This window comes from Actinomadura flavalba DSM 45200 (assembly GCF_000374305.1).
In the GTDB taxonomy this organism is placed as follows: domain Bacteria; phylum Actinomycetota; class Actinomycetes; order Streptosporangiales; family Streptosporangiaceae; genus Spirillospora; species Spirillospora flavalba.
Genome location: NZ_KB894099.1, coordinates 1 through 56,534, shown reverse-complemented (window position 1 = coordinate 56,534; position 56,534 = coordinate 1). Strand labels below are relative to the sequence as shown.

Genomic DNA, 56,534 nt, shown 5'->3' with positions numbered 1-56,534 from the left:
CGCGCCGGTTCGCGGGGCGCGCTCGTCGTGGACGGCGGCCCCGGCACCGGCAAGACCGTCGTCGCGCTGCACCGCAGCGCCTACCTGCTCTACGCCGACCCCCGGCTCGGGCACCGCAGGGGCGGCGTGCTGTTCGTCGGGCCGCACCAGCCGTACCTGGCGTACGTCGCGGACGTCCTGCCGAGCCTCGGTGAGGAGGGCGTGCAGACCTGCACGCTGCGCGACCTCGTCCCCGAGGGCGCGGCGGCGGTGCCCGAGGCGGACCCGCGCGTCGCCGCGCTGAAGGCGTCGGCGGGGCTGGTGAAGGGGATCGAGACGGCCGTCCGGTTCTACGAACGCCCGCCCGGTAAGGGCATGACGGTCACGACGGACTGGTCCGACATCTGGCTGAGCGCCGACGACTGGGCCGAGGCGTTCGATGCCCGCGACCCCGCCACCCCGCACAACGAGGCCCGGGACCAGATCTGGGACGAACTCGTCACGATCCTCGTGGACAAGCACGAGGGCGACGTCTCCGACGACGTCCTGCGCCGCTCCCTGGAACGCGACCGCGAGCTGCGCACCGCCCTCAACCGCGCCTGGCCGCTGCTCGAACCGGCCGACCTCGTCGGTGACCTGTGGACCGTGCCCGCCTACCTGCGGCTCTGCGCGCCCCGGCTCGAACCCGGCGACGTCCGGGCGCTCCAGCGCGACGACGCCCACGCGTGGACGGTCTCCGACCTCCCGCTGCTGGACGCCGCCCGCCGCCGCCTCGGTGACCCCGAGGCGTCCCGCCGCAAGCGCCGCCACGACGCCACCGTCGCCGCCGAACGCGCCCGCGTCGCCGACGTCGTCGACAACCTGCTGGAGGCCGACGACGACGGCGAGGGCCTGGTGACGATGCTGCGCCACGGCGACCTGCGCGACGCCCTGGTGGACGACGCCGCGCTGCCCGCCGCCGAACCCGACCGGCTCGCCGGGCCGTTCGCGCACGTCGTCGTGGACGAGGCGCAGGAACTCACCGACGCGGAATGGCAGATGCTGCGGTCGCGCTGCCCGTCCCGCAGCTTCACGATCGTCGGTGACCGCGCGCAGGCCCGGCACGGCTTCACCGAGTCCTGGCGGGAACGCCTGGAACGCGTCGGCCTCGACCGCGTCACCCAGGCGTCCCTGACGATCAACTACCGGACGCCCGAGGAGATCATGGCCGAGGCCGAACCGGTCATCCGCGCGGCCCTGCCGGACGCCAACGTCCCGACGTCGATCCGGTCCGGCGGCGTCCCGGTGGAGCACGGCGCGACGTCCGGCCTGCGCGCGGTCCTCGACGGATGGCTCGCGTCCCAGGACGACGGCGTCGCCTGCGTCATCGGCGCCCCCGACCTCCCCGACACCCCGCGCGTCCGCTCCCTGACGCCGGAACTGGCGAAGGGGCTGGAGTTCGACCTGGTGGTCCTGGTCGACCCGGACGCCTTCGGCGACGGCATCGAGGGCGCCGTCGACCGCTACGTCGCCATGACCCGCGCGACCCGCCGCCTCGCCGTCCTCACCTGACCACGCGAGCCGTCACCGGCGCCCGGTCGGTCCCGTCCGCGTGGGCGGACGGGACCGACCGGGCCGATCGAGCGTCAGCCGTTCTGGGAGGTGAAGCGGGTGTTGCGCAGCCAGTTGGAGAACGGGCTGGACGCGCCGCAGTATCCGCAGGACGCGCCCGCGAACTGGGCGCGGGCGGAGGCGTCGCCGCGCAGCGTGAAGGAGAGCCACGCCGTCGTCGGGCCGCGGAACGCGCCGCCGTCACCGGCCGGGGCGACGTGCGTCGCGCCGCGCACGACGCCGAACACGGCGGGAAGGTGGCCGGACTTGTTGTAGAAGTTGCGGACCCACGACGGCCACACGACCCGGTCGTTCTGCCCGGCCATGTAGAACGTCGGCTGCTTGAACTTGCGGGGAGCGGCCAGCGGGCCCGGCTGGATCGGCAGGACCGCGTCGACGCGGGTGTCGACGGCGGCGTTCATGGCCCCGGCGCCGCCCTGGGAGTGCCCGGACGACGCCACCCGGCTCACGTCGACCTTGCCGTAGTAGGGGCTGGACGACGTGGTGTTCCACTTGGTCACCAGGTCGAGCCCGGCGCGCATCGCGTTGCCGTTGTTGGCCTGCTTGGTGTTGGCGGCGGCGACCACGAAGCCGTGGCTCGCCCAGTGCCGCAGGAGCCCGTCGTAGGCGGCGGGGGTGGCGCCCGTCCCGTTGCCCCAGATGACGACGGGGTTCTTGACCCCGCCGCTGCCGAGGTCGCTCGGACGGTAGATCGTGTGCGCGTCGGCCTTGTCGACCTTGACCTGGTGCGGGCCGGTCTTCGACCAGTCCACCGGCGCCGCCGCGGCGGCGGGGACGGTCCGGACGGCGGGCGGATCGCCGGCGGCCACGGAGGAGACGGCGAAGGCGCCCGCGCCGAGGAACGGAACGGCTACCAGGGCCGCGATGCGTGCACGCATGGATACTCCTTGCGAGGGGGATGACACAGCTCACGGTGTGGTGCGATCGACGTATTCTCACGGACACCGTGAGCGAGGTCACGATGCCGCCGCCCTAAATCACACCGCATCGTTCGTGCGGACGCCCATACAGTGCGATCCCGCTTGTCACACCACCTCAGTCGAGCAGATCCCGGGCGGTGAGGGCCGCCGCGAGGATCTGCGCGTCCTGCGGTTCGCCCGGGTCCAGGCCGGTGCGCCGCGCGACGCCGCGCAGCCGGTAGTCGAGGGTGTTGCGGTGGATGTGCAGGTCGCGGGCGGTCAACCGGCGGTTGTGGCCGTGCTGGACGTAGATGCGCAGCGTGTCCAGCAGTTCGGGGTGGTCGGCGAGCGGGTCGAGCCGCGCGGCCATCCGCGCCAGCCCCTCGCCGGGGCGGGCGAGCTGGTACTCCAGCAGCACGTCGTCCAGCGTGTACGTGCCTGGCGGGCGCCCGAGCCGCAGCACCAGCGCCGACACCTCGGCGGCCTCCTGCGCCGCCGCCGGGATGCGGGCGCGGTCGACGGCCTCGGCGACGGCCGCGACGACGGGACGGCCCGCCGCGCGCTCCACGTCGGTGACCAGCCGCGTCAGCGCGTCGCCGTTGCCGGGCGCCGTCTTCGGCAGCAGGACGCTCACCGCGTGCGGCTGCACCGACGCGAGCGTGGTGCCGAGTGCCTGCTGCACCTCCCGGACCGTCCGCACGGTGCGGGCCACGGTCGGCTCCTCGCCCGCGAACCGCAGCGTCACCGCCCGGTACGCCTCGGCCAGCTCGACGCCGACGCGTCCGGCGAGCGCTTCGGCGGGCTCCCCGGCGAGCAGGGCGCCGTGCAGCATCCGCAGCCCCTCGCGCTGCTCGCCGCGCCGTTCCTCCTGGGCGCGGACGTGCGCCGTCGCGACCGCCGGGATGACCTCCTGGAGGAAGTCGAACATGTGCCGGGTGATCGCGGCGAGGTCGTCGGCCTCGTCGGGGCGGGCCTCCGCCGCGATGGCCTCCCAGCACACGCGGTTGCCGAGGTGGTGGGCCGCGAGCGCCACGTCCAGCGGGACGCCCTGCTCGGCGCGCCGCGCCGACCAGTCGATGATCGCGCGTCGTTCCTCGGCGGTGAGCGTCGGGTTGCCCTCGCGCAGCTTCTGCGCGCTGAACCCGATCGACGCCTCGGCCGCGGGCAGCATGGTGGTGAACAGGCGCTGCTGGGGCATCGCCGCGTAGTAGGGGAGGGCGCGACGGCTCTCCTCGGTCACGAGCTGCGCGAGATGCGGCACGTTGTCGGTGAACCAGCGCATCAGCCGGGATTCCGCCATGACGCCTCCGTGGGGGTGGGAACACGCATGGTGGCCGACGGAACGGCCCCCGGTCCAGTGATCCACCGACGATGTTCGTGGGGCGGGATGCCATGAACTCTTGTGACCTGACACAAAGAACGGCGGCGCGCGGGACCGCGCCAACGGCCGTTCCGGACACCGGAAATGGCAGGATTTCTGCGGTTCGCGGCGTTGGCGCGAGGCGCTGAACTGGCTGTATACCGGGAAGCGTGCCTTTTCGGGGCGCGCCGATTCGCATGCGCTGAGTGGTCCCCGTGCTTATCCGAGCAGGGATTGACAATTTTTCCGGCGCGGTGACACGGTGGCGCGCCCGGCGACCTGGAGCGGACGCCGGACGGCCGAAAGGGGACACGATGCGAACGACCGGCGCGACCCTCGCCCTGGCCGACCTCTCGGACCTGTCGGCGGAGGGCCTGACGCGGGTGGCCCACGCGGCGCCCGCGCTGCGTTCCGCCGTCCCCGTCATCGCCCGCGAGGCCGCCGACCGCATCCGCCGCGAGGTGCCGCAGTACGTCCGGCCCGACGACCCCCGGTACGCGCGGACGCTGGAGGCCATGGTCGAGGTGCTGATCGGGCACTTCGTCGACCTCATGGGCGACGGGACGCTGTCGTCGGACGGGGTGCTGGAGTTCGCGCGCGAGGTCGGCGCGGGCGAGGCCCGCGAGGGCCGGTCGCTGGACGCCTGGCGCAGCGCCGTCCGGATCGGGGCGGGCGTCGCGATCGTCCGGCTCACCGACCAGGCCGAACGGCTCGGCCTGAACACGCACGTGTCGGAGATCGGGCAGATCGCCCAGGCGGTGTTCGCCTACACCGACCGCGTCACCGAGGAGGCGGCGGCCGGATACGCCGACGCCGAGGCCGGTTCCGGCGGACGCACCGACGGCCGCCGCCACCGGCTGCTGGCGCACCTGCTCGACCCCGACCCGCCCGCCCGTCCGCCGCTGGACGAGCTGGCCCGCCGGGCGGGCTGGCGGCTGCCCGCGACCGTCGCGGCCGTCGCGCTGCGCGCCCGCGACACGGCCCGTCCGCGTCCTCCCGACGTGCCGCCGGACGCGCTGTGCGGGCTCCACCTGGACGACCCCGTCGTGATCCTTCCCGACCCGGACGGCCCCGGCCGTCGCCAGCGGCTCATCGCCGGACTGGACGGCTGGATCGCCGCGATCGGCCCTCCGGTGCCGGTGACCGACTGCGCGAAGTCGGCCCGCTGGGCCCACCAGGGCCTCGCCCTGGCCGACGCCGGGCTCGTCGGCACCGACGCGCCCATCGTCGTCACCGACCACCTGCCCGCGCTGCTGATGCTGCGGGAGCGCGAGCTGGTGGAGCTGGTCGCCGCCGACCGCCTGGCGATCTTCGACGAACGCCCCGCGCTCCGCAACGGCCTCGCCGACACGCTGCTCGCCCTGATCGAGCACCGCTTCAACTCCACCGCCGTCGCCGCCGCCCTCCACGTCCACCCCCAGACGGTCCGCTACCGCCTCCGCAAGCTCGAACAGCTCCTGGGCCCCACCCTCTACACCCCTGATACCCAGCTCACGCTGCACCTCATCCTCCACGCCCGCCGCACCGGCCTCGTCGAGCCCAACCCCCTCTGACCCCGCCCCGCCCCAAACGCCTCACACGTCGGGCCGCCGCGGCTCCCCGACGATGAGCGTGTCGATGTGCGACGCCTGGTTCACGCTGCCGACGTCGCGGCTGTTCACCGTGAACGACGCCGCGCCCGGCCCGTCGCGGTCGCCGCGCCGCCGCAGCGCCCACACCGTCAGCCCCAGCGCGACCAGCGCCGTCACCGCGCCGACCACGCTCGCCAGCTTGTCGGCGGCGTCCAGCCCCGCCACGATCGCGTACCCGACGGTCCCCACCCCCGCCCCGACGAGCAGCGCCAACCCACCGACCCGCACCACCGCACCCGTCCGCATCCCCCCAGTCTGCGCCCGGCGCGGCTGCTCGGCCACCGCCCACAATCGGCCATGGGTTTGCTGGAACGGCAAGGTTGCGTGCCTGAGCGCGCTGTTTCGGCAAGACTGGGGGCCGACCGGAGGAGTTGATGTGTGATGGTGAGGGCCACGCGGCGTGACACCCCGCCGCCCCGTACGGGTGGCGATGAGGCGGAGGTGCTGCGGGGGTTCCTCGACTACCTGCGCGCGTCGGTCGCCGCGAAGGTCGACGGTGCCCCCGACGCCGAGGCGCGGGCGGCGGCGGTGCCGTCCGGCACGAACCTGCTCGGTCTCCTGCACCACCTGACCGCCGTGGAGGGCGCGATGTTCCTCGGCGAGGAGGTCGCGGACTGGCAGGCGACCTTCCAGGCCCCGCCGGGACGGACCGTGGCCGAGGTCGTCGCCCGGTACCGGGAGACGGTCGAGCGGGCGAACGACGTGCTGGACGCGTGCACCGATCTCACCGCCCCGGTGCCCCGCCCCCGCTCGAAACGCCCCGCCCCCACCGTCCGCTGGGCCCTCGCCCACATGATCGAGGAGACCGCCCGCCACGCCGGTCACGCCGACATCCTCCGCGAGCTCATCGACGGCGCGACCGGCCGCTGACGTACAGTGAAGGAAGGATCGACGAGGGAGTGCGCGTGAGTCAGGAGCCGCCGTCCGGGATCGACACGAGCGTGCCGCATTCGGCTCGCATCTGGGACTACTGGCTGGGCGGCAAGGACAACTACCGCGCCGACCGGGAGGCCGGTGACGAGGTGATCCGGCATGTGCCCGGCATCGCGGTGTCCGCCCGGCAGGACCGGGCGTTCCTCGGCCGCGCCGTCCGGTTGGCCGTCTCGCGCGGCATCCGGCAGTTCCTCGACCTGGGGTCCGGGCTGCCGACCGTGGACAACACCCACGAGGCGGCCCAGCGACTGGCGCCCGAGGCGCGCGTCGTCTACGTCGACAACGACCCGCTGGTCCTCACCCACGCCCGCGCGCTGCTCAGCAGCCATCCGCACGGCGTCACCGAGTACCTCCAGGCCGACCTGCGCGAGCCCGAGCTGATCCTGCGCGACGCCGCGCAGACCCTCGACCTGCGCGAACCGGTCGCGCTGCTGCTCCTCGGCGTCCTGAACCACATCCTGGACGACGACGAGGCCCGCGACATCGTTCGCCGCCTGCGAGCCCCGCTCGCCCCCGGCAGCCTGCTGGTCATCTCCCACACCTGCGACCACACCAGCGACACCCTCGACGGCGAGGCCATGCGCCGCGCCGTCCGCTCGGTCATGGAACGCGGCGGCACCCCCATCACCGCCCGCTCGCAGGCGGGGATCGCCGCCTTCTTCGAGGGCACCGAGCTGCTCGAACCCGGCGTCGTCTCCTGCTCTCAATGGCGCCCCGCCCCCTCAGCCCAGCCCCCCGAAGAGGTCCCGCACTTCGCGGGCGTCGGCCTCATCGGGTAGGCACCGGAGAGAAGGCGAGCAGCAGGCACCGACCGGCCGGCGTGGCCGCCATCCCTCGGGCTTTCTTCGCGGAAGTTGTAATCGGTGGGCCCGGCGGGGGTCTCAGGAGTGATGTCCCACTCCAGGAAGTGAGCCCCCCGATGGAGCAACGACGATGTCGATGGCGCGCGGCCGCGCTGGCCGCGCTGGTCCTGGCCGGGCTGACGGCGGTGCCCGCCACGGCGGACGCCGCGCCGGCGCAGGCCGTCACCAAGCGTCTCGCCGTGGTGCTGGTCGACTTCACCGACAGCCGCATCGACGCCTCCGCCGCCTACCGCGCCAAGGTGCGGGACATGTACTTCGGCGACGGCCAGTCCTCCGCCCGCTACTTCCGGGAGGCGAGCGACGGCGCGCTGACGTTCGCGCCGCTGCCCGGACGCCCGGAGGTGCTGGGCCCGTGGACGATCGACATGGCCGCCGCCTGCGACTCCGGGAGGATGAACACCAAGACGCGTGAGATGCTCGCGGCGCGCGGCGTCACCGGCTACGACTCGCTGGCGATCTGGTTCCCGAACCGGCTCGCCAAGTGCGGATGGGGCGGCCTGGGCCAGCAGCCGGGGTCGGTGACGTGGATGCCGGACGGCGGCAGCGCCAGCGGCGTCGCGCACGAACTCGGCCACAACCTCGGCCTGCGCCACCTGTCCAGCGTGACGTGCGCGGCGGGCACGCTGTCGAACTGCGCCGACGCCGGGTACCGGGGCTCGTCGGTGATGGGCGGCGGCGGATACGCCAGCGGCCTGTCCGCGCCCGAACTGCTGCACCTGGGCTGGGTTCCGCCCGCGCAGCTCCGCACCGCTCCGGCGCCGGGCACCTACACGCTGGTGCCGCTGCACGCGCCCGCGTCGGTCGCGGGCGCGCGGGTGCTGGAACTGCCGCGCGGCACCGGCGGAGACCGGATCACCGTGGCGTACCGGAAGAACGGCAACACGATCGACACCGGCGTCGGCGAGGGCGTGCAGTTGCATCTGACGAAGCGGGGCGCCTTCCACACCTCGCAGCTCGTCGACCCCTCGCCCGCCACCGGCGGCAAGGACGACACCGGCCTCAAGCCCGGCTCCCGCGTCACCGACGGCGGCGTGACCGTCGAGACCGTGTCGGTCACCGCGACCGGCGCGACCGTCCGCGTCACCGGCCAGGCGTCCGGCGGCGCCCAGCGCTACGCCGACGCCGAGGGACGCTGCCTGGACGTCGCGGGCGGCGCGGCCACGGCCGGGACGCGGGTCCTGACCTGGGCCTGCCACGACGGCGCGAACCAGCGCTGGACCCCGTCCGGCGACCGGACGCTGCGCTCGCTCGGCGCCTGCCTGGACGTGCGCGGCAACGCGACGGCGGACGGCACGCCCGTCATCCTGTGGCCGTGCCACGGCCAGCCGAACCAGCAGTGGACCCACGACGGCACCACGCTGCGCAGCGCCACCGGCAAGTGCCTGACCACCACCGGCGGCGGTTCCGCCACGGTCATCCGGACGTGCGACGGCACGGCCGGTCAACGCTGGACGCGGGGCGCCTGACCCCTTCGTGACCGGCCCGGCCCCGCCCCCGCTCGGCCGGGCCGGTCACGAAGGCCCCCGCGTCAGCTCCGCCCGACGAGCAGCACGCACCACGTGGTCCTGCCGTCCGCGCCGGTGGAGCACCCGGCGCCGATGGCGCGGGTGCCGGGCGAACGGGCCGCGCCGCCCTCGGGCGCCCGCGCGCCGAACCAGCGGTCCGCGACGGTGGCGGGGTCGATGCCGCCCGAGCGGTAGTCCCCGGACCAGGCCGGGTAGCCGTAGCGGCGGGTCAGCTCCGACGACGACGACCGCACCTGGACCGTCCCGTCGGCGGCCATCTCCAGCACCTGCACGGCCGCCGCCCGGTCGAGCCGTCCGTCGACGCGCAGGGCGGGCAGGCCGTGGCCCGCCCGCCCCCGGTTGGCGGCGGCGATCATCACCCGGCCGTCCCGGATCGCCCGCCGCTGCGCCGCGTCGGGACCGGCGGACGGCGGCGCGGTGCGCGCCCGGCTCGCCCGGCGCGTGGGCGAGGCGCGTCCGTCGCGGGCCGGGTCGGCGACGAAGACGACCGTCGAGTCCGGCGCCGCCGAGGGAGACGGAACGCGCTCCGGCGCCCCGGACGCCCGGGGCGCGGCGGACGCCGCCGACGGCACCGCGACCGGCGGGCGGTGCCCCGGCTCCGGGGCGTCGGGCAGGCCCACCACGACCACCGCCGGGACGGCGACGAACGCCGCCCCGGCCGCCGTGAGCCCGGCGGCGGGCAGCGTCGCCAGCTTGTGCAGCACACCCGTCTTCCCGGCCGCGACGGCACCCGCGTCCACCCCGGACCGGCCGAGGAACACGGGCGATAACGCGGCGGGCAGCAGCGCGGCGCGCAGGTGCCGGTTCAGGTCGGTCAGCTCGGCGTAGCCGGTGCGGCAGCGCGGGCAGCCGCGCAGGTGCTCGCGCAGCTTGCGCGGCTGCCGGGCGCCCGGCTTGCGGACGGCGTGCGCGAGCGCCGCCGAGAACCCGGCGCAGCCGGTGGAGCCGTGCAGCGCCAGGTACCTCTCCCGCAGGCTCTCGCGGGCGCGGAAGATCAGCACGCTGAGGTGGTTCGGGGTGGTGCCGAGGGCGGCGGCGACCTCGGCGCGCGGCTCGTCCTCCACGATCGTGTGCCACAGCACGCTCTGCTGCCGCGCCGACAGCGCCCGGAACGCCGCCGCGATCAGCGCGCGGTCCTCGGCCAGGGCGGTCTGCTCGGCGGGGCCGGGGGCGGTGCCCTCGGCGAGGCCGTCGGACAGCGTGACGAGGTCGTCGGCGAGGACGGCGCGGCGCTGCGTCCGGGCCCAGTCCACCGCCAGGTTCCGCACGGCCGCGTACAGGTACGGCCGCCACGCGCCGCGCGGCCCGCCGCCCTGCCGCACCGCCCGCAGCGTGCGGGTGAACGCCTCGCTGACCAGGTCCTCGGCGGTGTGCTCGTCGCGGCAGAGCGTCCGCGCGTAGCCGAGCATGGCGGCGCTGTGCCGCACGTAGATCTCCGCGACCGCCTGGTCGTCGCCCGCTCGCACCCGCTCCGCCAGGTCCTCGCTCATGGTCACGCGTTCCTTCCGGTGGCCCCGGCAGGAAATCGGGGGGACCGACGATGCCTCGCGCCGGAAGCCGAACGCAAGGCAGTCACCGCGCGCGTTGGCCCGGGTTTCGCGCAGGCGGGTGACAAGGTCGCGGGGCAAGGGTTTTCCCGCTGTCGCGCGGGAAGACGGGCCGCCTAGGCTCGCGCGCGTGGAAGCCCTCGCCGGCCGCCGGGAGATCCTCGCCGTCGCGGGCCGGACCCTGTCCGGGGGCGGGCGCGTCGTGCTGACGGGGCCTCCCGGCGTCGGGACGAGCACCGTCCTGCGGGCGCTCGGCGCGGCGTCCGGCGGGCCGGTCACCGCCGTCGCCACCGGACCCGGCGCCGACGAACCGCCCTACGCGCTGGTCGCGGAGATCGTCCGGGCGCTCCCGCCCCGCGCGCTGCCGGGCGCGCAGCGCGCCGCCGTGGACGCCGTGCTGCGCCGCACCGGCGGGCCGCCGGACGCGCTGGCGGTCCGGTTCGCGCTCACCGCGCTGCTCGACGGCGGCCCGGCCCTGCTCACGATCGACGACGGGCACCGCGCCGACGCCGCCAGCCTCGCCGCGCTGGCGTACGCGCTGCCGCGCGCGGGCACCGCGTGCGCGGTCGCGGGCCGCCCCGGCACCGAGACGCTGTTGCCGGACGCGCGGCACCTGCCCGTTCCGCCGCTCTCGTGCCAGGACGTCGCGGAACTCCTCGGCGCGCACGGCCTGCCCTGCCACCTGGCCGGGCGGGTGCACGCCGCCACCGGCGGACGGCCCGGCTGGGCGCTGGCGATAGCCGCCGACGACGACCGGACCCTGGACGGCCTCGTCGCCGCCGGGCTCGCGGCGCTGCCGGAGGCGGCCCGCGCCGCGCTGCTGACGGCGGCGCTCGCGCGCAGGCCGACCGTGGCGCTGCTGGAGCGCGCCGGGCACGCCGACGCCGCGCTCGGTCCCGCCGCCGACGCGGGCCTGATCGTCGTCGACGCGGCCGGGACGGTCCGCTTCACCGGCACCGCGATCAGCGCGTTCGTCGTCCGCGCCGCGGGCTGGAGCCGCCGCACGGCCACGCACCGCCGCCTCGCGGAGTGCGGCGGCGCCGTCGACCGCGCGTTCCACCGGGCGCACGGCGCGCCGTCCCCGGCGGTGGCGGCGGAGCTGGCCGGGGCCGCCGCCACCGCGCGGGCGTCCGGCGACCTGCTCGACGCGGCCGAACTGGGCCTGCTCGCGGCTGAGCGGACGGCCGACCCGGCGCTGGCGGTCAGCGCCGCCGAGGACGCCGCCGGGGCGGGCCGTCCCGACCTGGTCGCGCGGGCGGGCGCGCTGCTGGACCGCGTCGGCGGACCCGCCGACCGCGCCCGCGCCGGGCTGGCCGCGCTCCGCGCGACCGGGCAGGGCATCGGACGGCGGCCGGGCACCGGCACGCTCGCCCTGGCCGACGCGGGCGGCGACGTCGCGCTCCAGGCCGAGGTGCGGCTGCGGTTGGCGATCCGCGCGAACGTGACCGGGGGAGCGCCCGACCTGGCCCGCCGCGAGGCCGGCGACGCCGTCCGGCTGGCCGAGCGCGCCGCCGACCCCGAGCTGCTGGCCCGCGCGCTGACGATGCGGGCGCGCACCGAACGGCTGCTCGGCCACCCCGGCGCCGCGCGGACGCTCGCCCGCGCGCTGACCCTGTGCCCGATCGGGCCGGGCCCGCTCAACGACTCGGCGCTGTTCCTGGCCGTCCGGCACGCGGTCTTCGACGACCGGCTCGACGCGGCCGCCGCCCTGCTGGCGCGGCTGCGGGTGCGGCGGGCGGCGTCCGCCGAGGACGCCGTCGACCTGCTGCGCACCCGCGCCGAGATCGACGCCCGCGCGGGCCGCTGCGACCGCGCCCTGGCCCACGCCCGCCGCGCCGTCGCGCTGACCGAGTCGGCGGGGCTGTCTCCGGGCCCGGCCTGGTTCACCCTGGCGGCGGCCGAGGTCGCGGGCGGCACCTGGGACGACGCCCGGCTGCTGGCCACCCACGCCGCGCGGGCGTCCCGCGAGGAGCACGACCTGATCTTCCTGGCCCGCAGCCTGCACGTGCTCGGGACGGTCGCGCTCGTGTCGGGCGACCCGGCGGCGGCGCTCGCGCCGCTGGAACGGGTGGCCGAACTGGAGGAGGCGGCCGGTGTCGCCGACCCGTCCCAGCTCCGCTGGCACGCCGACCTGATCGCCGCGTACGCGGCCACCGGCCGCGAACGCCGGGGCCGCGACCTGACGGCCCGCACCCGCACCGCCGCCCGGCGGCGGCCGGGCGTCCTGGCGGCGCTCGACCGCGCCGACGCGGCCCTGCACGCCGCCGCCGGCGACCTGGCCGCCGCCGAGACGGCGCTGCGCTCATCGGCCGACGCGTTCTCGGGCCTCGGGCTGCCCGTCGAGCGGGGCCGGTCGCTGCTGGCCCTCGCGCGCGTCCTGCGCCGCAGGCGCCGCCGCGCCCCGGCCCGCGACGTGCTGGCCGAGGCGTCCGAGGTTTTCACGGCCGCGCGGGCGCGTCCCTGGACCCGCCAGGTCCGGCTGGAGGCCGCGCGGCTCGACCCGGCGCGCGGCGGCGACCTGACCGCCGGGGAGGAACGCGTCGCGGAACTGGCGGCCGGGGGCGCCACCAACAAGGAGATCGCGGCGACGCTGAACATGAGCGTGAAGACCGTCGAGGCGGCGCTGACGCGGATCTACCGCAAGCTCGGCGTCCGCTCGCGCACGCAGCTCGCGGTCAACGGGCGCCCCGGAACAAGGGATTCCTCGCTTTTCCCGCGCGAAGGCTGATCCCTACATTCATCGCGATTCCCCCCGCACCCTGCGCGAAAGGTCCACCGATGACCGCCCTCCCTCCCGCGCGCCGCTCCCTCGCCGCGCTGGCCGCGCTCGTCCTGACCGCGACGGTCCTGGCCGCCCCGGCGTCGGCCGCGCCCGACCCCGCCCCCGACCCGCTGCTGAAGGCCATGCAGCGCGACCTCGGCCTCACCCCCGCGCAGACCCGCGCCCGCTGGACGGCCGAGCAGAAGGCCCGCGAGGCCGCGCACCGGCTGCGGCCCGCCGTCGGCGCGGCCGGACTGTACTTCGACGCGGGCTCCGGCACGCTCGCCGTGCCCGTCACCGACGACGCGCACGCCCGCCTGGTGCGCGCGTCCGGCGCCACCCCGGTCCGCGTCGGGCACGGCCCCGCCGCGCTCGCCCGCGTCGAGGCCCGCGTGTCCGCGCTCGTCCGCGCCGGTGCGGACGGCGTGGCGAGCTGGGGCACCGACCCCGTCACCGACCGCGTCGTCGTGCGGGTGACGCCGCGCGCGGACGCGGCGCTCCGCGAGCGGCTCGCGGCGCTGTCGCCCGCCGTCGCGCTGCGGGACGTGCCCGTCCGGTACCGCCAGCACGGCGGCGACGTCGTCGGCGGCGACTACTGGAAGCCGGGCTCGGAGGGCAACTGCTCGATCGGGTTCAGCGCCACCGGCGGCGACGGCTCCCGCCAGATGCTCACGGCCGGGCACTGCACCAACGACGCGAACCAGCCCGCCTACGGCAACGACGGCAGCCGCCTCGGCACCTCCAACGTCGGCGGGAACCGCAGCGTCAACGCCCGCGAGGGCGACTTCGGCGTCGTCGCCGTCACCGAGACCGCCTGGCGGCAGTCGGCCAAGGTCAGCGGGCACGGGCAGGGCGACATCACCGTCACCCGCTCGGCCGAACCGACCGTGGGCATGTCCATCTGCCGGTCCGGCGGCACCACGGGCCTGCGCTGCGGCACCGTGACCCAGATCAACCAGACCATCGACTACGGCAACGTCGTCATCGCGGGCCTCTTCGTGACGAACGCTTGCTCCAACGGCGGCGACTCCGGCGGCGCCTACGTCACCGGCCCCGCGTCCGGCGCCACCGCCGTCGGGCTGCACTCCGGCGGCGGCAACCCCTGCGGCCAGTCCGGACCCAACACCATCGGCCAGCCCGTCAACGAGGCGCTGACCAAGTGGAACCTGTCGCTGTACACCGGGACGACGGCGCCCGGCGCCCCGAGCATCGCCCCGCCCGGCGACCAGACCGCCCGGCCCGGCACGCCGTTCCGGCTGGACCTCCGCGCGACCGGCGGCACCGCGCCCTACGCCTGGACCGCGTCGGGCCTGCCCGCCGGGCTGTCCATCGACCGCGCCACCGGCAGCATCACCGGCACCCCGGCGGCGGCGGGCACCTCGCGGGTCACGGCGACCGTGACCGACGCCGCGAGCCGGTCCGCCACCGCGTCGTTCACCCTCACCGTCGGCACCGCGACGACGCCTCCGGCCGTCACCGACCCGGGCGCGCAGACCGCCTATGCCTCCCGTCCGTACCGCCTGGCGATGACGGCCACCGGCGGCACCACCCCCTACACGTGGACGGCGTCGGGTCTGCCCGCCGGGCTGTCCATCGACCGCGCCACCGGCGTGATCTCCGGAACGCCCGCCCGCTGGGGCCTGTCCACCAGCACCGTCACCGTGACCGACCGGTCGTCCCGCACCGCCTCGGTCACCTTCACCTGGTCGGTCTGGAACCCCTGGAACTGACCGTCCGCCCCCCGGCGGGGCCGGTACCCGGCACGGGTACCGGCCTCGCCGTGCGCACCGGCGGATGAATTTCTCTTTCGGGTGTTATCGGCGGACCGTATCCGCGTCCTACCTGTGCGGCCGCGTTCCCCCGCGTGGCGGCACAGCTCGTAGGACGAAAGGTGAACCCCCCTCATGCCCCACTCACCACGCGTGATCGCCGCGGCCGGCGCGTTCCTGCTGCCCCTGCTCGCCGCGACGCCCGCCGCCGCGGACGGCGAGATCCTGAACGCGCGGGCGGCGCAGCCCGTCGAAGGCAGCTACATCGTCACGCTCAAGAGCGGCCAGGCTCCCAGGCAGGACGACGTGCGGACCCGCGCCCAGCAGCTCACCCGCAAGTACTCCGGCGACGTCGGGCTCGTCTACACCAGCGTCGTCAAGGGCTTCCAGGCCCGGCTCAGCGCGGACCGGGCGCGGCGGCTGGCCGCCGACCCCGCCGTCGCGTCGGTCGAGCAGGACGCGATCTCCCAGGCGTTCGACGTCCAGCAGAACCCTCCGTCGTGGGGGCTGGACCGCGCCGACCAGAAGGCGCTGCCGCTCAGCCGCAGCTACTCCTACGACACCAAGGCCGCCAACGTCACGGCGTACGTCCTGGACACCGGAATCCTGACGTCCCACCCCGACTTCGGCGGCCGGGCGAGGTCCGGATACGACTTCATCGACAACGACACCGACGCCAACGACTGCCAGGGGCACGGCACCCACGTGGCCGGGACGATCGGCGGCGCGTCCTACGGCATCGCCAAGGGCGCCAAGCTGGTCGGCGTCCGCGTGCTCGACTGCAACGGCCGCGGGGCCAACTCCGCGATCATCAAGGGCATCGACTGGGTGACCGCCAACGCCGTCAAGCCCGCCGTCGCGAACATGAGCCTGGGCGGCGGGGCCAGCGCCGCGCTCGACGACGCCGTCAAGCGGGCCATCGCGTCCGGCGTCACCTTCTCGCTCGCCGCGGGCAACTCGAACACCAACGCCTGTAACACCTCCCCGGCCCGTACCCCGGCCGCGCTCACCGTCGGCGCGACCACCGCGACCGACGCACGCGCGTCGTTCTCCAACTACGGCTCCTGCCTCGACCTGTTCGCCCCCGGGCAGCAGATCGTGTCGACGTCCAACGGCGGGGGGACCGCGACGATGTCCGGCACGTCGATGGCCGCCCCGCACGTGGCGGGCGCCGCGGCGCTCGTCCTGGCCGACCACCCCGGCCACAGCCCCGCCCAGGTCGCGTCCGCGCTGACGTCCGCCGCGACCACCGGCGCCGTCGGCAACCCCGGCAACGGCTCGGCCAACCGCCTGCTGTTCACCGGCTCCGCCGACACCGGCACCCCCGGCCCGGACCCGACGCCGACCCCGTCGCCGTCGCCGTCCCAGCCGGGCGGCAACTGGTGGGACCAGTTCTGGAAGTGGCTGAACGGCCTCCTCAACCCCACCGCGTAGGACGTATCGCGGGCGTATCGGAAACCGCATACGCCGACGAGACGTCCTCCCGTCTTCAGTGGTGCGCACCACGCCGGGACTCGGTGCCCGGCGCCCGGAGCGCACGAAGGAGACGGCCGTGGCCGAAGACGGAGGATGGGGTCGGCGTTCCCTGCTGCGGGGCGCGGCCGTGGCGGCCGGAGCCGCCGCGACCGCCCCGCTGCTGGGCAGGGCGGCGCACGCCGACACCCGTGACGCGGACGCCCTGTTCAAAGCCGGGAAGTTCGGACGGGCGGCCCGCGCGTACGAGGCGATCCTGCGCAAGGACCCCGCCGATCTGCGCGCGGCCCGCCAGCGCGGCTACATCGGGCTGCTGGGCAACCGGTTCCCCGAGGCCGAGAAGTACCTGACGACGGCCCTCGGACTGGCGCCCGACGACAAGGAGACCAACGCGCTGCTGGCCGACTGCTACCTCCGGCAGGACAAGCTCGCCCTCTCCGTGCCGCGCTGGCGGGCGGCCGGAGAGGCGTCCTACGCCGCGTGGTTCGGGGCGGTGCGCGGCGCCCCGTACCGCGTCCACGGCGACGTCGGCCGGGTGCCGTTCACGCAGCTCGACCCGTTCCCGCTGGTCATGGCGTCGGTCAACGGCGGGCCGCCGAAGCGCTTCACCTTCTACACCGGCGCCCCGAACCTCGGCGTGTCGGCCTCCCTGGCCCGGGAGGCCGGGCTGCGTCCCGTGTACCAGGAGAAGACGGAGTTCGAGGGCACCGTCATCTGGGCCTACTACGGGGTGCTGGACTCGTTCACGCTCGGCGGCATCGAGCTGCGGAACGTCCCGGTGGGCTGGTCCGCGACGGAGTCGGGCGCCGACGTCGGCACGGACAGCGACGGCATGATCGGCACGTGGGTCTTCTACCACCTGCTGACCACGTTCGACTACGCGGGCCGGTCGCTGATCCTGCGCCGTCCGGCGTCGGAGGCCGCCCGCAGGGCGCGCGCCGACGCGGCACGGACGGGCGGGCGGCCGCTGCCGATCTGGCTGTCGCGCGACCACGACGTCACCAGCGTGGGCTCCATCGCCGGGTCCGGCCCCCGCGTGATGGGCGTGAACTTCGGCGGCGTCGGTGAGATCGCGGCGGGCATGCCCGGCGAGGTGGCCGAACGCCTGCGCGTCCGCACCGACCGCGACCGCCCGATCGAGACGTTCGCGCACAGCCACCCGACGACGACCTACCCCTGCTACCCGGGCGAGATCCGCCTGGGCGACGCCGTCGCCCGCTCCGTCTACTGCGAGACCGACCCGACCATGCCCGTCAACGTCCCCTGGCCCTACGGTCCGGGCTTCGACGCCATCGGCCACTTCGCCCACGCCTTCTGGAAGCCGTACAACATCACCCTCGACTTCACGACCATGCGGCTCCACATCGCCCGAGGTAAGGCCACCTGACCGATGGTCGCGCTTTGGTCGTTATGTCATGATGGCTGCCGTAGGCGACGGCGGAACGAGGAAACCGGTGGAAATCCGGTGCGGTCCCGCCACTGTGATCGGTGAGCGACTCCCGACGCGGCCACGGCCCGGTGACGGGCGGGAAGGCCGGGGGAAGCGTCGACCCGAGAGCCAGGAGACTCACGCGGTCGCCTCCTCGATGAAACTGGGGCGGATCTCCCCAGAGAGGAGAGTGCCTTGGCATGCCGCCATGTGCGCCCGGCCCCGTCGCCCGGCGCCTCTCGTCCCCTCACGCCGCCCCACCCCGCGGAGACCGGCGAGAGGACCCCCGTTCCATGGCGAGAGTATCCAGGCGGCCGCTTGCGGCGGCCCTCACCGCGATCCTGCTGGTCGCGGGATGCGGAGGCGGTGACGGACGCACGTCCGGTGCCGGGGCACCGGCGGCGCAGGGCTATCCCGTCACGCTGGCCAACTGCGGCGTCACCACCACCTACCAGCGCCCGCCGAGCCGCGCGGTCGCGCTGAACCAGCACGCCACCGAGGTCATGCTGGCGCTCGGCCTGGAGAAGTCCCTGGTGGCCACCGCCTACCTCGACGACCGGATCCTGCCCGAGTACCGCGCCGCCTACGACCGCATCAAGGTGCTGGCCAAGGAGTACCCCTCCTTCGAGACGCTGCTGTCGGCCGAGCCCGACTTCGCCTACGGCGGCTTCGCCAGCACCTTCGAGGAGAAGGAGGGGCGCGGCCGCGCGGCGCTGAAGAAAGCGGGCATCGAGTCCTACCTCAACATCGAGGAGTGCGCGTCCGCCCCGGTCGCGATCCCCGACATGGACCAGGAGATCCGCAACGTCGCGAAGATCTTCGGCGTCGCGAGCCGGGGCGAGGAGCAGATCAAGAAGCTGCACGGCGTGCTGGACGCGGCGCGAGCGAAGGTTCAGGGCGTCACGCCGCTCAAGGTCTTCGTCTACGACAGCGGCGACAAGACGGCCTTCACCGCGGGCGGCACGGGCATCGGCAACGAGATGATCAAGCTGGCGGGCGGGACGAACCTGTTCGCAGACGTGCGCAAGCCGTTCGGTGACGTGTCGTTCGAGCAGGTCGCGGACCGGGCGCCCGAGGTCATCGTCATCTATGACTACGGCGACCAGCCCGTCGCGGACAAGAAGAAGTTCCTGCTGGCGAACCCGGCGCTCAAGGACGTCCCGGCGATCAAGAACCGGCGGTTCGCGGTGCTGCCGCTGTCGTCCACCGTGCTCGGCGTGCGCGTCCCGGCGGGCGTGGAGTCCCTCGCGCGGCAGCTTCACCCCGACCGCTTCCGGTGACCGTCCCGGTCCAGGCCGAGGACGCGCGGGCGGCGCCCGTCCGGCACCGGCGGACGTCCTACGCGCTCGTGCTCGTCGCGCTCGCGGCGCTGCTGCTCGTCGCCGTGACCGCCGCGGTCGCGGCCGGGTCGGTCCGGGTTCCGGCGGGTGAGGTCTGGGGCATCCTGGCGTACCGGCTGCATCCCGCGCTGGCCGATCCGACGTGGTCGCCGGTGCGCGAGACGATCGTGTGGGACGTCCGGCTGCCGCGCGTGCTGCTGGCCGCCGTGGTGGGCGCCGGGCTCTCGGTCTGCGGGATGGCGTTGCAGGCGCTGGTCCGCAACCCGCTGGCCGATCCGATGCTGCTCGGCGTCTCGTCGGGCGCGACGGTCGGCGCCGTCCTGGTCCTGGTGCTGGGCGTGTCGGTGTTCGGCGCGTTCACGCTGCCGGGCGCGGCGTTCCTCGGCGCTCTGGCCGCCCTGGTCGCGGTGTACCTCCTGGCGCGGTCCGGCGGCCGGATGACGACGGTGCGGCTGGTCCTCGCGGGGGTCGCGATGGCCGAGGTGCTGTCGGCGCTGGCGAGCTTCCTCGTCGTCACCTCCGGCGACCCGCACAAGACGCAGTCGGCGCTGCGCTGGATGCTCGGCGGCCTGGCCGGGACCTCGTGGACGACGCTGTGGATTCCCGCCACGGCGGTACTGCTGGGCCTCGCCGTACTGCTCGGGCTGACGCGCCCGCTGAACCTGCTGCTGGCGGGGGAGGAGGCCGCCGCCGCGCTCGGCCTGGACGTCCACCGGTTCCGGGCCGGGATGTTCGCGCTCGTCGCGATGATGGTCGGGACGATGGTCGCGGTGAGCGGCTCGATCGGCTTCGTCGGCCTGATCATGCCGCACGTCGTGCGGCTGCTGGTCGGCGCCGACCACCGCCGCGCGCTGCCCGCCGCCGCGCTGCTGGGCGCGTCGTTCCTCATCGCCGCCGACCTGGCCGCCCGCACCCTGATCGCGCCCGAGGAGATCCCCGTCGGCATCCTGACCGCGCTGGTCGGCGGCCCGTTCTTCCTCTGGCTGATGCGCCGGAGGGCGGCCCGGTGACGGCCGGACGCGACGCGCCCGCCGCCCTGCGCGCCGAAGAGGTGTCGGTGGTCGTGGGGAAACGCGCCCTGGTGCACCGGGTGTCCCTGGACGTCCGTCCGGGCGAGGTCGTCGGGCTGGCGGGCCCGAACGGCGCGGGGAAATCGACGCTGCTGCGCACCTTCTACCGGGCGCTGCGGCCGACGTCGGGCCGCGTGCTGCTCGACGGCGAGGACGTGTGGCGGATGCCCGGCAAGCGGCTGGCCCGCCGGCTCGCCGCCGTGCTCCAGGAGACCGGCGGCGACTTCGAGCTGACCGTCCACGAGGTCGTCGCGATGGGCCGCACCCCGCACAAGCGCGCCTTCGCCGGGGACGACGCCGACGACCGCGCCGTCATCCACGCCGCGCTGACGTCCCTGGACGTCGCGGACCTGGCCCACGCCCCGTTCGACCGGCTGTCGGGCGGCGAGAAGCAACGCGTGCTCATCGCCCGCGCGCTCGCGCAGCGCACCGGCACGATGGTGCTGGACGAACCCACCAACCACCTCGACCTGCGCCACCAGTTCGACGCGCTGCGGCTCGTCCGCGAGCTGGGCGTCACCGCCGTCGTCGCGCTGCACGACCTCAACCTCGCCGCGGCCTTCTGCGACCGGATCTGCGTCCTGTCCGCCGGTCGCCTGGTCGCCGCCGGGCCGCCCGGCGAGGTCCTGACCCCCGGCCTGCTCGCGGACGTCTACCGCGTCACCGCCGAGGTGACCGAACACCCCCGCACCGGCAGGCCACAGGTGGTCCTGCTGCCACCGCCCGGTTTCCTGCGCAAGGAGGGATGAGACACCGGTATTCCGCCCGAAACAGCGGCCGATATCCCTTCCGGAAGCGGACGGGAGAATTCACCGCTGCCAAACGGCGTCCGTCGCCAGAACGGGAGAATGAGAATAACGTGACTTCGCTACGGCAGGCTTCCGGCGCGTCCGTCGCCGCGGCTCTCGAAGATGTCGCGAGCCTCGGCGCCTTCTTCGCCGTGACCGTCGGCGGACCGGACGCGGGATGGCATCCCGTCCACGATTCCTATGCCGGTGGAATGCACGACCTGGTCACCGCGACCGCGCGGCGGTACGGCACGGAGGAACTGCGGATCGGTGCCTCGATGGTGCATCTCGGCCACGCCGCGCGGCTGTGGTCGCCGGTTCTGGCCGCCGCGCTCCTGCACGGCGTCGTGCCCGACCTGACGGCCCTCCAGCGCTCGGACGCGAACGGAACCCTGCGGCTGCCCGTCGCGGCGGGTCATTTCGTGGACGAGAACACGCAGGTCGCGGACGTGCTGTACCGGGTCGTGGTGGTCGAACATCTGGAACCGCTCGTGGCGGGACTGCGGGTCAAGGTCGCGCCGCGCCTGCCGCCGGGCAACGCCGCGTCCGCTCTGGTGGAGGCGGCGCGGGCGCTGCTGGCGGCCCGTCCGGAAACGCGGGACCGGCTCGTCCCGCTCACCGGGGAACTGCTGGAGACGGGACGGCTGGCGGGAACCGGCGCCATCACCGGACCGGAACTGGGATTCCTGCGCAGTACGAGTTGCTGCCTGTATTACCGGGTTCCGGACGGGGTGAAATGCGAAGACTGTTCGCTCCTGAAAAAGGGCGCCGAACGAAGGCGTTGACCTTTCGCGCCGGGCATGCCTAGGCTTCTCGCGAAGTGTTCGCAAATGCATGGACCTCGCGGCGACGCGGGTCCGTGCGGACCGAAGGAGGACGCGTATGGCGCACCACGGTTTCGTCGAACCCGAAGAGCCGCAGCAGGGGCTCAAGTCCCACACGCCGGCGGTGGACGCCCCGTTCGAGTGGCGTGACGACAGCGCCGACGAGCGCGACGAGAACTGACCGGCAGGTGCGGGGACGGCGCCCGGCGCCGTCCCCGCACCGCCCCGCCGCCGAGAGGAGAACGATGCCGCGTCCCGCCGCCCCTCCGGATCTGGTCGGCCGCGTCGTGCTTGACCGGCCGCGGGTGCCGGTCGTCCCGTCGCTCGTCTCCTACAGCGCGCACCCGGCGGAGCGGTTCCGATCGGTGGACGCCGTCACCGGCGGCGCCGCCCTCGGCGACCACGGACAGGCCCGCGCGGCGGCCGTGGGCGAGGCCGTCGAACGGTTCTGCGCGAACGTCGTCCCCGCCGGGCTGCCGGTCGCGTCGCACCGGGCGCTGGTGCGCGCGGGCCGTCCGGCCGCCGATCCGGCGTCCCTCGCGCTGTACTCGGCGCGGCAGCACGCCCAGCGCGGCTTCCCGTTCGTCCCGCTGACGCGCGACCTGGAGATCGCCTGGGCCGCAGGCCGCGACCTGGCCGACGACGGCGAGATCCTGGTGCCCGCCTCGCTCGCCTACGTGAACTACTTCCGTGGCGCGCGGGCCGCCGAACCACCCACGAACTACCCCGTCCTCGCCGGTACCGCCGCCGCGACCTCGCTGGAGGCGGCGCGGTGCGCCGCGCTGGAGGAAGTCCTCGAACGCGACGCGGTGACGCTGTGGTGGGCGAGCGGCGCACGCGGCGCGCGGCTCGGCGTGGAACCGCGCGGGCCGCTGGCGGCGGCCGTCGCCGAGGCGCGGGGCGCCGGGCTGCGGGTCACGTTCCTGCGCGTCCCCTCGACGTTCGACGTCCTGGTCGCGGGCGTCTTCGTCGAGGACCCCGCGCGGCGGCTCGTCGGCTTCGGCAGCGCCTGCCGGGCCACCGCGCCGGAGGCGGCGGCCAAGGCGTTCACCGAGGCGATCGGCATGCACGAGACCGCGCTGGAACTCTCCGACGGCGACGGCCCCTTCTGGCGCGCCGCCCGCACCGATCACCGTCCGTACCGGGCGTACCGGGCCGACCGCGCGTACCTGGACGACTTCCGGCCCGACTGGCGCGACGTCAACGACGTCCGCCTGCACGTCCAGGTCTACCTCGACCCCCGGATGCAGGACGCCCGCCTGGACCGGATGCGCGACCCGGGCCCGCCGCTGCCGCCCCCGTCCGGCGCGGGACTGCCGCACTACCTGCGCGTCCTCGCCGGGCGGCCGGTGATCGGCGTCGACCTGTCCACGCCCGAGGCGCACGCCGCCGGGCTGCGCGTCGTCCGCGTCCTGGTGCCCGGCCTGACCTGCAACGCCCCCGCCGCCTTCCCCTTCCTCGGCGGCGACCGCATCACCGCCGGGCGCGCCGAGACCGCGCTCGTCCGGCACCCGCTGCCGTTCTCCTGACACCCCCACCGAAAGGGAGCACATGCGACTCGGGCTGGCCCTCGGCTACGGCGGCGAACCGATCGAGGAGGTGCTGCCCGTCGTCCGGCGCGCCGAGGAGATCGGCGTCGACTCGGTGTGGAGCGTGGAGGAGTACGGGCCCGACGCCGTCAGCGTCCTCGGCTACCTCGCCGCCGTCACCTCGCGGATCAAGCTCGGCACCGGCGTCATGCAGATCCCGGCCCGCACCCCCGCCGCCACCGCGATGACCGCGATGACGCTGGACGTGCTGTCGGGCGGCCGGTTCCAGCTCGGGCTCGGGCTGTCGGTGCCGTGGATCACCGAGGGCTGGCACGGGCAGCCCTACGATCGGCCGCTGCGGCGGACCCGCGAGTACGTCGCGATCGTCCGCGACGCCGTCGCCCGCGAACGCCGCGTCGAACACGACGGCGAGATCTACACGCTGCCGTACCGGGGGCCGGGGTCCACCGGGCGGGCGCGGCCGGTGCGGTCGGAGATGGAGCCGCTGCGGCCCCGCGTCCCGCTGTTCCTCGGCGCGATCGGCCCGCGCAACGTCGCCCTCACCGGCGAGATCGCCGACGGCTGGCTGTCGGGCCTGTACGCCCCCGAACACGAGACCGCCCTGACCGCACCGCTGGACGAGGGCATCGCCCGCGCCGGACGCGACCGCGCCGACGTGGCGATCTGCCCCATCCTTTACGTCGCCCGCGCCGACGACGCCGCCAAGGGCCGCGACCTGCTGCGCCCGCTGTTCGCGCAGCTCGTCGGGGCGAGCGCGCCCGGCGTCCGCAACACCTACTTCGACGTCGCCTGCCAGATGGGCCTCGAGGGCGCCGCGACGACCGTCCGCGACCACCTCGCCGCCGGGCACCGCGCCGACGCGATCGCCGCCGTCCCCGACCGGTTCCTCGACCAGGTCGCGCTGTCGGGGCCGCTGCCCGCGATGGTGGACCGGCTGCACGCGTGGAAGGAGTCCCGGGTCGACACGCTCATCCTGCTCGACCGCGACGTCGAACTGCTGGAAGCCGCGCGGGCGGTGCTGTGACCGGAACCGTCCTGCCGGACCGCGCCCCGCCCGGGATGCGGCCGCTGTGGGCGCTGGCCTACCCGCTGATGGTCGCGGGGCTGACGCAGATCGTCCTCAACGTCGTGGACACGATCCTGCTCGGTCGGCTGTCCACGCGCGCGCTGGCCGCGTTCGCGCTCGCCGCGCCCGTCTACCTGGTCGCGCTCGTCGTCGTGCGCGGCTGGGCGACGGCCGTGCAGGTGCGGGTGGCGCAGCGGCACGGCGCGGGACGGCCCGGCGAGGTCGCGCAGGTCGTGCGGGTCGGGGTGGTCACGTCGGTGGCGGCCGGGGCCGTCGTCGGGGCGCTGCTGTGGGTGCTGGCGACGCCGGTGCTGCGGGTACTGGGCGCGTCGGGGGACCTGCTCGGCCCCGGGACGGCGTACCTGCGCGTGCTGGCGTTCGCGGTGCCGTTCGCGGCCGTGTCGTTCACGCTCCAGGGGGCGTGCGCGGGCGTCGGCGCGACACGGGCCGCGATGTACACGGCACTGCTGGTCAACGCCGTCAACCTCCCGGCCGGACTGCTGCTGATCTTCCACGTCGGCTGGGGCGTCCCCGGCGCGGCCGCCGCGACCCTCCTCGCCACCGCCGCCGGGACGGCCTTCCTGCTCCTCTACGCCCGTCCGCGCCTGCCACGCAACGCCGACGCCGCCCCCGGCGTCACCCGCGACCTGTGGACGATCGGCTGGCCGGAGATGAGCACGATGGGCGTCGGCTACGTCAACGAGGCCCTGATCGCCGGCTTCGCCGCCCGCATGGGCACCCACGACCTCGCCGCCTACCGCATCGTGGACAACCTGCTGCTCATCGTCTTCACGATCCTGGCGTCGGCCGCAACGGCGACGACGATCCTGGCAGGCCAGGACCTGGGCGCAGCCGACCCGGCCCAAGCCGAGTCCCGCCGCCGCACAGGCACCCGCCTCCTCCTGCTCATGCTGGCGATCCCGTCGGCCCTCATCCTGCTCGCGGGCACGACCCTCCCGGCCCTCTTCACCGAAGACCCGGCCGTAGCCGACCAAGCCTGGCAAGCAACCCCCTGGGCGCTGCTGAGCATGCTCCCCATGGTGGTCGCCATGACCTACGCCGCCCTTCTGAGAGCCGCAGGCAACACCCGCGCGGTCATGATCGCCTCGATTGCGAGCGACTACCTCGTCCTCATCCCCTTGGCCTGGCTCCTGGGCGTCCACCTGGGCTACGGCCTGCACGGCCTCTACCTGTCCTGGACGGCCTTCGCCCTTACCTACACCGCCCTGCTGGCCCTGCACCACCACCGCTCCCGCTGACCCGCGCACGGATTAGAACTCTTTGCGTTCGGTCAATGACGTTCTGTAGTGTCCCGGTGGTTGCCGATCGTGGGCGTCGGCACGGAGCGAGAGGCACCCATGGACAAGAAGAACCGGCTCATCCTGGCGACCGCCGGCCTCGTGCTGGGCGGAGCGGCGGCCGTGGGCGCCACCACCGCGCAGGCCGCCGACGCGAAGGTCACGGTGGTGAAGAGCGCCCTGTCGGCGCCGGGTGAGAACGCGATCGCGCGTTGCCCGTCCGGCAGCAAGGTCGTCGGCGGCGGCTACCAGGGCGAGGGCGCCTTCGCCAACGGCGGCACCGTCTACGACATGGTCGAGGCCAACACGCCCACCGGCGACGGCACGGGCTGGGGCGCCCGCTTCCACACCGGCCGCGTCATCGCCCACGCGCGCTGCGAGTCCGGTGCCTCGATCACCGTGGCGAAGAGCCCCCTGTCCGAGCCGGGCGAAAACGCGATCGCCCGCTGCCCGTCCGGCAGCAACGCCATCGGCGGCGGCTACCAGGGCGAGGGCGCCTTCGCCAACGGCGGCACCGCCTACGACATGGTCGAGGCCAACGTCCCCACCGGCGACGCATCAGGCTGGGGCGCCCGCTTCCACACCGGCCGCGTCCTAGCCCACGCCCTCTGCACCACCCCCTGAACCCAGCCCCACCACCGAAGAAGGCTCCTACCGGGCGTTAGTACTGGTCAGGGGCCTTCTCCGCTGGCCATGCGGAGATCGGGCTAGCCAGGCTAACCGAGCAAGTGCGTCCCGTCATGCTGCCGGATCGAGACGTCGTGTGGGGAGTTGAGGGCATCCTTTACTCGAACGGCGAAAGCCTCGGTGGCGATCGTGCTGACTTCCGCTGCGGTGACCCACCGGAAGTCTCGCGTCTCTTCGGTGGCCGAGAGTGTTCCGCCTGTGGTGACGCAGCGGAACACCAGGGCGATGATGTCTTGCCTCATGTTCTTGTAGACGCCGGTGAGGCGGACCGGGGCGATCTCCAGACCGGTCTCTTCCCGGACCTCACGGCGGAGGCCGGTGATGACGTCTTCGGCTAGTTCGAGAACTCCGCCGGGTGCTTCCCAGCGTCCATTGTCGCGACGTTGGATCAGCAGGGCGCGGTTGTGCTCGTCCACGATGACGCCGGCGACACTGACGGAATGCTTGGGTCCCTGTGCCATATCGAAGCGCTCGTCACCTGGTTCGTCCGGGTGCGCCGCCGCGTGGCGGCCGCGCCCTACCTGCGCGTCCTGGGCGGAGAGATGACCGCGCGCGGCTGGTCCTGCTCGGTGGCCCCGTCCGCTGTGCCGACGCTGTGGATCACGCCGGACGCCGCCGCGAAGAACGGAAAGTTTTCCTCTGTTCGAGCGGTGTACACCTGCGGACGGTGATCCGCTTGGGGTGTTCTCGCATGTCAGAGGGGGTTGGAGCCTCCGATCGGGTTCGAACCGATGACCTGCCGCTTACAAGGCGGAGTCCGGGATCGGGGCTCATCCAGCACCCTGACCTGCACGGACAGGGGATCTGGAGCCCCCAGGATGGCACAAGCGGCCTCTCGTTCACCAGATATCTGGGGAAAGAATCTCATCGGATCGAGAACCCATTCCCCCGGATTCGGGGGAAGATCAAAAGCGGCATCTGAGTAGCGGATCTTCGAGCCGTGACGGCTTCCCCGGTGCTCCTCCGGACAGACCGACAGTGAGTCACGCCCGGCCGGGCGTGCAGGGCGGAGATGCCGTCCATGACCGACGTCGGGGCGTTCAAGCTGCTCGCCCGCGCGTCCGTTCCCCGGACGCCCGCCTGAGTCAGTACCGCTTCCGGACGCTCCGCAGTGTGGGGCGTGTGGCGGGTCGGCGTAGGTGGCGGTGACGCTCCCCAGCTTGCTGGGGACGGTAGTGATCACCCCCTGGTGATCACTACCGTCTTCCAGGTGACGACCGTCGATCGCGACCAGCTCCTGACGTCGGCGAAGGACTTCGCCGACCGGGCGCTCAAGGCATACACCGAGGAAGACACCAAGGTCATCCTTACCAACGCGGCCATCGGGCTGGAACACCTGTGCAAGGCGTACCTGTGTGACCTGCACCCGGCGCTGCTCATGGACATCAAGAACGGACAGCTCGACTCGCTGCTCCATCTCACCGGCCACAGAGCTAAGGCCAAAGACCCAGGCAAGGGGCCTCGTACGATCAGCGGCCGTACCGCCGTCGAACGGGTTCAGTCGTTGATGCGCGGACTCAAAGTTCCCCAGGATCAGGTTAAGCAACTCATCGACGTCCGGGACGGGATCGTGCACGTCGGCTACCTCCAGCCGAACGCGACGCGAGAGCTGCTCTCCGCTTACCTCCGGCTCAGCAACGAGATATACGACGCGCTTCAGGTCGGAGACGATCGTTGGGGCCGTCACAAGGACTTGGTTGAGTCGATGATCTCAGAGACCCTTAACGAAGTGCAGCAAGAGGTTAGACGGCGGATCGCTAAGGCCAAGCACGATTTCGACGAACTGATGGAGAAGATTCCCGGAGAACACCATGCGGCCGTTCTCAAGTCCCGGCACGCACAGGCATGGGCGCAACTGACCGATCGCACGGACGAGATCGAGGTCACCTGTCCGGCTTGCGGGTCCGAAGAAGCGTATTGCTTCGGTACCGAGGATGTCGATGTCGATGTCGAGCACGTGTCTGATGGAGAGGGCGGCTACATGACCGTGTACCACGGGGGGCGCAGATTCCTTCAGGTGGCTACTTTTGGTTGCGGGGCCTGCGGGCTGAAGCTTCGTGATGCAGACGAGGTGGTAGCCGCTGGGTTGGAGCTGACGCCCGACTACCCCGTGGAGGAGGAGGACTGGAGCTGGGTGGACTAGTAGTCCTGCCTCGCCAGGTCCCGCTTGATCCTCCGCCCCTGCGCCTCCTGGGCATGGGTCAGGCGGGGCATGGTGGCGAGCTGCCGCTGCACCCACTGGAATTTCGCGGCGGTGTAGGCCACCCGAGGGGGCGCTCCGAGGCGGGGCGCTGCTCCTGATCCAGCTCTCCGGACCACACCTGGACTCCGCCAGGGGTACTCGAATCACGATTTTCGTTCCATCATCCGTAGGGATCTACCGAGCAAAGCGGTAATGAGTGAAATTCCGTACAACGTACGGAGTCCCCGTCGCTGGCGGTCACCGGGGGCAGATGCCTACCGCAGGCCGACGAGCGTGTACCAGGTGCCGGCATCGTCCTCGTGGGCGATCAGGAGACTGTCCCCGCCGTCCTCCTCGGCTGCCTCGTGGACGGTCAGCCAGCGAGCCTCGTAGAGGGTGCCAGCCACCACGACGACCGGCTGGCGCACGGCGTCGCCACCGTAGATGACGCCGTGCCGCAGGGTGGTGGACGCGGGATTCAGGACGTCGATCTCGTAGCGGGACCAGAGCGTCATGCGCTCGTCCACGCTCAGCCCCGCGATTCACTCCTCGGGGGTACCGATCCGCCGTCCGGCGCGTAGGACATACCGCCCGGCCTCGATGTGCTCCGCGTCCATCGCGTCCCATGCGCGGCGATCCGGGCAGGACCAGTAGCCGCCGAGGCCGGGATCACCGCCGTGGCGACACGGCTACTCGGCTCCTCCGAGGGAGCCCGGAGCCAGGTCCAGGATGATCTCGCACTCCCTGCGCCGCATCTCCGGCGTGGTGAGATCGGGAACGTCGCGGCCGGGCCGGAGGCTCATGTGGACGTAGTCGTCGTACACCGCTCTCCCCGGACGGTCCGCTGCTGGGCCGCCCGGGGATGGCTCACGCCCGTCATGATCGGAGCCGACGGCCGGTACCGCTACACCGAGCAGGCCGCCCTGGAGGCCGAGGCCAAAGCGCGTCGATCCGCCGCTTGACCAGCGGACTCGTTGCACCGACAATGATCAGGATGGCTACTGATGTCTGAGTCAAGCGCTCCTCAGTAGAGCCAAGCGGCCGCGCGCATCCCGTTCACGGGCTCCTTGGACGCGATGAAGTAGACCAGCGTCAGGGCGACCTTCTCAGCGGCGCTGATGTAGTTGATCGCCGCCATTGGCGAGATGCTGATGTCGTCGTGAACGGCCGCGTTGCCGAACTGCATCACCTCACGTGCCATATTGACGGCACGGGGGTCCACGCCCTGCTCCACAAGATCGGGCAGCCGGGAAACGGGCGAGATCTTGTTCGGAACTTTCATCCCTCCAGCCCGCAACGCCCGTCGCGCGATCCGGTTGAGCGTCGCCCTCGTCTTGATCACGGCATAGGCAGGGTGGTCAGCCGCCATGCGGTAGTGCGCGGCGAAGATCTCGCGCGTCGCGGTCTCGTACTCCAGGGCGTAGTCACGCGGTCCGTCCGCTCTCAGGACCGGAGGCACCGCGTCCGTCGGCGGAGGTACAGGCAACGGCGTGGCAGGAGTCCCAGAAGACTGCTCACCACGCCGATGATCGGCAGGGGGCGTCTCGTCGGTGCCTGAAATCTCTTCGCTCGGCGGGTCAGGGATGACCTCGTCGGCCTCCTGCGCAAGCTCGCGCGCTTTTTCGTTGAACTCAAGCTCTGCGAGGGGAGTCGTCAGAGTCCGCAAATTGCGGATCTGGTCAGCGATCGGCTGATGGAACACCAGGGCGAGGAAGACGACCGCTATCCAGGGGTCGATCTTCAGCTCGCCGAGGGGCTTGCGGAAGACGACCGCGATGGCCACCAGCCCGCACACGACCAAGAGCGTCGCGACCTGGCGGCCCCAGTGCCTCACGCGTTCATACCGCCCCCGAACGGGGCGTCTGTTCAGGGTCACGGCATCAAGCTACTGGTCCTCGTCCTCGAAGAAGCTGGAACCGGTTGGTTCCCCTGCCAATCAGTCGATCCTCGCCCTCACACGCACGGAGGTGGCCGATGGCGGGCACTCCGGTCACTGAGGTGGAGCGTGAGCAGATGCGTGCGCTACATGCCGAAGGTCGCTCCCGGAACGCCATCGCGCGGGAGCTGGGTCGCAGTGTGAAGACGATCACCCGGCACTGCGCAGAGATGGGACTCAGCTTCGATCGCTCCCAGACCGCACAAGCCGTGGCTGCCGCACAGCTCGATGCCAAGGCTCGGCGCAGGCAGCTCGCCGACGATCTCCTGGGAGACGTCGAGAGACTGCGTGCCCAGATCTGGGGACGCTACCGGCGCATCGAGTACGTGGGGCGCGAGGGGCGGCGTGTGCAGGACGAGCTGGACACCCCGCCTCCGCACGAGCAGCTCGCCTACGTCCGGGCGCCCGGCCTGCTGCTCGACAAGCATCTCAAGCTCGACTTGCACGACGCCGACACCGGTACCGACACCGCCCGCTCGATGCCGGCCAGCTCGGTGAGGCACTCAAGGCGGTCGCCGTACAGGAGTGAGCGGAGGGCGCATGTCGGCTCTCCTGTACGCCCCACCCCTCAGCCGCAGGCAGATCGACTTCGTTGCCCACAGCGAAGCGCGCATCAACATCGCGACCGGCTCGATCCGCTCGGGCAAGACGGTGTCCCCGCTTCTACGCAGGCTCATCTTCGTCGCCTCGGCCCCGCGTCACGGGGACCTGGTGATGATCGGCAAGATCACCTCGACCCTCGCCCTGCGTGCCGAGCCACAGGGAGTCCAGGTGGGCCAGCTTCTGCTTGGAGCGCTCGCGCAGGTCGCGGTCCAGGGCCATAGCGGTGCGGTGGCCGAACGGCACGGCCCTGGAGCGGCGGCCCTTGCCGGTGACGTAGAGAACCTTCATCTCCAAGTCGATGTCGTTGACCTTGAGGCCGACCAGCTCGCCCAGGCGCAGGCCGCAGTCGATGAAGACCAGCAGGATCGCCATGTCGCGGCGGGCGACGAACGACTTGCCCTCGCTGGTCTTGAGCAGGGCCTGCACGGTGGTCATCGAGATGACCGGGACGAGCTTCTCGGGGACGATCGGCCCCTTCATCCCGAGCATGACGTTGGGCAGGTCCTCCTCGTCGGCCCACCACTTCAAGAACGCCTGGAGCGTCCTGAACTGGTTCGAGGCGTAGCCGGGGGAGTGCTCCTCCAGGATCGTGATCGTGTGCTCCTGGACGTCACGCTGCTCGACGTCCATCCACTGGGTGCAGTCGGTCTGGGCGACCAGGAAGCGGGCGAACTTCTCGGCCGCCTGGGTGTAGATCTTGATCGTCTTGGGGGACTTGTTGGTCGCCCGCAGGTAGCGGCGGAACGACACGATCTCGGGCTCGAAGGAGCTGATGTCGGGCACGGCGGAGGACCCCATGGTGTGGGAGTCGCCCCCATGCCCCGCAGCGTTCCCCACCGGGCGGGAGATGGGGAAGGCGGCCTCTGACTTGTGCTTCGGCACTGCTGCACCACCATCGTGGGACGGTGTTCGTGCAGTTCAGAGACGGGATGAGCCTCCGATCGGGTTCGAACCGATGACCTGCCGCTTACAAGGCGGCTGCTCTGGCCGGCTGAGCTACGGAGGCGGGGTCGTGCTTGGTCTGGATCAGCGTACCGGGGGGTGGGGTGGGGTGCGTAACTGGATTTAGGGTCGGGGGATGGGTGTTCGGGATGATGTCGAGGGGCTCGTGCGTGGGTGGGATGCGTTCGAGCGGAGCGTGGGCGGGCAGGCCGTCGTCGATTTTGACTGTGTGCCCGGTGGGGAGGTCGCTGGGATCTCTCGGGAGGTCGTGCGGGAGCGGCTTGTCGGGCTTCGGGGGGCCGCTGAGGGGGCCGTGCTTGCTCGGATCGACGCTGACGTCGCCTATCTGGACGCGTTGCTCGGGGCTCGGGTGCCTCTGGACGAATACGTGCGGGCCACGCAGGGGTGCGGGGTCGCGGGGTGGTCGGACGAGTACCTGCATCGGGTCGCCGGGGAGGCTCGGGCGGCCTTGGACGCCGTCGGTGTCGCCTGGGGTGAGGGGGCCAACCGGGAGTTGCGGGAGGTCGAGGGGCGGCTGGACGTGGGTGACGCGCCCGACGCCATCCGGGACGCCGTCGCCGAGCTGGAACCGGTCGTCCGGGCCGCCACCGGGAGCACCGCCGCGTACCGGCTGACGATGGAGAGCGTCGCCGTCGACGACGTCTACTGGGCGTACTGGCTGGACGGCGCCGGGGACGAGGTGCGGTTGCGGCTCAACCTGCCGCACATCGACTTCACGGCCGCCGGAGCGCGGCAGTTCGCGCTGCACGAGGTGCTCGGGCACGGGCTCCAGAGCGTCAGCCTCGCCGCGCGGGCCGCGCGGGAGGACGTGCCGTGGGTGCGGGTGTTCTCCGTGCATGCGCTCTACCAGGTGATGTTGGAGGGGCTGGCGCAGGCGCTGCCGCTGTTCCTGCTGCCCGACGACGCCGTGCTCGTCGCGCGCACGCGGCTCGACCACTTCGTCCAGCTCGTCCGGGCCCGGTCGCATTTGGCGGTGAACGCCGGGGCGTCCGTGGACGAGGCCGCCGCCGACATGCTGGCGTGGATGCCCTGGTGGGACGGGAAGATCGGGCGGCAGGTCGTCAAGGACCGGCGCGACGACCCGCTGCTGCGGTCCTACCTGTGGGTGTATCCGGCCGGGGCCGACTGGTTCGTCCGGCTCGCCGAGGCCGATGCCGGGACGGCCGACGCCGTGTTGCGCACCGCGTACCGGGAGCCGCTGACGCCGGACGATCTCGTCCGGCTGTGGCCGGACGGACCCGTGATCGGCGGGCCCGGGGCGTGACCGTCCGTGCTCGGGCGGGCCGCCGTCCGGGGAGTCCGCCTTCGGGTAAGGCGCGATTCCCCGGTCGGTAGCAGTATTCGCCGTTTAGTTCGGCTTTTGTCCCAATCAATCGGTCTATTCGGGCTGGCTGCGAGGCCATATTGACCTGGCTCTGAAGTCTTTTTCCTCCATTCTCGCCAAGCGGGCGGTACCGGCCACCAATCTTTGATCTCATAGTGATGTCAGCACTACACAGGGTCACAAGATCAGGGAGGGCCGGATGGTCTGGGACTCGCGGCCACCCGAGCGCCGCGACGGTGCTCGGGCCCGGCATCGGCCGGGGACGCGCTACGCGCTCATGGCACGCGACGAGAGGTTCCTGCTGCTGAGACGGAGGTTCCGGCGGCTCGCCCTCGCGGTCGTCGGGTCGTTCCTCGGCTGGTACCTGGTCTACGTGCTGCTGTCGGCGTTCGCGCGGGGGTTCATGGCGCGGCCGGTCGCCGGGAACGTGAACGTCGCGCTGGTCCTCGGAGTCCTCCAGTTTGTCTCGACGTTCGTGCTCGCCTGGGGCTACACGTTCTACTCGCGCCGGTCGATCGACCCGCTCGCCGTGCAGCTCCGCGCCGAGGCCGAGAGCGGCGCCCCGTATCCGCGCCGTCCGGCGGCGGTCGAGGCCGCCGCCCGCCGCGCAGAGGTCGCGGCGTCCCGGCGCGGCACGATGGTCGAGGACGCGGCCCGCCCCGCCGTCGAGCGCCCCGCCCGCCCGGCCGTCGAGGGCGCCGAACGTCCGGCCGTGGCCGCCCCGGCCCCCCGCCGCGCGGTCGAGGAGGGCGCCGAGCGACCGGCTCCGGCCCCCCGGCACGCGAAACGGCCCGCCGTCCCCTCCCCGAGTACGGAGCAGACGATCGAACCGACCCCGCCGCGCCGTCCCGCCGCCCACGAGGACACGACGCGGACGCAGGTGATCCCGGCCCTGCCCCTCCCCGGCGACGCGCAGCCCGCCGCCGCCGAGGCCAAGGACGCCGAACACCCCCCGCACGGCCCCGCCGACCGCACCGTCGAACTCGGCTCGCGCGCCCAGGAGGGCCCCGAGCAGCGCCGCACGCGCGACGGCGGCTGGACGGGCACCGTCCGGCCCGACGCGGGGTGGTTGGGATGAGGTGGCTGATGGCGACGACCCCGGCGGACGTCGCCGGGGGACGCGCGCTGACGTTCGTGATGTTCCTGGCGTTCATCGGCATCACGCTCGGCATCACCGTGTGGGCCCGCGCCAACACGCGCGGCGCCACCGACTTCTACGCGGGCGGGCGCGTCTTCTCCGGCCCGCAGAACGGCATCGCGCTCGCGGGCGACTACATGTCGGCCGCGTCGTTCCTCGGCATCGCGGGCATCATCGCGCTGTCCGGTTACGACGGGTTCCTGTACTCGATCGGGTTCCTCGTCGCGTGGCTGCTGACGCTGCTGTTCGTGGAGCTGATGCGCAACGCGGGCCGGTTCACGATGGCCGACGTCCTGTCGTACCGGATGCGGCAGCCGCCGGTGCGCACCGCCGCCGCGATCTCGACCGTGACCGTGTCGGTGTTCTACCTGCTGGCGCAGATGGTCGGCGCGGGCGCGCTGGTGTCGCTGCTGCTCGGCATCCAGCCGGGGGAGAACTTCCTCGGCATGGGCGCGGCCACCGCGAAGACGATGACGATCATCGTCGTCGGCGCGTTGATGATCTTCTACGTGATGTTCGGCGGGATGAAGGGCACCACCTGGGTGCAGATCATCAAGGCGGTGCTGCTGCTGGGCGGCGCGGTCGTGCTGAGCGGGCTGGTGCTGGCGCGGTTCGGCTTCAACCCGAGTTCGCTGCTGGGGTCGGCCGCCGAGGCCAGCGGGCAGAAGGACGCGTTCCTCCAGCCGGGGCTGAAGTACGGCAAGGACGTGCCGGGCGACGCCTGGCAGACGCTCGTCAACAAACTCGACTTCCTCAGCCTCGCGCTCGCGCTGATCCTCGGCACGGCGGGCCTGCCGCACATCGTGACGCGGTTCTTCACCGTCCCGGACGCACGGGCCGCGCGCACCTCGGTGAACTGGGCGATCGGCCTGGTCGGCGCGTTCTACCTGATGACGCTGGCGCTGGGCTTCGGCGCGGCGGCGCTGGTGGGGCGGGCCGCGATCGTCGCCCAGGACCCGGCCGGCAACACGGCCGCGCCGCAGCTCGCGCAGGCGGTCGGGCAGTACTTCTGGGGGACGCTCGGCGGGGAGATCCTGCTGGCGTTCATCGCGGCGGTCGCGTTCGCGACGATCCTCGCGGTCGTGTCGGGGCTGGTGCTGGCGTCCTCGACGTCGCTGGCGCACGACTTCTTCGGGCACGTCCTGATGCTCGGCCGGCCGCGCGAGTCGCAGGAGGTGGCGGTGGCGCGGCTGTCGGCGCTCCTCATCGGGACGCTGGCGATCGTGCTGGCGGTCATCGCCAAGAACCTGAACGTGGCCTTCCTGGTGGCGCTGGCGTTCGCGATGGCGGCGGCGGCGAACCTCCCGGCGATCACGCTGTCGCTGTTCTGGAAGCGGTTCAACACCGTCGGCGTCGTCGCGGGCATCTACGGCGGGCTGGCCAGCTCGTTGGTGCTGGTGTTCCTGTCGCCGGTGGTGTCGGGGAAGGTCGACCCGGTGACGGGCGCGAGCCTGTCGCTGTTCCCGGCGGGCGTCGACTTCCACGTCTTCCCGATGGAGAACCCGGGCCTGGTGTCGATCCCGTGCGGATTCCTGTGCGCGGTGCTCGGCACCCTGCTCAGCCGCGAGAAGCCCGACGCGGACAAGCACGACGATCTGTCGGTGCGTTCGCTGACGGGCGCAGGCGCGGTCTGATGACCCCGCGCATCCGGGCTTCGCGCGGGGCCCGGATGCGCGGTCGTCGGTGGTCACTGACGTGGGCGGGCTAACAGCGCCGGACGGCTCTTGTTACCGACGGGTACGGCATGCTGGTGCGAATGAGATCCCAGCGCATCCTCGTCGCCGGTGCCGTGGGCGCCACCGTGCTCGCGTCCGGGGGCGCGGCCGCGTTCCTCGTGCTCGGCCCCGGCGGCGGCGACGGCGCGCGGCCCGTCGCGAGCGCCACGGCGCAGCGCGATGCCACGGCCATCACCGAGGTGCTGCGCAGGCACGGCGCCACCGAGTGCGACGACGACGCCGAACGGGTCGAGTGCCGCTTCCAGGGCCGGTACGTCGCCGGGACGGTCCTCGCGTCCGACCTCGGCATGACGGCCGAGGAGACGGCGCAGAGCTGGCGGACGGGCGTCGCGCAGAGCGCGCTCGGCGACACCGGCCCGTTCGCGGTCCTGACCGGGCCGAACTGGCTCGTCACCGGACCCGGTGAACTGGTCGACGGCGTCCGCCGTGACCTGGGCGGCGACCTCGTCCACTGCGACCGGCCGATGGGGTCCTGCGCGTAGCCGTCCGGTGCCGGGAAGGTGCCGAGGGCCGGTCGGGAACGGCGTGGCACAATGTGTGCCCCGTGCTCGGCGGGCCGGGGAGGTCCCCGGGGCTCGCGGCCGGGAGGAGGTGCGCGCGTGGGCAAGGCACGTCACCGTGTCCGGCGTCCCCGTCCGTACCGCGCACCGGTGACGCCCGGTGTCCGCGTCGGCGGCGCGCTGACCGTCCTCACGCTGACCGCCGCCGTCGCCGTTCCGCTGGCGCTCGCGCCGCACGGCGACGGACCCGCGCAGGTGCGCGGCGCGTCCGCGAACTCCGTGCTGCGCGCCCGCGCCGACCAGATCCGCGAACGCGAATGGCATCTGGCGTCGCTGCGGACGAACCGGGCCTGGAAGTACTCGCGCGGCGCGGGCGTGACGGTCGCCGTGCTCGACACCGGCGTCGACCGCCGCCACCGCGACCTGGCCGGACGCGTCCTCACCGGGCCCGACCTCACCGGCGGGGAGCGGCGTCCCGGCACGAAGTTCTGGGGGCGTCACGGGACGTCGATGGCCAGCATCATCGCGGGGCGCGGCAACGGTCCCGGCGGACGGAACGGCGTGATCGGCGTCGCGCCGCAGAGCCGGGTGCTGTCGATCCGCGTCACGTGGGAGAACGACGACCCGATGCGGCGCGGCGGCCCCGCCGCACGGAACCGGGACGCGGTCGCGCAGGGCATCCGGTACGCGACCGACCAGGGCGCGCAGGTCATCAACATGTCGCTCGGCGGCGGGCAGCTCTACTACGAGGGCAGCGCCGCCGAGGAGCAGGCGATCAAGTACGCGCAGTCGAAGGGCGTCGTGCTGATCGCGTCGGCCGGGAACGACGGCGCGGGGGCGAACCGGAAGAACTTCCCGGCGGCGTATCCGGGCGTGATCGCGGTCGGCGCGCTGGACCAGCGCGGGCGCGTCTGGAAGGACAGCAGCCGCCGCGCGTACGTGGCGGTGTGCGCGCCGGGCGTCGAGATCGTCAGCGCGGACGCGGGCGGCGGCTACGTCGTCGGGACGGGGACGAGCCCGTCGTCGGCGATGGCGGCCGGGGTCGCGGCGCTGGTCCGGTCGCGGTATCCGCGGCTCACGCCCGACCAGGTGCGGCAGGCGCTCGTGACGGGAGCGCCCGCGCGCCCCGGCCGCCCGACGGGCTCGCCGCGCTGCGCGGGCCCGCTGGACGCGGCGCGCGCCCTGGCGGCGGCGGCCCGGCTGAACCGGGGGGCGGGCGGCACGCCGCCGTCGCCGCAGGCGTCGTCGTCTCCGGCGGCCGAGGAGGCGGCGCCGGTCCACGACTCCAACACGCTCGTCTACGGCATCCTCGGCGGCGGGGGAGTGCTGGTCCTGGCGGGCCTCGTCCTCGGCTGGCGCCAGCGCCACCCCGACGCCGCCCCGTCTCCGCGCCCCGTCGCGGTCACGGTGGGCGGCCCACCGCCGGACGACGCCACCCCCCTCGCGTACACCGCACCGAAGCCACGCCCGGCCGAAACACGCCCCCACCCACCCCTCCGAACCGAACACACCACCCCGAAACCCCCGTCGGCCGACCCGCGCTCCACCCAGCCCTTCCACGCCGAACGCGGCGCCCCAGAGCCGCCTCCGAGCGACCCGCGCGTCGCTCCAGACGAGCTGCGCGCCGAGCCGTCGCCAGGCGGCAAGGGCTTCGCGGCGTCGGGGCCGCCTTCGGGCGGCGCGCGCGTTGCTCCGGACGAGCGGCGCGTTGAGCCGTCTTCGGGTGACGCGCGCTTCGCAGCGTCCGAGCTGCCCTCGGGTGACGGGGGCGTTGCTGCGTCCGAGTTGCGCGCTGAGCCGTCGTCAGGCAAGGGCTTTGCTGGGTCTGGGTCGTCTTCGGGCGGCGCGCGTGTTGCTCCGGACGAGTCGCGCGGCGGACCGTCCTCGGATGGCGAGCGCTCTGCTGGGTCCGGGTCGTCTTCGGGCGACGTGCGTGTTGCTTCGGGTGAGTCGCGTGGTCGGGAGGATCAGCGGGTCTCGCGTGAGGGTGGGGCTGGGATTGACGGTCAGGCGTCCGGGTCTTCGGCCGGGGTCCCCGGCAGGTCCCCGTGGTCGGGTTCGGGGGAGGCCGTCCGGACGGCGCGGGGAGAAGGGGCGGGTGCCGGTCCCTCGGGGGCGTCGTCGGTCACCGAGTCGCACGTCCAGGTGCCTGCCGCGTCCGAGGACGAGGACTTCGACGACGAGTCGTGGGAGGCGTTCCGGCGGAGTGCGCTCGCCGAGCCCGCCGCCCCCGAGCCCGCCGCGCGTCCGGCCTGGTGGGCGGCCGAGGAACCGGCCGAGGACGAGGACGAGCCCGAGTACCGCCCGCCCTGGTGGTGAGGCCCGTTCAGCCGCCGCCGATCTCCGCCTCGGTGAAGATCCGGTCGACGCGGTCGGGGTCCATGGGCGACTGCGTGGCCGCGTCCGCGAAGCGGGAGAGCAACCGCGCGAAGTCGGTCCGCTCCTCGCCCGTCCATCCCGCCATCAGCTCGTCCAGGTAGGCCCGCCGGAACCGCTCCGCGACCGCCTTGACCCGTTCCCCGCCGGCGGTGAGCCCGAGGTTCGCGCGCCGCGCATCCTGCGGGGACGGCCGCCGCGAGACGAGCCCGGCGTCGATGGCGTGCCCGACGAGACGGCTGGCGGTGGACGGGTCGATCTCCAGCCGTTCGGCGACGGCGCCGACCGTGACCTCGCCGCACGGCGTCTGGCCGGGGTCGCGGTGGAGCGCGGCGACGGCCTGCACGACCATGAGGTTCGAGAGCTGGAGGGGCCGCCCGCCGGGTCCGCCCGCCGTCTGGGCGCGAATCCGCCGCATCAGGTCGGGTTTCACCCAGACGCGCCGCAGATGGAAGAGGGCGAGCGAGATATCGGCGAGGATGGGGTCGGCCAGGGTGCCGGACTCCTCGTCGTCGTGCGGCGCCATGGCGGTCACGCCCCCGTCCGATGGATGAATGTACGCTACATACTTTAAACCGGCGAAAGCGGCTCCGAGTTCCCGGGCACGGCGCTCCACCGCCCGTTACGATGACTCCGGCCGAACCCGGACAGCCCGGGACCAGAACCCCAAAGGGGCGGCACGCCGGACGCCCGCGGCCCCGCAGGACGGCATCATGAACGACGGCTCGGCACCCGACCCGACGACGACCCCGGACGACGACGCCACCGCCTTCCCGGCGGGCGCCCTGTCCGAGCGCGACCGCGCGATCCTGGCCTTCGAGCGCCGCTGGTGGCAGTACGCCGGAGCCAAGGAACAGGCGATCCGCGAACTGTTCGACATGTCCGCCACGCGGTACTACCAGCTCCTCAACCTGCTGATCGACCGCCCCGAGGCGCTCGAACACGACCCGATGCTGGTCAAGCGGCTGCGCCGGACGCGTCAGGAGCGCCGCCGCCAGCGGGCCGCGCGCCGCCTCGGCATCCGCCCCTGACGTGCCGGAGACTGGAGGGGTGAACGCTACCCCTGACACCGTGACGTCCGGCGGCGCCGCCGGCCTGGCCGCGATCGCCGCCGCTCCCGCCGCCGCCGTGTTCGGCTTCGACTTCGACGGCACGCTCGCCCCGATCGTCGAGAACCCCGAGGACGCCCGCGCCCACCCCGGCGCCCCGGCCGCGCTGGCGCGGCTGGCGGCCGTGGCGGGCGCCGTCGTGATCGTCACCGGCCGCCCGGCCGCCAAGGCGGTCGAGTACGGCGACCTGGCGGGCATCGACGGGCTCGTCGTGCTCGGCCAGTACGGCCGCGAGCGCTGGGAGTCGGGCACGCTGACGGTGCCCGAGCCGCCGCCGGGCGTCGCGGAGGCGCGGGCCAAGCTGCCCGACCTGCTGAAGGCGGCGGGCGCGCCGGACGGCGTGACCATCGAGGACAAGGGCCTGGCGCTGGCCGTCCACACGCGCCGCGCGGCCGAGCCGCAGGTCGCGCTGGACCGGCTGCGCGGCCTGCTGGAGGCGCTGGCCGAGCGGACGGGCCTGGCCGTCGAGCCGGGCCGTTTCGTGCTGGAGCTGCGCCCGCCCGGCATGGACAAGGGCCGCGCGCTGCGCGCGTTCCTGGCCGAGCGCGGGACGCCGTCGGCGGTGCTGTTCGCGGGCGACGACCTCGGCGACCTGGCGGCGTTCGACGCGCTGGACGCGCTGCGCGGCGAGGGCGTCCCCACGGTGAAGGTGTGCAGCGGTTCGGCGGAGGTGACGGAGCTGGCCGAGCGCGCCGACGTCGTCGTGGACGGCCCGGCGGGCGTGGTCGCGTTCCTGGGGACGCTGCCGGGCGCTTGACGCGGTCCACCTTTACGTCCGATTCCACACGTTCGCCGTGAAGTTCTGTAGCGCGGGTGACAAATCGGTCGCTTGCCCAGGTAGTGACGCACGCGATCCGTGGGCCGGGTGTCGGTTGCGCCGATGTTTGCGGCAAAATGCCGTGGATGGCCGCACGGCCGTCCGGTGACGAATCGGTGAACGGGAGCGTGCACGGTGGAGCAGCAGCCTCGGGTCCCCCGGCGGCCCGGCGACGTCCGGGGCGGCGCGGGCGCCCCCGTGCCGCCCGCGCAGCCGCAGCGGCACGAGAGCCGCGTCCCGCCGCGCACGCACCGCGACACCGGCGGCGTCGAGGTCCGCATCGGCTCGCGCAGTGAGCGTCACCGCCGTCCCGAGCGCCGCCCGAACCGCCGGGGCTGGCTCGCCGCCGGGCTGACCGCCGCGACGATCGCCGGCGTCTTCGCGGTCGGCGGGCTGCTGTTGCTGCCGGGCTCGGACGACGAACCCGCCGCCCCCGGCGACGTCGCCGCCGCGGCTCCGGGCGGCGACGAGAACCTGCCGCACGCTGGCCGCGCGGTCACCGTCGCCACGGCGGACGGCGCCCGGTACCGCGTCGCGGCCGTCACCGGCGGCGCCGACGAGGGCGCGGCGGCCCAGCAGGCGGGCGTGACGGGCGGCAAGGCCGTCTACATCGAGTACGTCCTCGGCAACCCCACCAAGGAGCAGGTGCTGCTCGACTACCCGGGCGACGTGTTCGTGCGCAAGGACCTGCTGCGCGCGGGCGACCGGGGCCGCTGCATGTGGCAGGCGGGCGTCCCGGAGGACATGTGCACCCCGCCCGCCAAGAACGAGGTCGTGCGGCGGCTCGCGGGCGGCGCGCTGATCCAGGGCGACGGCGAGGACCGCTACATGCCGCCCGGCTCGTCCTATCTCGTCCGGTCGACGGTGGAGCTGCCGGTCTCCGGCGCGGTCAAGCGCTCGGACCTGCGCCTGTACATCTGGAAGAAGCTCTACGTGGACGACCAGTACGCCCGCCAGGCGCCCTTCCCGAACTGACCCCTCGCATGCCGGACGGCGCCGGACCCGTCTCGGGTCCGGCGCCGTCCGTCGTCGCGGGTCACTCGGCCGCGGGGTCGTCGGCGAGGATGCCGTAGATGCGGCGGCGGGCGTCGTTGACGACGTCCAGCGCGCGCGCCTGCTGCGCCTCGCTGCCCACGGTCATGACCTGGTGCAGCGCGCCCATGAACTGCCCGACGGCCTCCCGGCCGCGCAGCATGTGCTCGCCGGCCGCCTCGGTGACCTCCTCCCACGGGGGAGCGGGCTGGGCGGCGACCTCTTCGCGGCCGCTGTCGGTGAGGGTGAACAGGCGCTTGCCGCCCTCCTCCCGGCTCGCGACGAGCCCTTCGTCCTCCAGGAGCTGGAGCGTCGGGTAGACCGAGCCGGGGCTGGGCCGCCAGACGCCGCCGGTGCGCTCGTCGAGTTCCTGGATCATCTCGTAGCCGTGCATGGGCCGCTCGCCGAGCAGCGCCAGCAGGGCGGCGCGCACGTTGCCGCGCCGGGTGCGGCGTCCGCCGCCGCGCCGGCCGCCGGGGCCGCGGCCGGGCCCGCCCGGGCCGAAGCCGGGGAAGGGGCCGAAGCCGGGTCCGAAGCCGAACGGGTCGCGGCGTCCGCGTCCGTCGAAACCGCGGGCCTCGGGGCCGCGGCGGTCGTGGTGATGTCCGTGCATGATCGTGCCTCCGTATCGTTGTCGATGTGTTAACGATATATCGGAGAACGCTCGCGATGCAACCAGTCATTCCCGGGCAGACGAAAAAGCCCCCACGGCCGGAGCCGTGGGGGCGTGCGCGCCCGGTCTCAGGGGGCGGTGAGCCGGAGCGTGTCGAGGATCTGCCCGGTGAGCGCGCGGTCGTCGGTCTCCTTGACGCGAATCCACGCGCCGAACGCACCGTCCCGGTCGCGCAGGCCGATCTCGGCGACGGACGGCGTCCCGACCGTGCAGCCGGTGAAGCGGGTGATCGTCCCGCTGAGCCGCCGGTCGGGCGAGGTGTAGTTCTCCGGCGGCGCCTTGGTGCAGTGCGGATGCGCGGCGGCCGACGGCGGCGGCAGCTTCCCGGCGGCCGCGTCGGTCGTGAGGCCGACGAAGACGCCCGGCACGGCGCCGTCGCCCTTGAACCGCGCCGCGTCCGGCGTCGCGCGCAGCACCGGGCGCGGCTGCGCGTCGGCGAGCCCCACCGACGACGGCGCCCACGTCGCCTCGGCGTCGCGCGGCCACGCCTTCGGCGCCGCGAACCGGATCTTCCCGGACGGATCGGCGACGGCGGCGAAGTCGGCGGGCGGCTTGGGCGGGCCGGGCGGCGGCGGCTTCTCGCCCCCTCGGCTCAGCAGCACGGCCACCAGGACGCCGACGAGCACGACGGCGGGCGCGGCGGCGGCGCCGATGAGCAGCGCGCGCCGCGACCCCTTGCGCGGCGCGGCCGGAGCGGCACCCTGCCACGGACCGGGCGGTCCGGGCGGGCCGAACCCGGACGGACCGGGCGGCGGCGGCACGTCCGGTCCGGGGCCGAACGGGTTCGGCGACGCGGCGTCGAACGGCGGCGAGCCGTACACCGCCGTCCCTCGCGGCGGCTCAGTCGGCCGCCGCGACGGCGGATCGACGACCGTCCGCTCCAGCTCCTCGTCGTCGTCCTGCCGGACGGGCGCCTGCGACGGCACCCCGTCGAACACCGTGTGGTCGGCGAGCCCGGCCGGAGCGTGGGCGGCGTCCGCCGCGGCCCGCAGCTCCGCCAGCGCCTCCGCGAACGCCTCCGCCGTCGGATACCGCTGGTCGCGCTCGACGGCCAGCGCCCGCAGCAGCACGGCGTCCACGGCGGGCGGCAGCTCCGGCCGCACCTCGCTGGGCCGCCGCCGGACGGGCGGATGGCCCGGGGCGCGGCCCGTCAGCATGTGGTACGCCAGCGCGCCGAGCCCGTACACGTCGGCGCGCACGTCGAGGCCGCCGCCGAACCGCGCCTGCTCGGGCGACATGTACCCGGGCGTGCCCACCGGGAGCGTGAACGCGCCGGACGCGTGCGCGAGCGCCTTGGCCAGCCCGAGGTCGGCGATCAGCAGCTTCTCGCCGCCGTCCCGGGTGGACTGGAACAGCACGTTGGACGGCTTGAGGTCGCGGTGGATGATCCCGAGCGCGTTGATGACCTCCACCCCGTAGGCGATCTCCTCCGCGAGGGCGAGCGCCGTCGGCACCGGCAGCGGCCGCTCGCGCATTCGGTCGCCGAGGGTGCCCCGGTCGGCGTACGACATGACGAAGTAGGGCCGCCGGTCGGGCAGCTCCCCGATGTCGTGCACGCGGACGAGCCGCCCCGAGTCGGCGCGCCGCAGGATGCGGGCCTCCTCCAGGAAGCGGTTGCGCACGTCGAGGTCGTCGACCAGGCTGCCGGTCAGCACCTTGATGGCGACCTGCGAGTCGAGCGCCTCGTCGTGGCCGAGCCACACGGACGCGAACGCCCCGGACCCGAGGACGCGTTCGATGCGGTAACGGCCGACGGCAGGAGGGAAGGACACTCCCGTATCATGCCGAACAAACCGGGTGAGTGCGCGAAACGAGCATGAGGGCTGGCGGCGATGGCATTCGACGAACGGACCGAGGAACTCGCGGTCAGCGCCGCCCAGGGCGACCAGGGCGCGCTGAACGAGCTGCTCCGCAGGATCGAACCGGACGTCCTGCGGCACGCCGCGCGGTTCCTGCCCTGCCGGCAGGACGCCGAGGAGGCGTGCCAGGACGCGCTGCTCCAGGTGGCCCGCAACATCCACCGGTTCGAGGGCCGTTCCCGGTTCAGCACGTGGCTGCACGTAGTCGTCGCCAACTCCGCCCGCTCGACCTACCGCTCGCTCAAGCGGCGCTCGGTCGAGCAGCCCGGCGAGCTGCCGCAGCAGCGGCCCGACCCGCGCCGCACGTCGGTGATCGCGGGTTCCCGGGTGGACATCCTGGACGCCATGGAAGACCTGGAGGCCCGCAAGCCGGACCTCATCCAGGCGCTCGTGCTGCGCGACGTCTCCCAGCTTGAGTACTCCGAGATCGCCGAGCAGCTCAGCCTGCCGCTCGGCACGGTGAAATCGCGCATCCACGAGGCGCGCAAGCAGGTCCGGCAGACCCTTGGGGAGTCCTACACCTGACCCCCGGCTAGGACGGACGCGCCGCCGCGAACGCCTCCGGCAGCCGGGTGACGCCCTCGTCGCCCAGGAAGTGCCCCGCGCCCGGGACGACCTGCGACGCGACGCCGAGCAGCCCGGCGAGACGGTCGGTGTGCCCGGCCGGGACGATGGCGTCGGCGTCCGACCGCAGGACGGTGACGCGGTCCACGTGCCCGGCGATGCCCGTCACGTCGGCGCCGTCCCCGATGTAGGCGTCCAGCTCCGGGAGGCCGGGGAGCCGGTCCACGAACCCGGCGACGAGCACGAGCGCGCCCAGCCGCCACGGCCCGTCCAGCGCGGCCAGGTGGCGCAGGACGGTCAGCGCGCCGAGGCTGTGCGCGACGATCACCGCGTTCTCGTCCGGGACGCCCGCCGCGTCGGCCACGGCCGCCTGCCACCGCGCCGGGTCGGGCGTCAGGGTGTCGGGCAGCGCGGGGATCGCGGTGGTGAATCCGGCCGCGTCCAGGTCGGCGGCGAGCGCATCGAACCAGTGGTCGCGGGGGGTCGCGCCGTATCCGTGGACGATGGTGGCGCGTCGCGGGGAAGATCCGTTCGTCATACCGGGAACGGTAAGTCCTCTAGCCCGGTTTGCGCGCCTCGACCAGGTGGCGCGTGGAGTGCGCGACGAACGGCCCCTCACCGGCGATGCGCTCGTGCAGCTCCCGCAGCCGGTCACGGTGGACGTCCGGGGAGAACCTGGGCACGATCCACACGACGAGCCGCAGGAAGTACACGATCGCGCCCACGTCGGCGAACTCCATCCGCAGCCGCTCGGCGCGCAGGCCGGTGACCTCCAGCCCCGCCGCCCGCGCCTGCGCGGCCTCGGCGGCCGGGTCGCGCAGGGCGCGCGCCTCCGGCTGCGGGCCGAGGAAGTGCTCGGTCAGCTCGAACACGCTGGCCGGGCCGACGTGCTGCGCGAAGTAGACGCCGCCGGGGGCGAGCACGCGCGCGATCCCCGCCCAGGGGACGGTCGCCGGATGGCGGCTGGTGACCAGGTCGAACGCGCCGTCGGTGAACGGCAGCGGCGCCGGGTCGCCGTGCCGGACGACGGCGACGCCGCGCGGGCGCAGCAGCGCGGCGGCCTTGGCCAGGTTCGGCGGCCACGCCTCGGTGGCGACCATCACCGGCGGCAGCGCGGGCGCCTCGTCCAGCACCTCGCCGCCGCCGGTCTGGAGGTCGAGCGCCGCGCGGGCGGCGGCCAGGCGCGCGGCCATCAGCCGCGCGTACCCCCAGGACGGGCGCTGCTCGGTGGCGCGGCCGGCGAGCCAGGAGAAGTCCCAGCCGTCCAGCGGCGCGGCGGCGGCCTCGGCGACGAGCGCGTCGAACGTGTCCACCGGTCAGTCCAGGGCGGCGAGCTGCCCGGCGAACCAGTCGCGCGGCGGCAGCGCCGTCGCCGCCTCGGCCAGGCGCTTGCAGCGGTCCGCGCGGTCGCCCTCGGGCATGAGCAGCGCGCGGTGCAGGGCCTCGGCGGTCTGCGAGACGTCGTAGGGGTTGACGAGCAGCGCGTCGTCGCCGAGGTCGGCGGCGGCGCCCGCCTCGCGGGACAGGACGAGCGCGCAGCCCCGGTCCGACAGCACCGGGCCCTCCTTGGCGACGAGGTTCATGCCGTCGCGGATCGGGTTGACGAGCAGCACGTCGGCCAGGCCGAAGGCGGCGAGCGAGCGCGGGTAGTCGTCCTCGACCTGGACGATCAGCGGCTCCCAGTCGCCGGTGCCGAACTCGGCGTTGATCGCGTCGGCCGTCTCCCGGACGGCCGCCGTGTACGCCCGGTATTCGGGCAGGTCGCCCCGGGACGGGTAGGCGAACGCGAGATGCACGACCCGTCCCCGCCAGCCGGGATGCTGGAGCAGCAGTTCCCGGTAGGCCGCCAGGCCGCGCACGATGTTCTTGGACAGTTCCGTGCGGTCCACGCGCACGATGAGCCGCCGGCCGCCGACGCGCTCGCGCAGCGCGGCGGCCCGGTCGGCCACGTCGGCCTGCGCCGCGCGGGCCCGCAGGTCGGCGGCGTCCACGCCCAGCGCGTGCACCCCCACCCGCGTCACATGCCCGGCGTACCGGACGGTCCGCGCGGCGTGGTCGACCTTCGCGCCCTCCAGCTCCGCGCAGCACGCCAGGAACGCCGCCGCCCACCGCTCGGTCAGGAACCCCGCGTGGTCGGCGCCGAGCACCCCGCCGAGCACGGCCGCCGCGATGTCGTCCGGCAGCAGCCGGAAGTACTCCGGCGGCGCCCACGGCGTGTGCGAGAAGTGCGCGATGCGCAGGTCGGGGCGCCGCTCGCGCAGCATCGCGGGCGCCAGCGACAGGTGGTAGTCCTGCACGACGGCCTTCGCGCCCGGCGCCGCGTCCCGCGCGAGCGCGTCCGCGAACGCCGCGTTGTACGCCTCGTAGGACTGCCAGTCGCGCCGCGCCCGCGCGTCGAAGTGCGGCGCGCGCGGTGTGTCGTACAGCAGGTGGTGCACGAACCACAGCGTCGAGTTCGCGACGCCGTTGTAGGCGCGCTGGAACGTCCCCGCCGGGATGTCGAGCATCCGCACGGCCGCGCCGCCGGTGTCGTGCCCGGCCAGGTCGAGGCGGCCGCCGGAGGCGCGCGCCGCCTCCCGGTCGGCGTCACCGAGCGCGGCGCACACCCACAGCACGTCGGCGCCGCCGCCCGTCACCCCGGCCAGGCCGGAGACGAGCCCGCCGCCGCCGCGCCGCGCGGTGAGCGCGCCGTCGCCGGACCGGGAGAACGAGACGGGGCCGCGGTTGGACGCCACCAGCACTTGGCTCATGCACCACAGCGTCTCAGGCGCGCACCCCCCGGCACACGTCGGCCCTGGACAAATCGCGTGGCGGATTACCGCCGCTGGTGAGGGGTAGCCACCCGCGCCATGAGCGCCGAGGAGACCAAGAAGACCGTCCTGATCGCCGGGGCGGCGAACCTGACGCTCGCGGTGACGAAACTGTTCGCCGGAGCCGTCGCCGGATCGAGCGCGATGCTCGCCGAAGGCGCCCATTCCGTCGCTGACACGCTGAACCAGGGCTTCCTGCTGGCGTCGCTGAGCCGCAGCAAGAAGCCCGCCGACCGGCGGCACCCCTTCGGTTACGGCAACGAGCGCTACTTCTGGTCGCTGCTGGCCGCGTTCGGGACGCTCGTCGCGGGCGCCGGGTACTCGATCTTCGAGGGCGTCCTGAAGATCCTCGGCAAGGAGGGCGGCGGCGGGCCGGTGTGGCTGGCGTTCGCGGTCCTCGGCGCGGCGGCCGTCCTGGAGGGGTCGTCGTGGCTGCGGGCGCTCTACCAGGCCCGCAAGGAGACCCGGGAGAACGGCCGCGACCTCGTCGACCACGTGCGGCGCTCGCCGGACATCACGTTCAAGGCGACGCTGTTCGAGGACTCCGCCGCCATGGTCGGCCTGGTCATCGCCGCGACCGGGCTCGGGATGCGCGAGCTGACCGGGTCGGACGTGTGGGACGGCGCCGCGTCCATCGCGATCGGGCTGCTGCTCGTCGTCGTCGCGTTCGCGGTCGGGAGCCAGAGCAAGGAGCTGCTGATCGGGCAGTCCGCCGACTCCGAGCAGCAGCGCGAGATCCGCGCGCTCATCACCGGGACGCCCGGCGTGACCGGCATCGAGGAACTGCTGACGATGCACTTCGGCCCGGACGAGATCCTCGTCGCCGCCAAGATCTCGTTCGCGGACGAGCTGAGCGCCGACGACGCCGAGGATCTGGCGACCGACATCGACCGGCGGCTGTGCGAGCAGATGCCGAACGTGGGCCACGTCTTCCTCGACCCGACGCAGCGCGACGACGGCCCCACACAGGCCCGGCGGCGCCGCCGCGAGGCCCGGAAACCCGTTGGGTGATCAAGGTTGCGCCGGGGTACCGTGCCTTCGAGGGTGAGACCCGGCGCTTCGCCGTGCCGGAGTCGTGTTGTAAAGTCACCCATACGACCTCATAGGGCGTACATAACTTCATATCGCTCATCCAGAGGGGTGGAGGGACCGGCCCGTTGAAGCCCCGGCAACCACCTGGCGCGTGAGCTCGCGATCCTGCGAGGCCCGCCGGGAGATGGTGCCAACTCCGGCCTGCGACCAAGGTGGCGCAGGGAAGATGGGGAGAAAGGGCCTCGCCATGGCGACCACGCCTGCCAACGACCAGCTCACGCCCGCCGGCAACCTCGGACCGGCCACCGCGCTCGTCTGCCGCGAATGCGGCGCGCGCCGCGACCTCGGCCCGCACTACGCGTGCGAGGAGTGTTTCGGCCCCCTGGAGATCGACTACGCGTTCGGCGACCTCACCCGCGCCGACATCGAGGCCGGACCGCAGAACATCTGGCGCTATAAGGGCCTGCTGCCCGTCCCGGCGAACGTCGCCGACACCCCCAACACCGAGCCCGGCCTGACGCGCCTCGTCCGCGCCGACAACCTCGCCGAGGCACTCGGCCTCCAGCGCCTCTGGGTCAAGGACGACAGCGGCAACCCCACGCACTCCTTCAAGGACCGCGTCGTCGCCGTCGCGCTCGCCGCCGCCCGCGAACTCGGCTTCAAGGTGCTGGCCTGCCCGTCCACCGGCAACCTCGCCAACGCCGTCGCCGCCGCCGCGGCCCGCGCGGGCATCCGCAGCGCCGTGTTCGTGCCGTCCAACCTCGAACAGCAGAAGATCATCACGACGGCCGTGTACGGCGGCACGTTCGTCACCGTCGACGGCAACTACGACGACGTCAACCGGCTCGCCTCCGAGATCGCGGGCGAGCAGGAGGACTGGGCGTTCGTCAACGTCAACGTCCGCCCGTACTACGCCGAGGGCTCCAAGACCCTCGGCTACGAGATCGCCGAGCAGCTCGGCTGGCGGCTGCCGGACCAGATCGTCGTCCCGGTCGCGTCCGGCTCCCAGCTCACCAAGATCGACAAGGCGTTCCAGGAGTTCATCAAGCTCGGCCTCGTCGAGGACAAGCCCTACCGCGTCTTCGGCGCCCAGGCCGCGGGCTGCGGCCCCGTCGCCGCCGCGTTCAAGGGCGGCCACGACGTCGTCCGCCCGGTCAAGCCCGACACGATCGCCAAGTCCCTCGCGATCGGCAACCCCGCCGACGGCCCCTACGTCCTGGACGTGACGCGCCGCACCGGCGGCGCCGTCGAGGACGTCACCGACGAGCAGGTCGTCGAGGGCATCCGGCTGCTGGCCCGCACCGAGGGCATCTTCGGCGAGACCGCTGGCGGCGTCACGGTCTCCGTGCTGCGCAAGCTGATCGAGAGCGGGCAGATCGACCCGTCCGCCGAGACCGTGATCATCAACTCCGGCGACGGCCTCAAGACGCTCGACGCCGTCGCGCCCGTCGTCGCCCCGTCGGCCAACATCAAGCCGACCCTCGACGCCTTCCGCGCCGCGAACCTCGCGTAATCCCGCGAACCCAAGGAGACCCAGCATGAGCACCGTGTCTGTGCGGATTCCGACGATCCTGCGGACCTACACCGGCGGCGAGGCGGAGGTGAAGGCCGAGGGCGGCACCCTCCGCGCCGTCGTCGCCGACCTGGAGGCGAACCACTCCGGCATCTCCGCCCGCATCCTCGACGACAACGGCAAGATCCGCCGGTTCGTCAACGTGTACGTGGGGGACGAGGACGTCCGGTTCGCCGACGGGCTCGACACCGCGACGCCCGCGGGCGCGCAGATCTCGATCATCCCGGCCGTCGCGGGCGGCTGATCGGTTCCGCGCGAGCCCCTTTCCCGGCGCCCGTCCGGGGAAGGGGCTCGCGCCGTTCCGTGCGGGGCCGTTCACGGAATGTCACCCCCGGTTGTCATGATGGGGACATGCGCTACCGCCTGCTCGGAGGCACCGGGCTCCGCGTCTCCGAACTCTTCCTCGGCACGATGGCGTTCGGCGGCACCGGCGCCGACTCCGCCGAGAGCCGCCGCATCGTCGACGCCTACGCCGACGCGGGCGGCAACGTGCTCGACACCGCCGTCACCTACCAGGGCGGCCAGGGCGAGGCCATCCTCGGCGAGATCCTGCAAGGCCGCCGCGACCGGTTCGTCCTCGCCACCAAGTACACCGTCTCGCGCGACACCTCCGACCCCAACGCCGCGGGCAACCACCGCAAGAACCTCGTCCGGTCCCTGGAGACCAGCCTGCGCCGCCTCCGCACCGACGTGATCGACCTGTACTGGGTCCACATGTGGGACAGGTACACCCCGATCGACGAGACGATGCGCGCCCTCGACGACGCCGTCCGCGCCGGGAAGATCCTCTACGCGGGCATCTCCGACGCGCCCGCCTGGGTCGTCGCCCGCGCCAACACGCTCGCCGAGGAACGCGGGCTCACCCGGTTCTCGGCCGTCCAGGTGCCCTACAACCTCCTCGACCGCGACGTCGAACGCGACCTGCTGCCCATGGCCGAGAACCTCGGCCTCACCGCCGCCACCTGGAGCCCGCTCGGGCACGGCGTCCTCATCGGCCGCAAGAAGGGCCCCGACGAACTGCCGCCCGACCGGGCCGCCGCCGTCCGCGCCCTCGCCGACGTCGCCGGGGAGATCGGGGCCACGCCCGCGCAGGTCGCGCTGGCGTGGACGCGGGCGCGGTCGCGGTGCGTCCATCCGATCGTCGGCGCGAGCACGCTGGAGCAGATCACCGACGACCTCGGCGCCGTCGACGTCACCCTCCCCGGCGACGCGCTGACCCGGCTGAACGACGTCGCGGACTTCCGTCCCGGCTTTCCCGGCGACTTCCTCGAACGTGCGGAACCGGGCGTCCTGGGCGCCGCCATCACCGGGCTTGACCGGCCCTGATGTCCCAGCTCGGGTATGGAACGGACGTAACGGGCATCAGGCCAGGTCGGGCCGGGCGCGGTTTGCACTCCTCGGGGTAGAGTGCTAAACCAGACATTGGCACTCTGCTGTGGAGAGTGACAACCACAGCGTGGGTTGAGGCGATGAGGCTTCAGTTCGGCGGCGGAATGGCAGCCGTCGGAGGAGGCCGTCCGTCGCGGGCGTCGTCTCGATCCGAACCAGGCCACCTGTTCCGGGAGGATCGGAGCCCTATGGCTGCAAAGATGATCGCGTTCGACGAAGAGGCCCGCCGCGGTCTCGAGCGCGGCATGAACCAGCTCGCTGACGCCGTGAAGGTGACGCTCGGTCCCAAGGGCCGCAACGTCGTGCTGGAGAAGAAGTGGGGCGCCCCCACGATCACCAACGACGGTGTGTCGATCGCCAAGGAGATCGAGCTCGAGGACCCGTGGGAGAAGATCGGGGCCGAGCTGGTCAAGGAGGTCGCCAAGAAGACCGACGACGTCGCCGGTGACGGCACCACCACCGCCACCGTCCTCGCCCAGGCCCTGGTACGCGAGGGCCTGCGCAACGTCGCCGCCGGCGCCAACCCGATGTCCCTGAAGAAGGGCATCGAGGCCGCCGTCGAGCGCGTCAGCGAGGAGCTGTCCAAGCTCGCCAAGGACGTGGAGACCAAGGAGCAGATCGCCTCCACCGCCTCCATCTCCGCCGGCGACCCGCAGATCGGCGAGATGATCGCCGAAGCGATGGACAAGGTCGGCAAGGAAGGCGTCATCACCGTCGAGGAGAGCAACACCTTCGGCCTGGAGCTTGAGCTCACCGAGGGCATGCGCTTCGACAAGGGCTACATCTCGCCCTACTTCGTCACCGACCCCGAGCGGATGGAGGCGACCCTCGACGACCCGTACATCCTGATCGTCCAGGGCAAGGCGTCCGCCAACAAGGACCTGCTGCCCGTCCTCGAAGGCGTCATGCAGTCCGGCAAGCCGCTGCTGATCATCGCCGAGGACGTCGAGGGCGAGGCCCTGGCCACGCTCGTCGTCAACAAGATCCGCGGCATCTTCAAGTCCGTCGCCGTCAAGGCCCCGGGCTTCGGCGACCGCCGCAAGGCCATGCTGGGCGACATCGCCACCCTCACCGGCGGCCAGGTCATCAGCGAGGACATCGGCCTCAAGCTGGAGAACACCTCGCTCGACCAGCTCGGCCGCGCCCGCAAGATCGTCGTCTCCAAGGACGAGACCACGATCGTCGACGGCGCCGGCGACGCCAACGAGATCGCGGGCCGCGTCAACCAGATCCGCTCCGAGATCGACGCCACCGACTCCGACTACGACCGCGAGAAGCTCCAGGAGCGCCTGGCCAAGCTCGCCGGTGGTGTCGCGGTCATCAAGGCCGGCGCCGCCACCGAGGTGGAGCTGAAGGAGCGCAAGCACCGCATCGAGGACGCCGTCCGCAACGCCAAGGCCGCGGTCGAAGAGGGCATCGTCCCCGGCGGCGGCGTCGCGCTGCTCCAGGCCGGCACCAAGGCGTTCGACAAGCTCGAACTGCCCGGTGACGAGTCCACCGGCGCGAACATCGTCAAGCGCGCGCTGGAGGAGCCCCTCAAGCAGATCGCCGTCAACGCCGGCCTCGAAGGCGGCGTCGTGGTGGAGAAGGTCCGCAACCTGACCCCGGGCGAGGGCCTGAACGCCGCCACCGGCGAGTACGTCAACATGTTCGAGTCGGGCATTCTCGACCCGGCCAAGGTGACGCGCTCGGCGCTCCAGAACGCGTCGTCCATCGCGGCGCTGTTCCTCACCACCGAGGCCGTCATCGCCGAGAAGCCGGAGAAGAACCCGGCCCCGGCCATGCCCGACGGCGCCGGCGGCATGGACTTCTGACCAGGTCCCCGACCACCGCGCACACGCCGTGCGCAGAGGGGCGGCCCCACTCCGGGGCCGCCCCTCTCGGCATTCCGGACGACCGGTTTCCCCAGAGCCTTTGGCAACGCCCGGCGGAGTTGGCAGGATCGCCCGGGTGAGCGAACTCTTCACCTCTCCCGTCCTGCGCGTCGAACAACCCCGGCGCGGCCCGTCCGCCCGCGTCCGCTACAAGGTCAGCGACGGCGACGGCACCCTGCTCGCCACCGCCGAGGAGAACAGCGCGCAGAGCCGCGCCCAGACGCTCAAGTCCGTCTTCCCCGGCAAGTCCAACCTGGACGCGCGCGGCGTCGTCATCTCCGACGCGGGCGGCGAACCGCTCCTCGTCATCGACAAGCCCGAGGGACGCACCCTCATCCGCGTCTGCCGCCCCGACGGCACGACCGTCGGCACCTACAACACCCTGCACGCCGGGCGCACGTTCGCGCTCCGCGACGGCGACGACGCCAAGATCGGCGGCCTCGTCGGTGACCTGTCCCGCCGCAACTTCACCATCGCCGACGCGGACGGCAAGCAGGTCGCCGTCATCCGCAAGCGGTTCTCCGGCGTGCTGACGCACCTGCTCACCACGTCCGACAAGTACGACGTCGAGATCTCCGCCGACGTCCCCGAGCCGCTGCGCACCCTCGCCGTCGCCGGGGCCATCGCCATGGACCTCGCGCTGCACGAGTCCAAGGAGATCATCTGAGCGGGGTTCCCCCGCGCCGGTCGCCGGAGTAGCGTCGCGCCCATGCGGGTCTTGGCGCGGCCGTCCGGCGACCGGGGGATCTCCCCGGCCCTCCCGGCGGTCGGGTACGTCCTGCTCGCCCTGCTCTGGGGCCTGTCCACGCTCGGCGGGTGGGCCGACGACGCGTTCTGCGCCGAGAGCGGGCCGTCCTGCTCCGGCGACCTCCGCCTCGTCATCGCCGCGTCTACGCCGTTCGCCGCGCTGGGCGTCGTCCTCGGCGTCGTGGCGCTGCGCCGGTGGGCGTTCCTGCCGTTCGTCGTCGCCGCGCTCGCCTGGGTCGCCGCCGGTGGCGTCGTGTTCGTCGGCGGGTTCCTCGTTCAGCCCTGACCGTGGGCGCGCAGCACGGCGACCGCGTTGACGGTGGCGTAGCCGCGCCACTCCAGCTCGGCGGCGGGGGAGTAGGAGGCGTAGTCGACCGTCCAGCCGCCGTCGAAGCGCTGCCCCGACGCGAGCCGCCCCAGGTCGGCGGCGACGAGGCCGGCGGCGAGGAAGCGGCCGGACGGGTCGTCCGGGCGCGGGGCGAGGTCGAGCGGGTGCAGCGTCTCGTCCGGCAGGCCGCCGGTGACGGCGAGGCGTCCGTTCGCCGGGACGAACCCCATGAGCTTGGCGAGGAGGCCGGGCGCCTCGGGCGCGGTGGCGTGGACGGCGTTCAGGAAGCGGACGGCGAACGCCAGGACGTAGGCGTGCGGGAGTTCGTCCAGCTCCGCGATGGCGTCCAGGCAGTACCGCGTCGCGCGGGCGAGCCACGGATGGTCCGCGACGGCGGGGACGCGGTGCGCGTGCGCGGCGGTCATCGCGGTGATCTGGAGCGAGGAGACCGCCGGGTCGGCGTCCGTCCAGAACGGCGCGCACGCCGTGGCGTCGACGAGGGGCAGGGCGAAGGGCAGGCCGCCGTCCGCCAGCGTGACGGACGCGAGCCAGTCCGCCAGTGCGCGCGCCTCGGCGGCGCCGCCGGTGAACTCGGAGAACGTCTCGAAGGCGTGCTGCGCTCCGGCGGGCTGGCTTTCGGGGGCGCGCAGGTCGGGTTCGAGGGCGTGGCCGTAACCGCCGTCCGGGTTGCGGTGGGCGTTGAGGGCGGCGAGCAGCGCGGCCGGATCGGGTTCCCCCAGGAGCGCGGCGAACCGGCGCCGGTCGAGCTGGCGTGCGTGCGCGGTCGTGAACCGCCGTGCGGCGTCGACGTCGTAGCTCATGTCCTCAGCCTGGGGGACTGCGCCGGGGACTGTCTTGCAGGAAACGGTCGCCTTGCCGCAAGGTCAGCAACACCGGTCGGCAAAGGCCGCCGAACCGGGAACACCGCGCGAGTGCCGCCCGTTGGACTCAGTACCGGGCACACCGCACGGCGCGCCCGCCGGAGATGAGATTCCCGCTCCCCGGAGCGTCGAAGGACTCTCTCGACGGCACGCGCTGACCGTCTCAGCCGCACGTTCGTGCGGGCAGGGGAGCCACGGGAGCGGCACGAAGGTGCCGCGACGCCACGTCAGGCGGCGACGCCGAGCGCGACACGCAGAATTTTCTGCGCCGTTCGGTTTGACGCCGGTGGCACATGGGCATACTGTTCACTTCGCCCCACGGGGAGCAGGACGCCTGACGGCGGCCGGCCCGGGGGTCCACCAACGAAGTCGATCACACGGTTTCCACCGTGTCCTCGATACTGCGGTGGCATCGGAAATGGCTCGGTTTGACAATCGGGCGGGATCTGGTGAAATAGCGGAGCCGCAGGGGAAGGGCCGCGAAAGCGGAACGGAACCGGCGGAATCGGAGAAGCCCCGGAATTGACAGCCGGAGCGGATTCGATAAAGTACACGAGTCGCCCCGGAGCGAGACCCGCCGCAAGCGGGTGGAGCGCGGTGGGTGTCCGTTTCTTGAGAACTCAACAGCGTGTTAAAAGCCAGTGCCTTTATAGCGGTCCGGATTGTTCCGGGCCGTACCCCCGA

The 56,534-nt window shown here is 73.3% G+C and carries 52 protein-coding genes, 1 tRNA gene, 1 pseudogene and 2 riboswitches (1 of these 56 running past the window's edge); of the genes and pseudogenes, 37 read left to right on the top strand and 17 right to left on the bottom strand.

Annotated features, from left to right (window positions below):
• A protein-coding gene (helR, locus tag C229_RS0122710) for an RNA polymerase recycling motor ATPase HelR (protein ID WP_018657412.1) crosses the window boundary here: on the top strand, positions 1–1,530 show its 3' portion. 618 nt of this gene lie to the left of the window's left edge; only the last 1,530 of its 2,148 coding nucleotides appear in the window; the start codon falls outside the window, past its left edge; its stop codon occupies positions 1,528–1,530.
• A gap of 74 nt (positions 1,531–1,604) precedes the next feature.
• Here helR and C229_RS0122705 read toward each other — a convergent pair whose 3' ends face one another.
• Together C229_RS0122705 and C229_RS0122700 are read right to left on the bottom strand one after the other, a co-directional pair.
• Positions 1,605–2,468, bottom strand: a complete 864-nt coding sequence (locus C229_RS0122705) for a poly(ethylene terephthalate) hydrolase family protein (RefSeq protein ID WP_018657411.1) — start codon at positions 2,466–2,468, stop codon at positions 1,605–1,607.
• Positions 2,469–2,625: 157 nt separating this feature from the next.
• Complete coding sequence (locus tag C229_RS0122700; protein WP_018657410.1) at positions 2,626–3,789, bottom strand: PucR family transcriptional regulator; 1,164 nt, start codon at positions 3,787–3,789, stop codon at positions 2,626–2,628.
• 374 nt (positions 3,790–4,163) lie between these two features.
• Between C229_RS0122700 and C229_RS0122695 the strand changes: the two genes are divergently transcribed.
• The gene (locus tag C229_RS0122695; protein WP_018657409.1) at positions 4,164–5,402 is read left to right on the top strand and encodes a PucR family transcriptional regulator; all 1,239 of its coding nucleotides are present in this window, start codon (positions 4,164–4,166) and stop codon (positions 5,400–5,402) included.
• A gap of 21 nt (positions 5,403–5,423) precedes the next feature.
• Here the strand turns inward: C229_RS0122695 and C229_RS0122690 are convergent, their stop codons facing one another.
• Positions 5,424–5,726, bottom strand: a complete 303-nt coding sequence (locus tag C229_RS0122690) for a hypothetical protein (protein WP_155885003.1) — start codon at positions 5,724–5,726, stop codon at positions 5,424–5,426.
• 135 nt (positions 5,727–5,861) lie between these two features.
• On the opposite strand from C229_RS0122690, the gene C229_RS0122685 reads away from it, so the two are divergent.
• From C229_RS0122685 to C229_RS33125, 3 genes are all read left to right on the top strand, one after another.
• Positions 5,862–6,350, top strand: a complete 489-nt coding sequence (locus tag C229_RS0122685; RefSeq protein WP_026314062.1) for a DinB family protein — start codon at positions 5,862–5,864, stop codon at positions 6,348–6,350.
• A 29-nt stretch (positions 6,351–6,379) separates the two neighbouring features.
• The gene (locus C229_RS0122680) at positions 6,380–7,192 is read left to right on the top strand and encodes an SAM-dependent methyltransferase (protein WP_018657406.1); all 813 of its coding nucleotides are present in this window, start codon (positions 6,380–6,382) and stop codon (positions 7,190–7,192) included.
• A 128-nt stretch (positions 7,193–7,320) separates the two neighbouring features.
• Entirely contained in the window at positions 7,321–8,742 is a 1,422-nt protein-coding gene (locus C229_RS33125; RefSeq protein WP_169513861.1) for a ricin-type beta-trefoil lectin domain protein, read from the top strand.
• Positions 8,743–8,804: 62 nt separating this feature from the next.
• Here C229_RS33125 and C229_RS33120 read toward each other — a convergent pair whose 3' ends face one another.
• The gene (locus tag C229_RS33120; protein WP_155885000.1) at positions 8,805–10,292 is read right to left on the bottom strand and encodes a sigma-70 family RNA polymerase sigma factor; all 1,488 of its coding nucleotides are present in this window, start codon (positions 10,290–10,292) and stop codon (positions 8,805–8,807) included.
• Positions 10,293–10,479: 187 nt separating this feature from the next.
• Between C229_RS33120 and C229_RS31480 the strand changes: the two genes are divergently transcribed.
• The 13 genes from C229_RS31480 (at position 10,480) to C229_RS31470 (ending at position 26,341) form a co-directional block, all read left to right on the top strand.
• Positions 10,480–13,077: a helix-turn-helix transcriptional regulator gene (locus tag C229_RS31480; protein ID WP_018657404.1), complete on the top strand. Its 2,598-nt coding sequence runs from the start codon at positions 10,480–10,482 to the stop codon at positions 13,075–13,077.
• A gap of 50 nt (positions 13,078–13,127) precedes the next feature.
• Positions 13,128–14,840: a putative Ig domain-containing protein gene (locus tag C229_RS35860; RefSeq protein ID WP_018657403.1), complete on the top strand. Its 1,713-nt coding sequence runs from the start codon at positions 13,128–13,130 to the stop codon at positions 14,838–14,840.
• Between the two features lie 192 nt (positions 14,841–15,032).
• A complete protein-coding gene (locus tag C229_RS0122655) occupies positions 15,033–16,313 on the top strand; it encodes a S8 family peptidase (RefSeq protein ID WP_018657402.1) in 1,281 nt (426 codons plus the stop codon).
• Positions 16,314–16,431: 118 nt separating this feature from the next.
• Positions 16,432–17,739, top strand: coding sequence for a tetratricopeptide repeat protein (locus C229_RS0122650; RefSeq protein WP_155884998.1), 1,308 nt, complete (start codon positions 16,432–16,434; stop codon positions 17,737–17,739).
• A gap of 21 nt (positions 17,740–17,760) precedes the next feature.
• A riboswitch (cobalamin riboswitch) is annotated at positions 17,761–17,937 on the top strand.
• A gap of 137 nt (positions 17,938–18,074) precedes the next feature.
• The gene (locus tag C229_RS0122645; RefSeq protein WP_018657400.1) at positions 18,075–19,061 is read left to right on the top strand and encodes an ABC transporter substrate-binding protein; all 987 of its coding nucleotides are present in this window, start codon (positions 18,075–18,077) and stop codon (positions 19,059–19,061) included.
• The gene (locus C229_RS0122640) at positions 19,058–20,131 is read left to right on the top strand and encodes a FecCD family ABC transporter permease (protein WP_018657399.1); all 1,074 of its coding nucleotides are present in this window, start codon (positions 19,058–19,060) and stop codon (positions 20,129–20,131) included. Before C229_RS0122645 ends, C229_RS0122640 begins: the two co-directional genes overlap by 4 nt.
• On the top strand, positions 20,128–20,940 hold the full coding sequence (locus tag C229_RS0122635) for an ABC transporter ATP-binding protein (RefSeq protein WP_018657398.1): 813 nt from the start codon (positions 20,128–20,130) through the stop codon (positions 20,938–20,940). Before C229_RS0122640 ends, C229_RS0122635 begins: the two co-directional genes overlap by 4 nt.
• Positions 20,941–21,050: 110 nt before the next feature.
• A complete protein-coding gene (locus C229_RS0122630; protein WP_026314061.1) occupies positions 21,051–21,764 on the top strand; it encodes a (2Fe-2S)-binding protein in 714 nt (237 codons plus the stop codon).
• Positions 21,765–21,861: 97 nt separating this feature from the next.
• Complete coding sequence (locus C229_RS35855) at positions 21,862–21,984, top strand: hypothetical protein (RefSeq protein WP_018657396.1); 123 nt, start codon at positions 21,862–21,864, stop codon at positions 21,982–21,984.
• Positions 21,985–22,048: 64 nt separating this feature from the next.
• On the top strand, positions 22,049–23,332 hold the full coding sequence (locus C229_RS31475) for a YcaO-like family protein (protein WP_018657395.1): 1,284 nt from the start codon (positions 22,049–22,051) through the stop codon (positions 23,330–23,332).
• Positions 23,333–23,354: 22 nt separating this feature from the next.
• Positions 23,355–24,377, top strand: coding sequence for an LLM class F420-dependent oxidoreductase (locus tag C229_RS0122615; protein ID WP_018657394.1), 1,023 nt, complete (start codon positions 23,355–23,357; stop codon positions 24,375–24,377).
• Positions 24,374–25,678: an MATE family efflux transporter gene (locus C229_RS0122610; protein WP_018657393.1), complete on the top strand. Its 1,305-nt coding sequence runs from the start codon at positions 24,374–24,376 to the stop codon at positions 25,676–25,678. The genes C229_RS0122615 and C229_RS0122610 overlap by 4 nt, the downstream gene beginning before the upstream one ends.
• 99 nt (positions 25,679–25,777) lie before the next feature.
• A complete protein-coding gene (locus C229_RS31470) occupies positions 25,778–26,341 on the top strand; it encodes a hypothetical protein (protein ID WP_018657392.1) in 564 nt (187 codons plus the stop codon).
• A gap of 92 nt (positions 26,342–26,433) precedes the next feature.
• Here the strand turns inward: C229_RS31470 and C229_RS0122600 are convergent, their stop codons facing one another.
• Positions 26,434–26,865: an NUDIX hydrolase gene (locus C229_RS0122600; protein ID WP_018657391.1), complete on the bottom strand. Its 432-nt coding sequence runs from the start codon at positions 26,863–26,865 to the stop codon at positions 26,434–26,436.
• On the opposite strand from C229_RS0122600, the gene C229_RS34460 reads away from it, so the two are divergent.
• Positions 26,809–27,075, top strand: a complete 267-nt coding sequence (locus tag C229_RS34460; protein ID WP_169513859.1) for a hypothetical protein — start codon at positions 26,809–26,811, stop codon at positions 27,073–27,075. The genes C229_RS0122600 and C229_RS34460 overlap by 57 nt on opposite strands.
• A gap of 539 nt (positions 27,076–27,614) precedes the next feature.
• A complete protein-coding gene (locus C229_RS0122590; protein ID WP_155884996.1) occupies positions 27,615–28,547 on the top strand; it encodes a hypothetical protein in 933 nt (310 codons plus the stop codon).
• A gap of 314 nt (positions 28,548–28,861) precedes the next feature.
• On the opposite strand, the gene C229_RS0122580 is transcribed toward C229_RS0122590, so the two are convergent.
• The 3 genes from C229_RS0122580 to C229_RS0122570 form a co-directional block, all read right to left on the bottom strand.
• Positions 28,862–29,101, bottom strand: coding sequence for a hypothetical protein (locus tag C229_RS0122580; protein WP_033424693.1), 240 nt, complete (start codon positions 29,099–29,101; stop codon positions 28,862–28,864).
• Between the two features lie 174 nt (positions 29,102–29,275).
• Entirely contained in the window at positions 29,276–29,410 is a 135-nt protein-coding gene (locus C229_RS35850; RefSeq protein WP_018657384.1) for a hypothetical protein, read from the bottom strand.
• Positions 29,411–29,610: 200 nt separating this feature from the next.
• Positions 29,611–30,462 carry a hypothetical protein gene (locus C229_RS0122570; RefSeq protein ID WP_155884995.1) on the bottom strand — a complete coding sequence of 284 codons (852 nt, stop codon included), beginning with the start codon at positions 30,460–30,462 and terminating at the stop codon, positions 29,611–29,613.
• Between the two features lie 98 nt (positions 30,463–30,560).
• Between C229_RS0122570 and C229_RS36095 the strand changes: the two are divergent.
• A pseudogene (locus C229_RS36095) lies at positions 30,561–30,674 on the top strand (helix-turn-helix domain-containing protein); the annotation flags it as partial.
• A gap of 511 nt (positions 30,675–31,185) precedes the next feature.
• Here C229_RS36095 and C229_RS31465 read toward each other — a convergent pair.
• Both C229_RS31465 and C229_RS0122555 read right to left on the bottom strand, forming a co-directional pair.
• A complete protein-coding gene (locus C229_RS31465; protein ID WP_018657381.1) occupies positions 31,186–31,923 on the bottom strand; it encodes a tyrosine-type recombinase/integrase in 738 nt (245 codons plus the stop codon).
• 134 nt (positions 31,924–32,057) lie between these two features.
• Positions 32,058–32,131, bottom strand: a tRNA-Thr gene (locus C229_RS0122555).
• Between the two features lie 306 nt (positions 32,132–32,437).
• Here C229_RS0122555 and C229_RS0122550 point away from each other — a divergent pair.
• The 5 genes from C229_RS0122550 to C229_RS33115 all read left to right on the top strand — a co-directional run bounded on the left by C229_RS0122550 (position 32,438) and on the right by C229_RS33115 (position 39,105).
• Positions 32,438–33,352: a hypothetical protein gene (locus C229_RS0122550; RefSeq protein ID WP_240487371.1), complete on the top strand. Its 915-nt coding sequence runs from the start codon at positions 32,438–32,440 to the stop codon at positions 33,350–33,352.
• 259 nt (positions 33,353–33,611) lie between these two features.
• On the top strand, positions 33,612–34,490 hold the full coding sequence (locus C229_RS35545) for a DUF485 domain-containing protein (RefSeq protein ID WP_155884993.1): 879 nt from the start codon (positions 33,612–33,614) through the stop codon (positions 34,488–34,490).
• Positions 34,491–34,498: 8 nt separating this feature from the next.
• Positions 34,499–36,184, top strand: a complete 1,686-nt coding sequence (locus tag C229_RS0122540; protein WP_018657378.1) for a solute symporter family protein — start codon at positions 34,499–34,501, stop codon at positions 36,182–36,184.
• A gap of 122 nt (positions 36,185–36,306) precedes the next feature.
• Positions 36,307–36,768, top strand: coding sequence for a hypothetical protein (locus C229_RS0122535; protein ID WP_051109057.1), 462 nt, complete (start codon positions 36,307–36,309; stop codon positions 36,766–36,768).
• A gap of 168 nt (positions 36,769–36,936) precedes the next feature.
• Positions 36,937–39,105, top strand: coding sequence for a S8 family serine peptidase (locus tag C229_RS33115; protein WP_169513860.1), 2,169 nt, complete (start codon positions 36,937–36,939; stop codon positions 39,103–39,105).
• 7 nt (positions 39,106–39,112) lie between these two features.
• Here C229_RS33115 and C229_RS0122525 read toward each other — a convergent pair whose 3' ends face one another.
• Positions 39,113–39,688 (bottom strand): MarR family winged helix-turn-helix transcriptional regulator, encoded by a 576-nt coding sequence (locus C229_RS0122525; protein ID WP_155885012.1) that lies wholly within the window; start codon positions 39,686–39,688, stop codon positions 39,113–39,115.
• A 187-nt stretch (positions 39,689–39,875) separates the two neighbouring features.
• Here C229_RS0122525 and C229_RS0122520 point away from each other — a divergent pair, with 187 nt between their 5' ends.
• From C229_RS0122520 to C229_RS33110, 3 genes are all read left to right on the top strand, one after another.
• Positions 39,876–40,193, top strand: a complete 318-nt coding sequence (locus C229_RS0122520; RefSeq protein ID WP_018657374.1) for a DUF3263 domain-containing protein — start codon at positions 39,876–39,878, stop codon at positions 40,191–40,193.
• A gap of 19 nt (positions 40,194–40,212) precedes the next feature.
• Positions 40,213–41,028 (top strand): trehalose-phosphatase, encoded by an 816-nt coding sequence (otsB, locus tag C229_RS0122515; RefSeq protein WP_033424692.1) that lies wholly within the window; start codon positions 40,213–40,215, stop codon positions 41,026–41,028.
• A gap of 195 nt (positions 41,029–41,223) precedes the next feature.
• Complete coding sequence (locus C229_RS33110; RefSeq protein WP_018657372.1) at positions 41,224–42,063, top strand: hypothetical protein; 840 nt, start codon at positions 41,224–41,226, stop codon at positions 42,061–42,063.
• Positions 42,064–42,124: 61 nt separating this feature from the next.
• Here C229_RS33110 and C229_RS0122505 read toward each other — a convergent pair whose 3' ends face one another.
• Together C229_RS0122505 and C229_RS0122500 are read right to left on the bottom strand one after the other, a co-directional pair.
• The gene (locus C229_RS0122505; RefSeq protein WP_018657371.1) at positions 42,125–42,733 is read right to left on the bottom strand and encodes a PadR family transcriptional regulator; all 609 of its coding nucleotides are present in this window, start codon (positions 42,731–42,733) and stop codon (positions 42,125–42,127) included.
• 128 nt (positions 42,734–42,861) lie between these two features.
• Positions 42,862–44,565 carry a serine/threonine-protein kinase gene (locus C229_RS0122500; RefSeq protein WP_018657370.1) on the bottom strand — a complete coding sequence of 568 codons (1,704 nt, stop codon included), beginning with the start codon at positions 44,563–44,565 and terminating at the stop codon, positions 42,862–42,864.
• Positions 44,566–44,625: 60 nt separating this feature from the next.
• On the opposite strand from C229_RS0122500, the gene C229_RS0122495 reads away from it, so the two are divergent.
• Positions 44,626–45,177 carry an RNA polymerase sigma factor gene (locus tag C229_RS0122495; RefSeq protein ID WP_018657369.1) on the top strand — a complete coding sequence of 184 codons (552 nt, stop codon included), beginning with the start codon at positions 44,626–44,628 and terminating at the stop codon, positions 45,175–45,177.
• A 7-nt stretch (positions 45,178–45,184) separates the two neighbouring features.
• On the opposite strand, the gene C229_RS0122490 is transcribed toward C229_RS0122495, so the two are convergent.
• The 3 genes from C229_RS0122490 to C229_RS0122480 are packed head-to-tail and all read right to left on the bottom strand — an operon-like array spanning position 45,185 to position 47,966.
• A complete protein-coding gene (locus C229_RS0122490) occupies positions 45,185–45,754 on the bottom strand; it encodes an RBBP9/YdeN family alpha/beta hydrolase (protein WP_018657368.1) in 570 nt (189 codons plus the stop codon).
• 19 nt (positions 45,755–45,773) lie between these two features.
• Positions 45,774–46,529 carry a class I SAM-dependent methyltransferase gene (locus C229_RS0122485; protein WP_018657367.1) on the bottom strand — a complete coding sequence of 252 codons (756 nt, stop codon included), beginning with the start codon at positions 46,527–46,529 and terminating at the stop codon, positions 45,774–45,776.
• Positions 46,530–46,532: 3 nt separating this feature from the next.
• Complete coding sequence (locus C229_RS0122480) at positions 46,533–47,966, bottom strand: alpha,alpha-trehalose-phosphate synthase (UDP-forming) (protein WP_033424691.1); 1,434 nt, start codon at positions 47,964–47,966, stop codon at positions 46,533–46,535.
• A gap of 99 nt (positions 47,967–48,065) precedes the next feature.
• On the opposite strand from C229_RS0122480, the gene C229_RS0122475 reads away from it, so the two are divergent.
• The 7 genes from C229_RS0122475 (at position 48,066) to C229_RS0122445 (ending at position 54,927) form a co-directional block, all read left to right on the top strand.
• Positions 48,066–49,037: a cation diffusion facilitator family transporter gene (locus C229_RS0122475; RefSeq protein WP_018657365.1), complete on the top strand. Its 972-nt coding sequence runs from the start codon at positions 48,066–48,068 to the stop codon at positions 49,035–49,037.
• A 114-nt stretch (positions 49,038–49,151) separates the two neighbouring features.
• A riboswitch (SAM riboswitch) is annotated at positions 49,152–49,291 on the top strand.
• 14 nt (positions 49,292–49,305) lie between these two features.
• The gene (gene thrC, locus C229_RS0122470; protein ID WP_018657364.1) at positions 49,306–50,571 is read left to right on the top strand and encodes a threonine synthase; all 1,266 of its coding nucleotides are present in this window, start codon (positions 49,306–49,308) and stop codon (positions 50,569–50,571) included.
• Between the two features lie 25 nt (positions 50,572–50,596).
• Positions 50,597–50,875: a MoaD/ThiS family protein gene (locus tag C229_RS0122465; RefSeq protein ID WP_018657363.1), complete on the top strand. Its 279-nt coding sequence runs from the start codon at positions 50,597–50,599 to the stop codon at positions 50,873–50,875.
• A gap of 107 nt (positions 50,876–50,982) precedes the next feature.
• Positions 50,983–51,957, top strand: coding sequence for an aldo/keto reductase (locus tag C229_RS0122460; protein ID WP_018657362.1), 975 nt, complete (start codon positions 50,983–50,985; stop codon positions 51,955–51,957).
• A 251-nt stretch (positions 51,958–52,208) separates the two neighbouring features.
• The gene (gene groL / locus C229_RS0122455) at positions 52,209–53,834 is read left to right on the top strand and encodes a chaperonin GroEL (protein ID WP_026314058.1); all 1,626 of its coding nucleotides are present in this window, start codon (positions 52,209–52,211) and stop codon (positions 53,832–53,834) included.
• Between the two features lie 136 nt (positions 53,835–53,970).
• Complete coding sequence (locus C229_RS0122450; protein WP_018657360.1) at positions 53,971–54,561, top strand: LURP-one-related family protein; 591 nt, start codon at positions 53,971–53,973, stop codon at positions 54,559–54,561.
• A gap of 42 nt (positions 54,562–54,603) precedes the next feature.
• Entirely contained in the window at positions 54,604–54,927 is a 324-nt protein-coding gene (locus C229_RS0122445) for a hypothetical protein (protein ID WP_018657359.1), read from the top strand.
• Here the strand turns inward: C229_RS0122445 and C229_RS0122440 are convergent.
• On the bottom strand, positions 54,918–55,790 hold the full coding sequence (locus C229_RS0122440; RefSeq protein ID WP_018657358.1) for a hypothetical protein: 873 nt from the start codon (positions 55,788–55,790) through the stop codon (positions 54,918–54,920). The genes C229_RS0122445 and C229_RS0122440 overlap by 10 nt on opposite strands.
• Between the last annotated feature and the right edge of the window lie 744 nt (positions 55,791–56,534).

Excerpts from the sequence above, each read along its gene's own strand:
- C229_RS0122705 (WP_018657411.1), bottom strand. The coding sequence starts at position 2,468 with ATGCGTGCACGCATCGCGGCCCTGGTAGCCGTTCCGTTCCTCGGCGCG.
- C229_RS0122700 (WP_018657410.1), bottom strand. The coding sequence starts at position 3,789 with ATGGCGGAATCCCGGCTGATGCGCTGGTTCACCGACAACGTGCCGCAT.
- C229_RS0122695 (WP_018657409.1), top strand. The coding sequence starts at position 4,164 with ATGCGAACGACCGGCGCGACCCTCGCCCTGGCCGACCTCTCGGACCTG.
- C229_RS0122690 (WP_155885003.1), bottom strand. The coding sequence starts at position 5,726 with ATGCGGACGGGTGCGGTGGTGCGGGTCGGTGGGTTGGCGCTGCTCGTC.
- C229_RS0122685 (WP_026314062.1), top strand. The coding sequence starts at position 5,862 with ATGGTGAGGGCCACGCGGCGTGACACCCCGCCGCCCCGTACGGGTGGC.
- C229_RS33120 (WP_155885000.1), bottom strand. The coding sequence starts at position 10,292 with ATGAGCGAGGACCTGGCGGAGCGGGTGCGAGCGGGCGACGACCAGGCG.
- C229_RS35860 (WP_018657403.1), top strand. The coding sequence starts at position 13,128 with ATGACCGCCCTCCCTCCCGCGCGCCGCTCCCTCGCCGCGCTGGCCGCG.
- C229_RS0122645 (WP_018657400.1), top strand. The coding sequence starts at position 18,075 with ATGGCGAGAGTATCCAGGCGGCCGCTTGCGGCGGCCCTCACCGCGATC.
- C229_RS35855 (WP_018657396.1), top strand. The coding sequence starts at position 21,862 with ATGGCGCACCACGGTTTCGTCGAACCCGAAGAGCCGCAGCAGGGGCTC.
- C229_RS31475 (WP_018657395.1), top strand. The coding sequence starts at position 22,049 with ATGCCGCGTCCCGCCGCCCCTCCGGATCTGGTCGGCCGCGTCGTGCTT.
- C229_RS0122615 (WP_018657394.1), top strand. The coding sequence starts at position 23,355 with ATGCGACTCGGGCTGGCCCTCGGCTACGGCGGCGAACCGATCGAGGAG.
- C229_RS31470 (WP_018657392.1), top strand. The coding sequence starts at position 25,778 with ATGGACAAGAAGAACCGGCTCATCCTGGCGACCGCCGGCCTCGTGCTG.
- C229_RS0122600 (WP_018657391.1), bottom strand. The coding sequence starts at position 26,865 with ATGGCACAGGGACCCAAGCATTCCGTCAGTGTCGCCGGCGTCATCGTG.
- C229_RS0122580 (WP_033424693.1), bottom strand. The coding sequence starts at position 29,101 with ATGACGCTCTGGTCCCGCTACGAGATCGACGTCCTGAATCCCGCGTCC.
- C229_RS31465 (WP_018657381.1), bottom strand. The coding sequence starts at position 31,923 with ATGGGGTCCTCCGCCGTGCCCGACATCAGCTCCTTCGAGCCCGAGATC.
- C229_RS35545 (WP_155884993.1), top strand. The coding sequence starts at position 33,612 with ATGGTCTGGGACTCGCGGCCACCCGAGCGCCGCGACGGTGCTCGGGCC.
- C229_RS0122540 (WP_018657378.1), top strand. The coding sequence starts at position 34,499 with ATGGCGACGACCCCGGCGGACGTCGCCGGGGGACGCGCGCTGACGTTC.
- C229_RS0122535 (WP_051109057.1), top strand. The coding sequence starts at position 36,307 with ATGAGATCCCAGCGCATCCTCGTCGCCGGTGCCGTGGGCGCCACCGTG.
- C229_RS0122525 (WP_155885012.1), bottom strand. The coding sequence starts at position 39,688 with ATGGCGCCGCACGACGACGAGGAGTCCGGCACCCTGGCCGACCCCATC.
- C229_RS0122520 (WP_018657374.1), top strand. The coding sequence starts at position 39,876 with ATGAACGACGGCTCGGCACCCGACCCGACGACGACCCCGGACGACGAC.
- C229_RS0122505 (WP_018657371.1), bottom strand. The coding sequence starts at position 42,733 with ATGCACGGACATCACCACGACCGCCGCGGCCCCGAGGCCCGCGGTTTC.
- C229_RS0122495 (WP_018657369.1), top strand. The coding sequence starts at position 44,626 with ATGGCATTCGACGAACGGACCGAGGAACTCGCGGTCAGCGCCGCCCAG.
- C229_RS0122490 (WP_018657368.1), bottom strand. The coding sequence starts at position 45,754 with ATGACGAACGGATCTTCCCCGCGACGCGCCACCATCGTCCACGGATAC.
- C229_RS0122480 (WP_033424691.1), bottom strand. The coding sequence starts at position 47,966 with ATGAGCCAAGTGCTGGTGGCGTCCAACCGCGGCCCCGTCTCGTTCTCC.
- C229_RS0122475 (WP_018657365.1), top strand. The coding sequence starts at position 48,066 with ATGAGCGCCGAGGAGACCAAGAAGACCGTCCTGATCGCCGGGGCGGCG.
- thrC (WP_018657364.1), top strand. The coding sequence starts at position 49,306 with ATGGCGACCACGCCTGCCAACGACCAGCTCACGCCCGCCGGCAACCTC.
- C229_RS0122465 (WP_018657363.1), top strand. The coding sequence starts at position 50,597 with ATGAGCACCGTGTCTGTGCGGATTCCGACGATCCTGCGGACCTACACC.
- C229_RS0122460 (WP_018657362.1), top strand. The coding sequence starts at position 50,983 with ATGCGCTACCGCCTGCTCGGAGGCACCGGGCTCCGCGTCTCCGAACTC.
- groL (WP_026314058.1), top strand. The coding sequence starts at position 52,209 with ATGGCTGCAAAGATGATCGCGTTCGACGAAGAGGCCCGCCGCGGTCTC.
- C229_RS0122445 (WP_018657359.1), top strand. The coding sequence starts at position 54,604 with ATGCGGGTCTTGGCGCGGCCGTCCGGCGACCGGGGGATCTCCCCGGCC.
- C229_RS0122440 (WP_018657358.1), bottom strand. The coding sequence starts at position 55,790 with ATGAGCTACGACGTCGACGCCGCACGGCGGTTCACGACCGCGCACGCA.